The following is a 57,044-nucleotide window of genomic DNA, read 5'->3' as shown; positions in this document are numbered from 1 at the left end:
TGGGCTACATCCTTAAGCTATCTGAGCTAGTCAATGTCATTACCCTCTTGTTAGGATATGGGAACACTAGCGTTGACGGTAGTAAATAAAATTTAGGAAGGGAAAAGCTATATTTCTTTCTCAAATGTAATCATTTGATATATTTGATTACGTTTGTTCATATTTTATATAGCAGGAAGAAAATTAATGGCGCGATTGATGGGGCTAGACGTAGGTTCAAGAACCGTCGGAGTAGCAGTTAGTGACGAATTGGGCTGGACAGCTCAGGGTGTTGAGATCGTTAGGATCAATGAAGATGAAGAACAGTTTGGGATCGAACGGATCGCTGAATTGGTCTTAAAATATGATATTAAAGGTTTTGTTCTCGGATTACCTAAAAATATGAATAATACTTTAGGACCTCGAGCAGAAGCTTCTAAAAATTATGGTAAACTTTTAGAAGAAAGATTTGCTTTGCCCGTTGTTTTTTGTGATGAACGATTGACAACGGTCGAAGCAGAACGTATGCTAGTTGAACAAGCTGATACTTCACGCAAGAAGCGCAAGCAAGTGATCGATAAACTAGCTGCGGGCTTGATCTTGCAAAACTATCTTGATAGCAAAGGTAAGTTACTCTCAGAATTATAAGAAAGAGCAGGTATTGATAATGAGTGAACAAGAAGAAAAGATGATCACATTAGTTGACGCAGATGGCAACGAAACTTTATACGAAATTTTATTCACATTTGAATCAGAAGATTACGGCAAGGCTTATATCTTGTTGATCCCAGCCGGTTCAGAACCTGAAGAACAAGTTGATGTCTTAGCCTTCTCCTTTAACCCTGATGAAGATGGTCAAGCTAAGGATGCTGAACTCTACGATATCGAAAGTGAGGAAGAATGGGATATGGTCGAAGGTGTCTTAGATGCTTTCTTGAATGACGAAAAGCTCCAATAATTCTTTTCACTTACAGGCCCTGAGTATCTTTTGGATATTGAGGGCTTTTTTGTAAGTGGGGGTGCTATGATCCATATTTTTCCACACTTAGATATTATGCTAAAATAAAGTATGTTAATTTTTGATTAGGGGGCTTTTTTGAGAATGCCTGAAAATAAGCGACGTTTTAAAGTTAAGATTGCAAATGAAGTTTATACGATCATCGGTAAAGCAGAACCAGATCATATGGCAGCTGTTGTCAAGATCGTAGAAGAACAATTGGCGGAGATCAAAGAATTGATGCCATCATTAAATAATGAAAAAGCAGCGATCCTATTAGCGATCAATGCAGTTTCAGATCAGTTATATAAACAAGAAGAATTGCTGAAATTAAAGCAAACAAAGCCAAAAGAATAGAGAAAAAATGATTTTAACAATAGGTATTTTGATCGTACTAATAGCAGCTTTTCGTCATGGAACGCATAAAGGGCTAGCAGCGATCTTTATCAAGCTAGTTGGCTTTGTAGTAGTCGCAGGTCTGGGACTTTACTTTGCACCTAGTTTGGGTCAAAAGTTAAGTAGTATATTGGCAACGACAGAAGTGAATCGGATCTTCTATCAGATGCTGGCTTTTTGGGTCATCGCGATCATTGGTGGCTTAGGACTACGGTTCATTACAAATGCAGTCCGCCAAACAGCCAAGAAGATACCGATCATTTCCCAAGCTGACCGTCTATTAGGTGGGCTTTTTTCGTTGGCAATGATGTATGGTGTGATCTTCTTTTTGTTGCTACTAGTGGATACTTGGCCTGGTGTGCAACCAAAACCATTTATCGCCGAATCGAGCGTAGCACAATTTATGTTAAAAAAGACACCAGTCATCTCACAACAAGTATTAGATAACTGGTTACTTGAACCACAGGGGGATGGAAATGAATCGTAAAAGTTTAGCGATCCTCGAATATGACAAGATCAAACATAAGTTGTTCCAACATGCGACAACTGAAATGGGTAAGCGTCAAGTCAAGCGCTTAAGCCCTAGTACTGACCTTGATGAGATTCAGGTGAAGCTCTTACAAACAAAAGATGGCGCAGATATTTTGCGCCTAAAAGGTGGGGTACCAATCCCACAGTTAACGTTGATCACCGATCATCTTAAACGTTTGGAGATCGGAGCAACGCTAAATGGCAAGGAATTAGCTGAGATCAGTCAGGTGTTGCGCTCAGCTAATGAAGTGCATCATTTTTTTATGGCTCTAGCAGATGAAAAAGTTGAATTGAATTATCTGTATGAACTCGAAGAACAACTTGAGACGCTACCACAATTAGCTAAACGACTGCAAGTATCATTGGAAGCTGATGGCTATGTGACCGATGATGCATCCAGTCTTTTGCGCTCATTGCGCCGTCAGATCTCAACAACTGAAGCCACGATCAGGAACCGTTTAGTGGCATTGACTCGTGGTAATAATGCCAAATATCTGAGCGGGGCGAATGTGACGATCAGAAATGATCGCTATGTTATCCCTGTGCGAGCCGAGCATAAGGGAAAATTTGGTGGGATCGTTCATGACCAAAGTTCTTCGGGGCAGACCTACTTTATCGAACCACGTGAGATCGTAGAGCTAAATAATCGTCTCAAGCAAGAGCAAGTTGCTGAAAAAGAAGAGATCTTGCGGATCTTACGCGAATTATCGGAAGAAACGATGCCTTATACGGCTGAGTTGGCACACGATGCTAAGATCTTAGGTGAATTTGACTTTATCAATGCTAAAGCAAAATACGCTAAAGAGCTCAAAGCAACACAACCTTTATTGTCAGAACAAAAAGACATTTACTTGCGTCAAGTTTGGCATCCGCTGTTAGAGATGGATAAAGCGGTCAAAAATGATATTATCTTAGGAAAAGATTATCAAGCAATGGTGATCACCGGACCTAATACAGGTGGTAAGACGATCACGTTAAAGACTTTGGGATTAGTTCAAATGATGGGACAATCAGGGTTATTTATCCCAGCTTTTGAAAATAGTCGGATCGGTGTCTTTAAGGATATTTTTGCTGATATTGGAGATGAACAATCGATCGAGCAAAGTCTAAGTACGTTTTCTTCGCATATGACAAATATCGTCAATATTTTAGAACGAGTCGATCAAGACTCCCTTGTTTTATTCGATGAGTTGGGAGCTGGAACTGATCCACAAGAAGGGGCTGCGCTTGCGATCGCGATCTTGGACGCTATCGGTGCTAGTGGAGCTTATGTTTTGGCAACGACACACTATCCTGAGCTTAAAACATATGGCTTTGAACGGACCCAAACGATCAATGCTTCGATGGAATTCAATGAAGAAACATTACGGCCGACATATCGGTTGCTTATCGGGATCCCAGGGCAAAGTAATGCGTTCAATATTTCCGAGCGCTTAGGGCTATCCCAAACGATCGTCACAGCCGCTCGGAATTTAGTCGCTAAAGACAGCCAAGATTTAAATAATATGATCGCTGATCTGGTTGCAAAACGGCGCCAAGCAGAAGAAGAGGCGATCAGTTTGCAAGCAAACCTTGATGAAGCTCAAAAATTGCACCACGAGTTGGCAACGGCCTATGAACGTTTTGTCAATGAGCGTGAGCAAATGCAAGATCAAGCTAAGCAAAAGGCTAACGAGATCGTCGAACAAGCTAAACGAAAAGCTGATGAGATCATCAGTGAATTACGAGCATTAAAACAAAATGCTGCTACCCAGATCAAGGAAAATGAACTGATCGATGCCAAGGCCAATTTAAATGCGCTTGAGCAAAAACGGGCTTTGAAGAAAAATAAAGTCTTGAAACGTGCTAAACGCAAACAAGCTTTCAAGCCAAACGATGATGTGATGGTGACCTCGTATGGCCAACGCGGGGTCTTGGTGCAAAAAGTTGGTGAGCATGTTTGGGAAGTTCAGTTAGGGATCTTGAAGATGAAGATCGATGAAGCTGATCTCGAAAAGATCAATGTTGAACCAAAGAAAGTCAAACGTGCTGGGACCGTCTTGCGCTCAGCCAAAACGAGCCATGTTTCACCTCAACTTGACCTGCGAGGCAAGCGCTATGAAGAAGCAATGACTGAGGTGGATCGCTATATTGATGCCGCGATCTTAGCGGGATATCCGTCAGTAACGATCGTGCATGGTAAAGGAACCGGAGCCTTGCGCCAAGGGATCACACAGTATCTGCAATCTAATCGTGCTGTTAAAAGCTTTAATTTTGCAGCTCCGAATAATGGTGGCAATGGAGCTACGGTCGTTTATTTCCGTTAAAACAAATAAGTTGCTTTTTGGTTTAGATATGATATATTCTTACTGAATAAATATAAAATGAAGAGTGAGGGAACAGCGTAATGGTAAAAGAATGGACAGATGAAGACTTTGCACAAGAAACTGCAAGTGGTGTGACTTTAACTGATTTTTGGGCAACATGGTGTGGCCCTTGTCGGATGCAAGCGCCTGTAGTTGAAAAACTTGCCGAAGAGATGGCAGGCCAAGTGAAGATCGGTAAAGTCGATGTTGATAAGAACCAAGCTACAGCAGCTAAATATGGTGTAATGAGTATCCCAACTTTATTGATCCAAAAAGATGGTCAAGTAGTTGATACTTTGATCGGCTACCATGATAAAGGCGCACTCAAAGCAAAATTAGAACAATATCTTTAATAAATAACGCGGGCGCTACCATGATGTTTTGTATCGTGGTAGCGCCCGCGTTATTTATTTAGATGGATAACTGTGAAAGATAAATAGATCTATGTTTAATTTTCTTCTGATCCAGTCAAGATGTTAAGAGGCTGTTTTTCTTCGATAAAGTCGAGATCAAGGGGATCTTTAGTGTCGACTTGGACTAAGATCGTTACAGTACCATGTGTCTTTTTATCAATGATCGCTTCTGTGACGAAACCGAGTTGATTTTGGATCGTTTCTGCCAAAAAGCCCGCTTCGATCAAAAATTCACAAGCTGAATTCAATTTTTGTCGCGTCTCAACGATCTGACCAGTCAATTCAAAGTATTGTTGTTCCTTTTTGGCTTTGACCCGCTCTAACTTTCCCCAATTTGCCTGTTCAAAGAAGATCGGTAACTCTTCATCCTTAGCTAAAGGAAAGAGACGGGCTAAACGTCTGCCAGCCCAATAAAGTATATTGTTATCCTTACCCAAGATATCGGGGATCAAGGCATCGCGGATCAAAGTCGCACCGAGTTGATCTTGCGAACTTGCCAGTTCATAAAAATTATCTTGCATTAAAAAAGACACATCCTTAATAATAGTTATTACTCTAATTATACCGTGTTACTAATGATTTTTAAACTCGGTGGATAGTGGTTAGTTTGAAATCAAGGTGTGCTTTAGTGCATAATTGTAGTGAGGTGATGTTCATGGATAAGATTTTAATTGCAACTAAAAATGAAGGTAAGGCTAAAGAGTATCGGAAACTATTTGAACCAAAGGGCTTTGAAGTTGTGACGTTAAATGATCTAAATGATCCGATCGAGATCGTCGAAGATGGTAAAACGTTTGCGCAAAATGCAGCTATCAAAGCGCTAGCCTTAGCTGAAAAGTACCAAGTGATCGCTTTAGCAGATGACTCAGGGCTGATGGTCGACTATTTAGATGGGGCCCCAGGGATCTATTCGGCACGTTATGCTGGCGATCACGATGATGAAGCCAATAAACAAAAATTGTTGGCTGAATTAGCCGGTGTTGCTTCTGATAAACGGACAGCTCATTTTCATTGTGCGATCGTCGTTGCTAGTCCAGCTGGCGCACAGTTGGCAGTTGAAGGTGAAGTCAACGGTGTGATCTTAGAGAAACAACGCGGACAAGGTGGTTTTGGTTATGACCCACTGTTCTATTATCCGCCATTTGAGCGCTCATTTGCCCAATTGTCAATGGAAGAAAAAAATAGTGTCAGTCATCGTGGGCGAGCAGTCAATGCTTTGATGGAACGTTTTGATGCATGGCTAAATGAGGTACGATAAAATGAAATATTTAGTTGTTAGTGATAGTCATGGTGATAAGGCGATCTTGCAAAAATTGGTCACAGCTTACGCAGGTAAAGTTGATCTGATGTTACATTGTGGTGATTCAGAGTTGCCAGTAACAGATGAAGTTTTCAAATATTTTAAAGTCGTTCGTGGTAATTGTGATTATGATCTGGATCTACAAGACGAACAATTTTTTGATCGTGGTCAAGACAAGATCTTGTTAGTTCACGGGCATTTACTTGGTGTAGGCTTTGGCTTGGGTGGTCTACAAGCTAAAATGGATGAATTGGGTGCCAATATGGCTTTCTTTGGGCATACTCATCAATTAGGGGTCGAAGTAATTAATGGTAAACTACTTTTGAATCCGGGAAGTATCAGCTATCCACGTGGAAAATACACTGCGATCGGTGGAACATTTGCGATAGTTGAGACTTTTGCTGACGAAAATGCTAAGCAGATCGAGGTCCAATACTATGACCGTGAGTTAAATGCGATCCCAGAATTGCAAGTGACATTTAATGGCAAATGAGAATGCATATCTTAAACGTAAGCTAGTTATTTGGTGTGTTATCACCTTAGTAGTGTTTGCTACTAGATTTTACCTAGCTTTTGCATGGTTAGATCTGGTTTTTGTCCTCTGTGTTATTTGGACGGGACTACTCTTTTTAAGTTATTGCTTTTTTGCGTTAAAAAATTTGAATAAATAGTTGACGTTATTTAAAAAGAGAGTATACTAATAAGAGTAGTCATTGCCCGTTGGTCAAATTGGTTAAGACGTCGCCCTCTCAAGGCGGAGTTACGGGTTCGATCCCCGTACGGGTGATAAGTCAAAGCTGTTGGTTTTACCAGCGGCTTTTTTTATAAAGTTATTGAATAATTCTTTTAAATTTGTTAATGTTAATAAATTATTATCAAAAAATAAGTTCAAAGGTGCTATAATAGGTGGAGTAAGTAAAAAGGATTACTATCAAGTTAGGAGGAGAAACATGCTTAGAAAAACGAAAAATTTTCTACGTGCACACGGTGTCGAGTATGAAAAAGAGCACGTTAATCCGTTGATGGTGCCTGAGAGAGTATATGTACTGAAGTTTGGCAAAAAAGACGGTAAGTTTTTGAATCGTTTTATCGTTGAACATAGTTATACCTGGACAGGACGTGACAAGATCAATAAGATCACTTTACGGTTGCACGGCCAACAACATCCACGTGAATTTGCCAACGAGACTAAATTATTACAGTACTTGAAAAAGCATGCCCACCGTTATGTTAAGGAAAAAGACCGTAACAAGCATACGGTAAAACGTGGGTAGGATATAAGACGGAGAGCTTGGGTGCAGGAACGCCCAAGCTTTTTTATTGGAGAAAAGGCTAGCTAAAGAAAGCTTAGCTGTGTATATGATAGTTAAGAGTATATAAAAAGATCACTCAAAATTGAAGTGAACCCATAAAGTTGGACACTCTATTTATACTATATTTCTTAAGGCAAGATGTCGGTATTCTACCGGTGTCTTGCCTTTTAGTTTGACCTTTATCCGTTCGTTATTGTAATAGCTGATCCAGCTGATCATTGCGTTGACCAACTCTTCTTGTGTTGTATATTCTTTATTGTGATATAGCTCTACTTTCATTGTGTGGAAAAAACTTTCCATGGGTGCATTATCTAAGCACGTTGCCCTACGAGACATGCTTTGAAAGATCCTATTTTCCTTTAGCTTCTTTCGCCATTGGACACTCTGATATTGGACACCTTGATCGCTATGGAGAGTCATACGATAGTTTAATTTAGGTCTAAGCTTTATCAATGCATCCAACGGTTTTACCACGAAGTCTGTTGTTGGATGCTTACTGATATTATAGCTCACTATTTCATCTGTACATAAATCTTTGATAGGTGAAAGATAGACACGTTCTTCTTGTGTCTTATTTCCATACCTAAATTCACTTACGTCAGTCACCATTTTTTGAAATGGTAAATGTGTATCAAAACGTCGATGTAATAAGTTCTTAGCTTTCTTACCTTGTGGTCCAAGGGCAGAATTATATTTTCGCCTTTGTTTATTATACATATGCGCTGATAGGTCATTTTCTCGCATGATGCGACTAACACGCTTATGATTTACTTTTATGCCTTGAGATCGTAATTTCAGTGTTACTGTACGATAACCAAAACACGGGTGCTTTGATTTGACCTCCTTTATAAGCTTTAATAGCTCCTCATCTTTATTTTTTCGCCTGTTTATTCGTTGGGCTTGATAGTAAAATGTACTACGCTTAAGACTAGTGTAAGGTAGTATTTCATCCAATGTATATTTAAATTCTTGCCTTAGTTCTTGGATGATTTGATATTTTTCTTGCGATGTCCGCGCTTCTGAACCAAGGCATCGAGTTTTTTTAAGTATTCATTTTCAACCCGTAAAGCACGATTCTCAGCTCGTAAACGTTCTAATTCAGATAATTCTGATTTTTCTGCTTGTTTATTATTGTTGGTCGTCATGTGTTTAGCTCGTCCTCTTCTAGTAAATAAGGCATCAATACCTTTAGTATCCAATTTACGTTGCCAAGTCGCAATCGTCCCAGGATTACTTATATCAAACTGAAGTTCTGTTTCCGGATAGGAAGCCTTATGTCTTTTTCTCCAGTTTAAAACGTTGAGCTTAAAATTTCCATCGTAATCGTATTTAGGGCGGCGAACTTTTAACCCATCAATACCATATTTTTGATATCGTTTGACCCACATAAGGATATTTGAGTGATTCTTCACTTTATAAACTTTAGCTACTGTGTTACTTCCATAGCCTCTTAGATACATATTTACAGCCCGCAACTTATCCTCAAAAGAAAATTTAGTCATAGTAAAACCCCCTAAGTTAGATTCATTTGTCCAACTTAGGGGGTTCACTTCATTGAGTGATCTTTTTTAGTAGTTGGGCATACAGGGTTCGAACCTGTAAATTATGGATTCAGAGTCCACTGCCTTACCGATTTGGCGAATGCCCAATAAAAACTCAACTATTACAGTTTATGCCTGTCGCGTAGCTTTGTCAATACTTATAAATAGAATTATTTTGTTGCACTAATATATCAGATCATAACTCTTTTTGTATAGATAATCGTTAAAAATATTTTGATATACATTTTTATGTTGTTAACAAAAAGTGTATAATGAATAAATATTAATAATTATGTATAAAAGGAAGGACTTAATGTGAATAAAAAGAAAATCAAACTTTTTGGTTTGGTAATGATGATCTTTTCAACGATCTTTGGATTTGCGAATTCGACCGTCGCTTATGAACAGATGGGATATGGTAGTATCATGTGGTATATCTTAGCGGCGCTCTTTTTCTTTCTTCCCAGTGCTTTGATGTTAGCCGAGTATGGTGCTGCTTTCAAAGAAGCAAAGGGAGGGATCTATTCTTGGCTAGCAGGTTCAGTCGGAGAAAAGATCGCTTTTATCGGGACGTTTATTTGGTTAGCTTCGTGGGTCATTTGGTTAGTCTCGACGTCAAATAAAGTCTGGATCCCGTTATCAGCTTTGCTTTTTGGCAAAGACACCACTCAGAGTTGGAATTTTTTGGGTCTAGGTGCAACGCAGACGATCGGGTTATTAGCGATCATTTGGATCTTGGGAGTCACATTTTTTAGTACTCGTGGGATGGATTTTGTTGCTAAGGTCGGTTCGATCGGTGGGATCTTCACGATCGTTTTGAATGTGATCTTTTGTGTGGCTAGTGTTGTGATCTGGATCGCTGATCATGGTGCTTTAAAACAACCGATCACAAGCTGGAGTAGCTTTACGACTTCACCTAATCCAGATTTTAGTACGCTAGTCGCTTTGTTATCCTTTGTAGTTTATGCGATCTTTGCATATGCTGGTATGGAATCGCTTGGTGGCGTCATGGATGATATTGAAAAACCAGAAAAAACTTTTCCACGGGCGGTTTTGATCTCAACTTTAGTGATCGCGCTTAGTTATTCGTTGATGATCTTTATGTGGGGGATCAGTACTAATTGGCAAGAGATCATTGGAAATAATGAAGCTAACCTGGGAAATATTACATATGTTTTGATGAATAATCTAGGTGTCGTTTTAGGTCAAACGCTGGGCTTAGCAGCGCAAACGAGCCAATTTCTCGGAGTCTTGATGACGCGCTTTGCTGGCTTGGGGATGTTTATCGGTTATGTTGGGGCCTTTTTTATCTTAGTCTATTCACCGATCAAATCATTTATTTTAGGTTCTGATCCTAAGCTTTGGCCTAAAAAAATGACAAGCTTAAACAAAGCAGGAATGCCAGCCTTTTCAATGTGGCTTCAAGCAACGATCGTTTGTATCTTCATCTTCTTAGTGGCTTTTGGGGGCTCGGCTACCCAAAAGTTCTATACGATCTTGACGGATATGGCTAATGTCTCAACGAGTTGTCCGTATCTCTTTTTAGTTGGAGCGTTTCCGTTCTTTAAACAAAGAACTGATATCGAGCGGTCCTTTGAATTTTTCAAGAGCCGTAAATGGACATGGACCGTAACAGCCGTGGTGTTGCTGGTTCTTGTAGGTGGGATAATCTTTACTTGTGTTGAACCTATTTTACGACACGAGTATGATACTGCCTTTTGGACGATTATTGGGCCAGTTTTTTTTGGGGTGATCGCTTGGCTCTTTTATCATCAAGCAGTAGCTAAGGGGAAACTCGATAAATAGTCGTCAAAGTACGAATATGTAGGCAAGAGTTAACGTATTCGTACTTTTTTAGTGCTATAATCAGAAAAAATCAAGCTCTGAAGGTGATCTGATGAAAGTTGTCATTGTTGGTGGGACTGGTTTTGTTGGACAAGGTATCTTGCAGGTCCTAGTTAAGGATAAGACACTTGAATTATATAGTTTATCGCGTGGTGGCAAACGCCCAGACAGTGTAGCTGGTGTTATTTATCAACGAGTAGATCTAGAGCGCCCAAATGCTTGGCAAACCTTGCTCAAAGAGGCGGATTGGGTCATTGATTGTGTAGGGATCTTATGGCCTGATCGTAAAAAGCAGTTGAATTATCAAAATGCCAGCATTAAGCCTGCTAAAAAGATCATTACGACTATCAAAACAAGCGAAACTAAATTTTTGTTCATCTCCGCTAATGTGGGACTTCCGGCTTATTTAAGGGCTAAACGGACTGTTGAAAAATACGCACACCAAGTTTTAGGGAAGCGTGCCTATGTGGTGTATCCCGGCTTGATCTATGATCGTACTAAAAAGAGCACGTATTATTTAGGAAAGATCTTACACGTAATTGCCTTTTTGCCGGGATTAAAAAAGTATCGACCGGTCAAGCGAAAAATACTAGCCCAAGCGATCGAAAAAATTTTACAGGGGAAAACAAGTGAATTTGAAAGATCATGCAAATAATATGTTATATTTTATCACATTCATAGGTTATGATTTCGGTAGTGCCGATTTAATTATAAATGCTGTTATCTTAGGTTTATTAGCAAGTATCGGCTCCTTTTGATTAATTACATGTCACAAAAGTTAATCAAAAATTAATTTTATTTTTTGGACTCAGGATAAAAGCTTGTTTTTATAGGCTTTTTTAATAGTATTATGATACAAAATCTAAGTTTTATATTATGGATCGAGCTTTCATGTACTATCTTCTGACAAAAGTTGTGCTATAATAATTTTATATTAAATTCTAGTAAAGGGGAGTTCCCATGAAGAAGTTTATTGCAATGTTAAGTGCAGTGCTTGGATTGTTTATGTTGGGTGTTTTCTCCCAGCCACAGATCCAAGCTGCATCAGAAAAGACATATACGATCGACACGGATGTGACTTTCCCACCGTTTGTGTATGCCAACACAGAGAATAAGTATGTGGGGATCGATTTAGATCTTTTACGTGCAATTGCTAAAGAAGAGGGCTTTAAAGTTAAGATCCGCCCCGTTGGCTTCAATGCTGCTGTTCAATCTGTGAGTGCTGGCCAAGCCGATGGGATGATCTCTGGGATGTCGATCACAGAAGAAAGAAAGCAAAAGTTTGATTTCTCAGACCCATACTATTCTGCTGGGATCGTAATGGCAGTCAAAGATGGTAGTGGGATCAAAAGTTTATCTGAGTTAAAGGGTAAAAAAGTTGCTGTTAAGACTGGAACAGCCGGGGCTGATTATGCTAATTCGATCAAAGATAAATACGGTTTTGAGATCGTAACGTTCGATGATTCAGATGGTGTGTACAATGATGTCCTCAATGGTAACTCGGATGCCTGTTTTGAAGATAGTGCTGTAATGTATTATGTGATCAAAAATGGCTTAGATCTAAAAGTTGTAACTAAACCAGCTAATACGACAGAAACCGGTTTTGCTGTTAAAAAAGGGCAAAACCAAGAACTACTTAAGATGTTCAATGAAGGTCTAGCTAAGTTGAAAGCTAACGGTGAGTATGACAAGATCATCAAAAAATATACAGAAGGCAAAGCAACCTCTGAAACTAAGGTCAAGTCACAAACAGCAACTGCTGAAGATCGAACAGTTTTAGGTATCTTAAAAGAAAATAAAGATGCTTTTATCTCAGGGATCATTGAGACGCTGAAGTTGACGGTTGTGGGTATCTTTTGTGCCACGATTTTTGGGATCTTTGTCGGCTTGTTAGGTGTCGTACCAAACAAATTCTGCCGTGGCCTTTCGACAACGATCATCTATATCTTCCGGGGGCTACCATTGATCGTGTTAGCGCTGTTCATTTATAATGGGGTCCCAAGTTTGATCGGTAGTAAAGTCCCAGCTTTCTTAGCTGGTGTGATCACGTTGATGTTAAATGAAGGTGCCTATACGGCTGCCTTTGTTAAAGGTGGGATCGAATCGGTCGATAAAGGGCAGATGGAAGCAGCACGTAGTTTAGGGCTACCGTTTGGTAAAGCAATGCGTCGGGTCATCTTACCTCAAGGGATCAAGATCATGGTCCCATCGTTTATCAACCAGTTCATCATTACTTTAAAGGATACCTCGATTTTATCTGTTATCGGGTTGCTTGAACTTACTCAGACTGGTAAGATCATTATCGCTCGCAACCTAGAAGGCTTTAGAGTCTGGGCGATCGTTGCGGTGATCTATTTAGTCATCATTACAGTTTTAACACTTCTTTCAAAGTGGATCGAACGGAGGATCAATAATTAATGACAGATTTAAAAGTAGATGTTACGAATTTAAAGAAAAACTACGGCTCAAATCAAGTGCTAAAGGGCATTGATTTTAAAGTTGCAAATAATGAAGTAGTCGTTTTGATCGGGCCTTCTGGTTCAGGGAAAAGTACTTTATTGCGTTGCTTGAATAAGCTCGAAGAACCAACTTCTGGATCGATCGTGATCGACGGACATGATATCAGTGATCCTAAGACAAATATCGATAAGGCTCGTGAAAATATCGGGATGGTATTCCAACATTTTAACTTATTCAACAATTTGAGTGTGGGTGAAAATATCATGCTAGCACCAGTTGAGTTGGGTAAAGCCAATAAAGATGAAGCGATGACGACTGCTAAAAAATTACTAGAAACGGTCGGTTTAGCTGATAAATTCGATGCGATGCCAGCTTCACTTTCAGGTGGGCAAAAACAACGGGTAGCGATCGCACGTGCTTTAGCGATGAATCCAGATATCATGTTGTTTGACGAACCGACCTCGGCGCTTGACCCAGAAATGGTCGGTGATGTTTTGGAAGTTATGAAAGATCTAGCTAAAGAGGGGATGACGATGGTCGTTGTGACCCACGAAATGGGCTTTGCTAAGGAAGTTTCTGATCGAGTCGTCTTCATGGCTGATGGCTATGTTGTCGAAGAAGGACGTCCCGAAGCGATCTTTGAAGATCCCCAAAATGAACGGACTAAAGCGTTCTTAGAAAAAGTTATCAATATCTAATGTAAAGGGTTCTGCTAGGAGACTGGCAGAACTTTTTATATTTTTTGACAAATACCTATGTAAAAAAATATTGATATATACTATAATGAAAGAGCTTTGATAAAGTAAAAAAATTTTAGGGGGGATCGAAGTGACGCAAGCGATTCTAGTCATGCACGAAAAAAACGGGGATTATTACCGGATGAACAAAACTTCTTTTGAAAAGTTGCCGGTGATCGGTGAGCATATTTATAATAATGACGGTCTGACTTATCTGATCGAAGACGTGGTATCTTTAGCAGGATATGAGTCGGCCAAAGCAGTTACGGCGATCCTTGTAGTTAAACCGACTGCTAAGACTGATCCAGTCAGTGAACTCTACGGCTTGGATCCTGAAAAAGACTTTGAAATGTAATTAAAAGGTGAACTACTCAGGTAGTTCACTTTTTTATTTAGGTTTGTAATTTGAAGTTATTTTTGCTAGAGTGTAAATATTATGATGACAGGAGTGATGAATATGGTAGCAGACCCTGAGCTGCCTGCCTCATGGCGTAAAACTTTTATGACCCTTTGGCTAGGGTGTTTTATGACGGGACTGAATTTTTCGATGACGATGCCATTTATGGCGCTTTATATTGAAACATTGCATCCTTATGGAAAATTTGAATTGAACTTATATGCGGGTCTAGCCTTTGCTGTTACATATCTAGCCCAAGCGATCGTTTCACCACTATGGGGCAATCTTGCCGATCAAAAAGGGCGCAAACTCATGTGTTTACGGGCCTCTGGGGTGATGACTTTTACGATCTTTGCCGTTGGCTTAGTCCACCATGCTTGGACGATCGTATTACTGCGCTTCGTTCAAGGAGCTTTTTCTGGTTATATCAATAATGCGACTGCTTTTATGGCAGGTGAGACCCCACATAATCGTTCCGGTGCTGTTATGGCAAACATGATGACAGCCAATGTGACGGGAAATTTGCTCGGTCCACTAGTTGGGGGGCTATTAGCTGGTTTTGCCGGTTATCGGGTAACGTTTTTTGTATGTGGGGCGATGATGGGGATCGTCTTTTTGCTGACCTTATTTAATACGAAAGAACATTTTACGCCGATCCCAGCTAAAAAGATGAAGCCAATGAAAGAGATCTTTGCACAATTAGAAAACAAACAGTTGATCATTGCAATGTTTATCACAACGTTATTTATCCAATCAGCCTTGATGTCGATCGCGCCGATCGTTAGTTTGTTAGTCAAATCATTGATGCACGGTACGGGAAATGTTTCCTTTGTCAGTGGGGTCGTGGCGGCAATGCCTGGTTTTGGGACGTTGTTAGTTGCTTCACGCTTAGGTGTCAAGATGGATAAGATCGGACCTTTAAAAGTATTAGTCTTTGGTTTAGTTGCTGCTATGGTAGTTTTTTTGCCGATGTACTTTGTGACTTCACCATGGAGTTTAGGTTTTTGGCGGTTTTTATTGGGGATCGCTAATGCAGCACTATTACCTGCAGTTCAAACTGTTTTGACGGTCAGTGTCCCACGGGAAGCTTTTGGACGGATCTTTAGTTATAATCAATCATTTCAAGCAGCGGGGGCGATGCTTGGCTCGATGATGGGCTCGCTCATCTCGGGATTATTCAACTATCAAGCGGTCTTTTTGGTAACAGCAGCTTTGATGGCGTTAAACTTACTTTTGATCTGGAAAGTCCACCGTCCACTTGAAAACGAAAAATGATCAAAAAGTGTAAATAAATGCGGTCAGCGCCGTATACGTAACAAGGACCTCAAGCTGATACATTGCATCAGCTCGAGATCCTTGTTATCTTGTCTCACTATAGTACAGTTACTATTCAAATGAGAGCTCTAATAAGTACATGTTTTTTTGGGTCAAATGCGATGTTGTGGCCCAAACTTCGTGATGATCAATGTAGTCGTGACCAGCTAGTTGCCAAAAACTGTCTAAAAGATCACCGTTTTGAGCTAAAAAGTCATCAGTCAAACAATTGACCATTAATTTATTGTCCGGAAAATAAATGTTTGCATCAGCAACTTTGATCACGTCTTTGAAAAAAATCTGGATCACATTGTCGTAACGTGATCTTAAGGCAAAGATCTTTTCAGGATGGCGCTTCAAATATGATAAAATGTTGAAAATCGAATCAGAATTACTTGCCAAAAATACTACCCCCATTATCTATCAACATTTTAGCACAATCATTTGAATTATGGTTGCGCAAAGTTTTAGGTAAAATGTTTTGCATGTTGGCGTGGTAAATCTATAATAGAGATAGGTGTTTTTAGAAAAAGAGAGTTGGTGAAACTAGTGATACATTTTTATTTAGTCCGCCACGGACAGACACGTTTGAATCGATCGCGTCGCTTGCAAGGGACAACGAATTCTCCGTTGACCAAAAAAGGGATCCGTATGGCAAAACGACTAGGCCAAGAATTGAAAAATATCCGTTTTGAAGCTGTTTACACGAGTGATTTTCAGCGGACCAAGGAAACAGCGCGCTATATTCTTGCGGAAAATAAACAGGGTTATCCGCCAATTTATAGTGATCCCGATCTGCGTGAATTGAGTTTTGGTAAATTTGAAGAAGCTAATAATTTTACGATGGTCCCCACAGCTTTGCGGACTTTGGGTTTGCGAAAGATCTTGCAGGCTTTTGCCAATGAAGAGCATGTCTCTGAGTTGACCGAGCTTTTTCGCACGATGGATGGTGAAGAAGAGATCGAGACGTCAGTTCACCTCGAACAGCGCTTTACCCGTGCTTTAAAGACGATCGCCTGTGAATATGAAGGTAAGGATTGTAATATTTTGATCGTAACGCATGGTTTGATCTTGTCGAATTTCTTAGAGTCGTTGAACGGTGATGTACCGCTATTTTTAGTCGACAACTCTCGGGCAAGTCGGGTAGACTATGCTGATGGTAAATTTAAGATCATCTATATCAATCAATTGAAACAAGAGGAAAGTTGAGCATGAACGAAAAAACAGTTGCCTTATTACACCAGCTGGTAGACCAAAAGATCGTGCCTGGGGTCTCCTATGCCATGATCTATCAAGATGATGTCCAAACTGAAGTCTTTGGCAATAAGCAACTAGTTCCAGCGCTAAAGCCACTAGAAGATGGGGCATTATATGATCTGGCTTCGTTGACTAAGGTCATTGGGACGACGACGGTGATCTTACAGCTGTTGGAGGCTAAAAAGTTACGATTGGATGATCGAGTTGCTAAATATTTACCGCGCTTCAGCGATCAAAGGGTGACTTTGCGCCACTTATTGACCCACACATCTGCTCTTAGTGGTTACATAAAAAATCGTGATCAACTGCCACCAACTGAATTGATGGCGGCTTTGTATACCTTGAAACCAGCTGCTTGGTTGGGGAAAAAGGTCGTTTATGCCGATATCGGCTTGATCTTACTGGGACAGATCATTGAAGTTTTTTACCATCGACCTGTGCAAGCGGTGATCATGACCGAGGTTTTACGGCCATTAGGTATGAAAAATTCGACCTTTGCTCCTCCAAAAAAGCAGTGTGTACCAACTGAGCTAACGGCGACTAGAGGCTTGATCCAAGGAGAAGTTCATGATCCTAAAGCTTTTATTTTAGGTGAGCATTGTGGATCGGCGGGGTTATTTTCTAATTTAGCTGATCTGATCAAATTTGCTAAATGGATGCTTGCTCCCCAAACGATCCCAGGAATATTAGCACCAGAAACGGTCGTGATGCTCTATGCTGACCATACTCCGACCCATGATCTTGGACGCTCGCTAGGTTGGAATCTGCGTTATGATCAAAGTAATACCCCTTGTCTATATCATACTGGTTTTACCGGAACTTTTATGCTACTTGATCAAAAAGGGAAAAATGCCTTGATCGTTTTAACAAACCGCGTGCATCCAAGGGTAGATAATGAAGCATTTTTAGAATGGCGTGATAAGATCGTCGCTACGTATCTTGCAGAAAAAGACTAGATGGAAAAGGTTTACAATTCATTTGAGTGTGATAGAATAAATGTATAGACTTTTAGGCGAGGCGATGATGAAGATGAGTAATGAACCATTATTTTTAGAACCATATTTTCAAGAAAAAATTTGGGGTGGCGACCGTTTACATACTGAATACGGTTATCAGATCCCAAGTGATCATACAGGTGAATGTTGGGCGATCTCGGCCCACACACATGGACCGGCGATCGTTGAAAATGGACCATACAAGGGTCTGACGTTGACTGAGGTCTGGGATAAGCACCGTGAAGTTTTTGGTAACGCTAAAGGCGATGTTTTCCCGCTATTGACGAAGATCTTGGACGCTAAAGCTGATCTTTCTGTGCAAGTGCACCCAGATGATGCTTACGCTAAGGAGCATGAAGGCGAGTTGGGCAAGACTGAATGTTGGTATGTATTAGCTGCCGATAAAGGGGCTCAGATGTATTACGGGCATCATGCAAAGACGCGGGAAGAGTTAGCTGAGATGATCGAAAATAAACAGTGGGATAAATTGTTACGCAAGATCTCCGTCAAAGCCGGTGACTTCCTCTATGTTCCAGCTGGTACGATCCATGCGATCGGTAAAGGGATCATGGTCCTTGAGACGCAACAAAGTTCAGATACGACTTATCGCTTGTATGATTTTGATCGGATCGATAAAGCGACCGGTAAAAAGCGTGAGTTGCACTTGAAACGATCGATCGATGTGACCAACGTTCCGCATGTCGATCCTAAATTGGATATTCAAACGACTGTAACAGGTGATAAGAAAGTTACCCGGTTTGTCGATACTGATTTCTTTGCGGTCTATAAATGGGAGATCGCTGGCAGTGCGACTTTTGAACGTCAACAAGCACCATATACGCTGGTCTCAGTCTTAGATGGAAACGGGCAGTTGGAAGTAGAGGGTCGCACCTATGAACTCAAGAAGGGGATGCATTTTATCTTACCTTATGCCGTTAAATCTTGGACGTTGGCTGGGAAGATGATGTTGATCGCTTCTGAACCGGGTAAAAAAGCATGATCAGAGTCAAGCAGCCTTGAAGTGAACCCATAAAGTTGGACACTCTATTTATACTATATTTCTTAAGGCAAGATGTCGGTATTCTACCGGTGTCTTGCCTTTTAGTTTGACCTTTATCCGTTCGTTATTGTAATAGCTGATCCAGCTGATCATTGCGTTGACCAACTCTTCTTGTGTTGTATATTCTTTATTGTGATATAGCTCTACTTTCATTGTGTGGAAAAAACTTTCCATGGGTGCATTATCTAAGCACGTTGCCCTACGAGACATGCTTTGAAAGATCCTATTTTCCTTTAGCTTCTTTCGCCATTGGACACTCTGATATTGGACACCTTGATCGCTATGGAGAGTCATACGATAGTTTAATTTAGGTCTAAGTTTTATCAACGCATCCAACGGTTTTACCACGAAGTCTGTTGTTGGATGCTTACTGATACTATAGCTTACTATTTCATCTGTACATAGATCTTTGATAGGTGAAAGATAGACACGTTCTTCTTGTGTCTTATTTCCATACCTAAATTCACTTACGTCGGTCACCATTTTTTGAAATGGTAAATGTGTATCAAAACGTCGATGTAATAAGTTCTTAGCTTTCTTACCTTGTGGTCCAAGGGCAGAATTATATTTTCTCCTTTGTTTATTATACATATGCGCTGATAGATCATTTTCTCGCATGATGCGACTAACACGCTTATGATTTACTTTTATGCCTTGAGATCGTAATTTCAGTGTTACTGTACGATAACCAAAACACGGGTGCTTTGATTTGACCTCCTTTATAAGCTTTAATAGCTCCTCATCTTTATTTTTTCGCCTGTTTATTCGTTGGGCTTGATAGTAAAATGTACTACGTTTAAGACTAGTGTAAGGTAGTATTTCATCCAATGTATATTTAAATTCTTGCCTTAGTTCTTGGATGATTTGATATTTTTCTTGCGATGTCCGCGCTTCTGAACCAAGGCATCGAGTTTTTTTAAGTATTCATTTTCAACCCGTAAAGCACGATTCTCAGCTCGTAAACGTTCTAATTCAGATAATTCTGATTTTTCTGCTTGTTTATTATTGTTGGTCGTCATGTGTTTAGCTCGTCCTCTTCTAGTAAATAAGGCATCAATACCTTTAGTATCCAATTTACGTTGCCAAGTCGCAATCGTCCCAGGATTACTTATATCAAACTGAAGTTCTGTTTCCGGATAGGAAGCCTTATGCATTTTTCTCCAGTTTAAAACGTTGAGCTTAAAATTTCCATCGTAATCGTATTTTATTTAGGGTAGCGAACTTTTAACCCATCAATACCATATTTTTGATATCGTTTGACCCACATAAGGATATTTGAGTGATTCTTCACTTTATAAACTTTAGCTACTGTGTTACTTCCATAGCCTCTTAGATACATATTTACAGCCCGCAACTTATCCTCAAAAGAAAATTTAGTCATAGTAAAACCCCCTAAGTTAGATTCCTTTGTCCAACTTAGGGGGTTCACTTCACCTTGTTGTGAAAGCAATGAGGCTTTTTTGTAATGAAAATGTAATAAAGGGGAATTGATAATTAAAACGTTATTTAATTTATTAATAAAAATATAATCATTTGGGTTTTAGCAATTATATTGCTACTGGTAGATCTGGTCATACCAATGTGTACTATTGAGTGACAATAGATCGTATAAAAAATAGCTAATTTTATTTGTAAAAAAAATTTAAATGTTTTGGGTAAAATATAGCCGACCTTTAGTTAAAATTACATTGACTCTCATTATATTATGATGATAATATCAATTTTGTTAAAAATAAGAGAAAGGTGGGGGCACATATGGGCGCAATTTCCGTAACTCCTGAGCAATTACGTGCTTCGGCAAAAGTTTACATCCATGCATCACAAGAGATCCAACAACAGATGCAACGGGTACAAAATGAGAATAACACGATGGCAAATGAATGGCGAGGGCAAGCTTTTCAGGCTTATCTCCAACAATTTGAACAATTGAAGGGGAATGTCAATCAAATGACACAGCTTTTAGAGCAGATCGATCAACAGCTTGAAACATACGCTAATACCGTTGAACAACGGGATAACGAAGATCGCAACGCTTTTGGTTTGCACTAGTTTTAAAGGGACCTCAATTTTATAAGTTGGGTCCCTTTTTTGGTAAGAAAAAAGAAGAGGTGAACGATACGCATGAAAAAATACATAACTAAGCGGCATTTTAGCTTAGCGTTGATCAGTTTATTAGGGGGATGTTTGGTGTTTAGTTTAGTCTGGTTGGGGCTTAAAAACCACAGTGTCGTGCGACATGATGAAAATGCACAGGCTAATAATAAAGTTCGCTATGTCTTAGTTAATCAAGATAACGGAGCAAAATTCAACGGTAAAGAGTATAACTTGGGGGGCGACTTTTTAAAGCTCGTCTCACGTGATAAAGAACACGATTGGCAAACAGCCCCGTTTGATATGGCAGAAACAGGGATGAATGATGGAACTTATGACGTTGAAGTTGTGATCCCAGAAAATTTCTCAGCGCGGATCTTAGCTTTACAAAGTACCGATCCTAAGCAGGCAGGGATCAGTTACCGAGTTCGCAAGGGGCAAAATGAGATAACCAATCAAGTCGTCGGGCGCAACGTCGACAGCTTGATCAACTATTTTAATAACCGTGTCGTTCGGATGTATTTTTCGAGTCTAGTCGGTAACTTGCGGAGCGCTCAAGTTGCGATGGAAAGAGGCGCTAATCAGCAAAAAAATCAGGTCAGCGATCTCTCCAGCCAAGTCCAAGCACCATTTTAAGGCTTAAACGATCAATTTGCTACGATCTTTAGTACAGCTAGTGTTTTAGATGAAGATCGGCAAGCAAGTGTTCAAGCAGATGAAGCTTTTAGTCACAGTGTTCAAACATTATTACAAGGCTTAAATCAAGACTTAACGAGCAATAATGAGGCTGAGCAAGCTGCTCGCACCGCTTTACATGACAAGTTAGAGGAGCAGATCAAGCTCTATGAGGCATTGACCAAGAAGAATTCAGCTTATCAATTGAATGTTGGCAATTATTTTACAGATACAGCTCCAGTTTTACCGCTCCATGATACTTCGAGCGCTTTAGTCGGTGTCGTTTCTAACGATCAGGCGGCTTTAGCTAAGCAAGTGCAACAGTTAAATGAACAGTATCAAACTTTGCATTCGTTGCAACAACAGCTAGAAAAAGAGTACGGTCTGACCCAAACGACGGCAGAAGAGAATCTAGCCACGCTAAAAGCAAAATTAAATGGTGATAACGGCAATAATACGCAGATCTTGACCGCTTTTGAAGCACAACTAAAGAAAAAGTTATCCAAGCTAGGGGTAGCAACTGAATTGACGCAAGCTGATGACGAGTTAAAAGATCTTTGGTCTAAGCAAGATCAAAAAGATTATCAAGCTGCTACGCAGATCTTGAGTAAATATGCTAAAAATCTTGGGGTCGATTACGGTAAGCCAGTGACTTATCTCAAAGAAAATACTAAAGAAGAAAATTACCAAGCTAAAGTGACTTTAAATCTAACGGCGGATAAACCCAATGTGATCCAACTAAAAGGTGATGGAGCAGCGGTAACTTTGGCTCAAAATAATATTGTTTCGACTTTAAGACAAGCGGGATATCAAGACGTCAAAATAACTCCTGTTAGCCAGGGGCGTTTTACAATCAGCTTTACCCGGCCCCAAACAACGACTGCCGTAGCTAAGACTGAGTCAGAATCTGAAGCTACAACGAGTTCAAAAAGCAGTGAGTCAGCTGAAAGCTCTAGTTTAGCTGAAACTAGTTCAACGGCTAAAGAAGAGACATCTCCACAGACACCGAGCGTTACGCCACTTCCAGCTAATTATGCATTGGAAATGACTGTTGACTACCAGATCAAGGAAACGACGGATTATGAGTGGAGCGTCAATGGTCAGGTCCAAAATACTGGTCATTTCGTAGTAGTCACACAAAAAAATAGCACTGAATTGAACCAAAATGTAGCGCAAACGTTGGCTTTAGCACATGAGGTCATGGCTGTTTATAGTCGAGAAAACGATCTGGGCAACTTTTTAGCTACACAAGAACAAGCTAAGATCGTCGCAAGCCCTGATTCATTAGCAGCATTAGTTACTAAGAGTGCCCAACTTAGCCCTGAGCTAGAACAATATGCCACTCAATTAGTGGGGCAATACGCTAAACTGAGCCAACAAGTCAAACGTCTAGGTGAAGCAACAGGTCGGCTCACACTCGATGACCAAACCCCAGCTCAAATCAAGACGTTAAATGAGATCAGCCAAAGCTTGAATGAAGCCGGCTTACAAAGCTATCTCGAACAGGTAGCTGGGATCATCGAGTGGTATAACAAAGCCCAGTTAGCGGTCAATACAGCTAAAACTGACTCGTCAGCCCCAGAGAGCGTACCACTGACAATGGCAAGTGCTACGGCTGAGGTGAGACCTGAACAGTTGACACAACAGTATCAAACTTTGAAAGCATCTTTGACTACTGGGACAAAGGAATTGACGACAACTGATAAGGTCGATCCTAAAGGTTTACAGCCGATCATTAAAGATCTCACGAATAATACCACTAAGTTGCAACAGACGACCGAAACGATCAAGACTAATTTGAGTCAAAATTTAAAGGATAGCCAAAAACAAGCGCATAACAATCAAGATTATGCTAAGGCATTCAATACGGTCATGCAAAATGCGCGTAGTGGTGAGGCTGATAACAGTAAGGTCTATAATTTCTTGACCAATCCGATCAAAGCTACTGGTTCGTATACGGCGATGCCAAAACATTCGTTAGTACCATATTTTATGACAGTGATCGGGGCCTTGAGTGCAGTCTTTATTGGCTTTGGGATCGCTAAATATCTACCTAAGCGAACTATTTTGGAACAAGAAGCTTTGATCGAACATACACGTGCATGGTTGAATCTACCTAGCGTTATTTTGACATTTGTGATCAGCTTGGGATTAGGGGTGATCTTTGCTTTGAGCACGTACAGTCTGCCAGAGATCGGAGCAAGAGCAGTTTGGATCATCTATGCGATCACGGTCATGACGCTTTTGACAGGTTTGATCACGGCGGGTGCTCGAATGCAACGGGAAGTAACACTCTTTATCTTTGGTTTGATCTTAGGCCTATATATCCTATTGACACCATTTTTAGGGATCTTAGTTAAAGCGGGCACGTTCGTTCAAGTGCTGTATCGCTTTTCACCGTTGCAAAACATCGAAGCCGGCTATACGGCGTTGGTGAGCGGGGGCACGGTGGGGATCACGACCTTATTAGGACTGATCTTAGCGACTGTCGCAGTCTTTGGGGCTAGCTTATTTTTGCGCCCGCTGACAAATGAGACCGTGGTAAAAAACGATGATGAAAATTAAGACTATCGGTGTGTGTCTAGGAGCTTGTCTGGTGTTTTTAGGCGGTTTAGCTGTGACAGCAACAGCCGATGAAGGTAGCCTCGAACTAAATGAACAAATGATCTATGATGATGGCTACCAAGATGATACCCTACAAAATTATGGAGTCAAGACACTGTTTTCCCCCGAGATGGAAAGTCAAAATAAAAAGCAAAAAAAGCAAGCTAGTGCTCCCGTAGTTCAAGCTGAAAAAAAGATCTTTACGCACCGTGAGCACAGTTCAAAACAGATCCAGCAAAAAAATCAGCAGGTCTTACGCAAATATTTATTTACCAAGCGCTCTAAGCTAAAAGTCGTGCCCGGTGACAAAAAGGGAAAAACGTCTGAGCTCGCAGGCTTCAAATACCTGTGGTCCACGCTGTTATTTGGAATAATGGCAGTTTTAGGAAGTGCGTTAGGGATATATTTCACCAAAAGACGTGTAAAACGAAAGGAAAGTAATAGTCGATGGACGAACAACTGATCAGGATCGGACTGAAATACGCTGGCACAGTCTATGATCTGCAAGTTTCTAAAAAGACAACGCTAAAATTATTAGCTGAGCAACTTAGACCAGCGCTAGCCGTTGTCAAGGTGGAACTACCAGCAAGATTTGAGTTGCACCTACTTAATAAAGCATTGACGCTAGATGAAAATGTACCATTACAGGCCTACCCTTTGGGAGATGGCGACCAATTTGAAGTGAGTGTGAGGAAAGAAAATGACGCTGATAAGTGATGGCAAGCTTGAGCTTGAATTCAAACAAAATAAGTCTGAGCTCAAAGTGACCTTAGGCGCAGACAAATATCGGTTGACTGAATTAGCCGAATACGAACTTTTTTTGTCAGGTGATGAACATTATTTGCCCGGCAAAGTACTCAAAGCAAACGAAGATCAATTGACTTTGAGTTATCAACTTCCTGAAAAAGCTTTGGCGCTGACAGAATATGTTAAACGCTTTGACCGGGCGGCAGTCTTACGTTTATTGCCCCAACTTTATTGGGTCGTTGACGAACAAGCGGGGTTGTTACAACCTTTTATTGCCCCTGAGAACCTTTTTGTTATCGGGCAACGGATCGTTGTCGCACACCGGGGGTTCAAGTCTTCGGTGGCGCCGTTCAAAGAAACAGCCGAACTTAGAGTCAAGCAATTTCGGGCGTTGGTCTTATATTTACTTGAACCTAAGCAAGATTATGCCAAGTTAGTCAATGGTGCCGGTGCTTTGCGGCATACGTTCGCCCAGCAATTAGCAAAAGCAACTACGATCACAGCACTTGAAAGCCTGGTCGATCAACAGGTCATGACCCAAGAGCAGGTGGCGCAAAAGACACTAGTAACGGTCAAAAAAACTAAATTTCAAATGCTCAAATGGATCGCGGGTATTGGTAGCGTGATAAGTGTGATCTTACTTGGCGTGACCCTTTTTTGGGGTTTTTATACAGTGCCTAAAGCCGAGCATATCGTAACGGCACAAGCGCGTTTTTTAAATGACAATTATGCTGATACGACTAAAGAGCTGGCGCGTTATTCACCGGAGCACTTGCCCCAGAGCGCACGCTACGTATTAGCGGTCAGTTATATCCAGCTTGATACACTTTCAAGTCAGCAAAAAAAGGCAGTCTTGAAAAATATCTCACAAAATTCTAACTCTAACCAGTTGAACTACTGGATCCAGATAGGTCGTGGGCAATACACAGAGGCGTTGAGTTTAGCTAAAAATATCGGTGATGACGAATATATCTTGCATGCCTATACGAAACTTTACACTGCGACTAAGAACAATACCACGATGGATGGGGCTAAAAAGCAAGCTGAATTGAGCAAATACCGTAAACAGATCAACGAATACCTGAAAAAACTAGGAGGTGAGAAGAATGAATTTGAAGCCGATTGAGCAACTTTATGCAGATCCAACTAACCGCGTTGACGATCGGATCGATCAACAAGCGACCACGGCGTTTGAAATTTTTGAATTGACGAAAACCTTCAAACACTGGACCGTAACTGACAAGCCAGCAAAAAAAGTGCCCGAGCAGCTCGTTATCGCCCATGAACACTTGCGGGTATTAACGACTGATCTTCCAACACGTTCGCTTGTCTTAGCTGATAAAGCAGGGGATATCGTTTTTGATACCCCAGCTCTCATGAAGATCACGGTCACGGAACATGGGTATTTTGTGCAGGCTTTTGGTAATGGGGCCAAGCTTTATTGGCAAGATGAACTTTGTGAACAGCTCGAGGCTAAATGGGAGCTAGGAACAAGATTGTACGTTGATGGCTTATTGCTTGAATTACGGGAATCACAGCTTAAATTGACACCCTTACGGCAAGATATCATGTTAAATATCGATAAATTATTACCGACTAATCAACAGCATGAATATCCCGTTGATTTTCCTAATTTTCGCCGAAGTCCACGGATCTATCTGCAAGAACCTAAACAAAAGTTGCGTTTAGAAAATGTCCCGACACCACAAACGCCTCCCCAAGGTGCTTTGATGCAAATGATCGTTCCGCCCCTGGGAATGGTCGTAGCTAGTGGATTAGTCAGCTTATTGAGTGGGGGCAATGGCTTGATGATGCTAGGGATGGGGAGTGCTAGTGTCTTGACCGCTGGTTTCTCGATCTCAAGCTATTTTACCAATAAAAAAATGATCCAAACTCAAAATAAACAGGCTAACGCAGCTTATGAACAGTACCTGTTAAGTATCACGGGGCAGCTGGCTAAATTAAATCAAGAGCAACGAGCCGTGATGCAATACGATCATCCTACATCCGAAGAGATCGCTGCGATGATGTATCACTATGATCCGCGCTTGTATGAACGGATGCTCAGTAATGATGACTTTTTGACCTTGAGTTTAGGTCAGGGGACTCTGCCGATCAGTTACCAGTTCGAGCACGACAAAAATGATGCTAAGATCAAGAGCAAATTAGAAAAATTCATTGAGCAAAAGATCATCGAACCTTATGAAAAAGTTGAAAATATTCCCGTGACGATCGGATTGCGCCAAACGACCTTGGGGTTAGCGGGCAATAGTGCTGCTTTACGCCAAGCGTTACAGACGACATTGTTTCAATTAGCAGCGTTTCATTCATATCACGATGTTCAATTTGTTGCCGTGCTAAATGAAGCTGAATATCAAAATTATTGGCAGGAGTGGCGGTGGTTACCACATTTTCAATTAGAAAGTTTGAATTTACGCGGACTTGTCTATAACGCTCAAACCCGTGATATGGTCTTAAATTCGTTGTATCAGATGTTAGTCAAGCGCCGCCAAGAATATAAAGAACAGCGCAATTCTCGGGAAGCAATGTTTTTTAAGCCCCAGATCGTTTTAGTGATACAAGATGAAGCATGGCTGACAGGGCATAACTTAAATGAATTCTTGATGGAAGATATGAGTCGTTACGGTGTGACTGTGATCTGGGCGAAAGAGACTTTAGCAATGTTGCCTGAAACAGTCACGACCTTAGTTGACTATCACAGTTCAAAGTTAGGGACGCTGATCAATGAAGACCAAACCTATTTGAACCTAGAATTTGTGCCTAATTCGTATCCTAAGAAGGTCACGCAGGCAGCAGCGATCAAGCGTTTGGCTAATTTACGCCACGTTGAGGTCGAAAAAAATTCGATCCCTGAAAGTATCTCGTTTTTGCAACTGTACAATGTTAAGCGTGTCGCAGAGCTAAATGTGAAAAAGCGCTGGCAGCTAGCTGATACGTCTAAGACGTTGGCAGTACCTTTGGGCGTACGGGGCAAAAATGATGTGGTCAACTTGAACCTACACGAAAGAGCACATGGTCCTCACGGCTTATTAGCTGGGACGACAGGTTCGGGTAAATCTGAAGTTTTACAGAGTTTTATTTTGTCGTTAGCAGTCAATTTTGCTCCCGAAGATGTGGGCTTTTTACCGATCGATTATAAAGGTGGGGGGATGGCGAACTTATTTGCTGATCTGCCACATTTATTGGGGTCGATCACTAATCTTGATGGAGCAAGTACAGCTCGGGCCTTGAAGAGTATTCATGCTGAATTAGAGCGCCGCCAGCGTTTATTTAGAGAATTTGGGGTCAACCACATCAACGGTTACACCAAGTTGTATAAAAAAGGAAAAGCGGGTGCGACTGATCGCGTGTATCCAACTGAGCCGTTACCACATCTGTTCTTGATCAGTGATGAGTTCGCTGAGTTAAAAGCTAACGAACCTGAATTTATGAATGAGTTAGTTTCGACTGCACGGATCGGGCGTTCTTTAGGGGTACACTTGATCTTAGCTACGCAAAAACCAAGTGGGGTGGTCAACGAACAGATCTGGTCGAACTCACGCTTTAAGATCGCCTTAAAAGTGGCCGAACCTGCTGACTCAAAAGAAGTGATCAAAACACCAGACGCCGCTTCTATCACCTTACCTGGGCGTGGTTATCTGCAAGTTGGTAATAATGAGATCTATGAGTTGTTCCAAACCGCTTATAGTGGTGCTAAATATGTTCCTGATGAAGCCCAAAATACTGCCAAAGTAGATGATCGGATCTGGTTGATCAATCATTTAGGACAAGCAGAATTGTTAAATACCGATCTTTCTGAAGGTGAAGTTGTTCAGGCAGAATATGAGGAAGTTCAGTCAGAATTGGAAGTAGTTGTAGACGAAATAGCAAGGATCGCTGAGAAGGATCAAGTTGTTCTTCCGATGAAACCATGGTTACCAGATCTAGCTGAAAAGATCGTTACGCCTAAAGTAGATTGGGTAAATGAATGGCAAAAAGAACGAAAATTAGCAGTGCCATTTGGAATGTTAGATATACCTGAGCAACAGATGCAAAAGGAATTATTGTTTGATATTGAGAAATTTAATCCAGCCGTCTTTATTGGTAGTTCTGGTTACGGAAAATCCACGGCATTACAAACGTTAGTGCTCAATTTGGCACGTTATAATTCTCCAGCTCAAGTCCAATTTAATCTGCTTGATTTTGGGAATAATGGCTTATTGCCTTTGAGAAACTTACCGCATGTAGCTGATCACGTAAGACTAGAAGAAAAGGAAAAATTCTTCAAAATGTTACAACGGATCGGCGAAACTTTAGATCAGCGGAAAACTTTATTCCAAGAACATGGTGTCGCTAACTTTGAACAGTACGAAGCAATGGCTGACCAACCATTAGCAATGAGTATTAATGTGATCGATGCTTATGATGCGCTTATTGAAGATGACGATCGTGATGTTGTTGACAGTATGATCAATCGTGTTTTACGCGAAGGTGCTGCTTTAGGCGTATTTCTAGTAATGAGTTCTAATCAGATGACAGCTTATCGCTTAGGAATGCGCTCTAATATCTCTAAAGCATTGATGCTTTATCTAGTCAATAATGATGATTTGATCGAGGTGTTAGGTAGTGATCGGATCCAAATACCACCTATTCCAGGACGCGGACAAGTAGAGATCGACGATGCAGTTGATGTCTTTCAAACATATCAACCAACTACAGGTGAAGATTCATTGAGCATTATTAAAAACATTGGAGCATTGGCCGAAAAAATGGATACTTTTTGGACTGGTGAACGGCCAAAAGCGATCCCGATGCTACCACTACAATTTGGGTTAGAGTACTTCGAAAAACGTGATGATGTTACGAAACTACTTGTAGATGGTGAGTTACCGTTAACATTTGATATTCAAACCACAGAGGTCTTAGGCTTTGAACCTGTAAGACATCATTTCTTCACATTGATCTATGGAACTGAGGAACAACGTCAAATGTTAGATACTAGTTTATTGTTCTTGCTGAAATATACAAAGAAAAGGACAGTATTGGTCGATTTTGAAGGCCAAGTATATACGGATAACTATGCCAGCTTTGATGAAGTTTATACGGCATCGGGGGATGATATCGAGCGCTTGAAATTATTGTTGGCTGAGTATGTGAAGCTAGCTGGGAGTAAGGCTGTGGGAGAGCAAATATTTATGTATATTCCTAATTTGCGCCTGTTCTTTGAAAAAAGTGGTTTGACGATCGATAACTTTATCTTGACTTTAAAGCAAGCTTGGCGAGCAGGTTTATATATTATCATTTCTGATAGTATCAACTACATTGAAAAAGGCTTTGATTTAAATGTTCAAGAACTGCGCAAAAATATTACAGCCGGAGTTGTCACAGCCAGATTGAATGATACGGACACGATCAAAGTTATGGGATCATCATTAGAAAAGAATTTAGCAGGTAATGAAGCTTATTACTTTGAATCGCAAGGAACCAAATATGCCAAAGTACGTTTGGCAGGAAAAATTTAATGAAAGAGATGACAGTAGAATGGAAAAAGTAGATTTTTTACCCTTAGGGACAGTAGTTGTTTTAAACGGTTCGATCAAAAAGGTCATGATCGCGCAACGTGCGGTTTATGTACCTGCAAATGAGGACGAAACAGATGTCAAATATTTCGAATATGGGGCAGTCTTATATCCTGAAGGTTTAGTGGATGGACAATTAGTATATTTCAATAGCGAAGATGTCTATAAAGTAATTGCTGTAGGCTACACAGATGCTGATGATGAACTCTTGGTTGAAGAGATCAATGAGGCATTAGAAAAAGTGGAAAACGAGCCTAAAAAGGTCACTAAGATTGCAGAAAATTCTTCAAGTACAGTCGATCCTTTCAGTGGTTTGTCTGAGAAATTTGATAAAGGAGAATAACTAGATGAGTCCAGAAGAGATCGCTGAGCGACTTGTTAAGGTCGCTAAGCATAACGAAGCGGTCCATCGGCATAATGCAACGATCGATCGAAAAATTGAAAGATTAAAGCAAGCGATGGTAGAGTTGACCTCACTGCAAGCGGAGCTAGATAGTTTACGGACTAATAAGCTAGAACATGGTGGTGAAAATGTTTGGAAGGGCAATGTTTATCGCGAACATAAACGAAAAGTTGGCTATGTGGAAGATGATGTTAAGGGGCTCTCTTCTTTGATGGGAGATGCTTTTGAAGATTATAGTAACACGATCCGACGCTTACGAGCAGAGAAGCAAAGTTATTGGATCATCTAGGGAGTGAAAATAAATGGCAAAGATCAGCGTAAATACAGGAGAGGTCAAGCGAAATGTACGACAGATCAGTACTGCTGGCAATGCTTTGGCGGGTAAGCAAGATGGTTTGCGACAACCAAATAGTAGCATTAACACGCCAACGCCTAAAAAGATCCGAGAAAAATATACTCAGATCAATAATTTATTGCATAGATATGGAGCTTTGGTTAAAAATGATGCCAAGCGGATCGAAAAAGTAGCTCAAAATATGCGTGAACTAGACGAAAAAATGGGACGGAGGTGAACCAAATGACTAAGATGAATTACATGGAGTTATATGGATTCATGCTGGCAACAAACCAAGGCTTGAACAGTCGGCGTGATCTATTACGTAAAACGCAAAAAAGCTTAAATGTTTTTACAAGTGGTAAAGGCGGTCTCACTGGTGGTGCTGCTGATGGGATCGCAAATTATATCAGTGAAGTGCATGCCAGTGGGCTACAGACAATGATCGAACAGTTGCTACAACGTTTTGAGGACCTTTTGAAGATCTACGTTGCTTCATATACAGGTGTTGATAAAGGTGGGAATGATTTTTATCTAGCTACGAGTGATTATGAGGCGATCAAGGGACAAAGCGATAGTTACCGTGGTGATGTTGCAGCAAAAGTCGCACATTTCAATAAGATCACACATGGTGTCAGTGATATTGTCCCCAGTGGGACCTATGTTCAACAGGCAAATGAAGCTAAGTCTCGAGTGAATGATTCGTTGGATAATATAAAGCGAGGTATCAAAGACCAGCAAGAAAGCTGGCAGACCTATGAAGCCGAACAAGTCAGAAAATTTGATGAATTAGATGAGATGATAGCTGCAATCGAACGCTTGATAGGACAATATAGTTCCCAGAAGTTGCCCTAGTTTACTGGTTATCAAAAAGGCGCTTTTGCAGAGAAAATCAATGGTAAGACACAGCAGGTCATCACGACTTTACAAGATAATATGTATCGAGACCGTAACTTAGTTAGAAGTGCAGAAAAAAAGATCGATCAGACCCAAAAGACATATCAACGTTATCTGGTTCATCTAGAAGAAGAACGGAATAAACGTGAAGGAAAAAACGCATTCTACACGGATCTATTCTTTATGGCTCTTGGTGTTGGAATAACGATAATGTCTGGAGGTATTGCCGTTCCAGCATTAATGGCTTTTGGTATGGCTTTGGACGGACTAAATTTGTATGAGGACTATACGAAAATGACGTCTGGAAAAAAATATGGAGATAATATCATAAAATGGTTATTAATGAAGACCGGATTAAAAAGAGAAAGTACTGAAGGAGTATATTCGCTTTTGAATTTGGCAGGTGCTGTATCAGGTTCCGCCGGAGCATATAAGTCTTTAGTAAAGGAAGGACAGTTTGTAAGTAAAGGAATAAAAACAAAACCGTTACTGCAAAATAGCAAACAGGTGTGGCGAGATTCTACAAGTGTTAAGAATCTATTTAATTTTGCTGATGACAGTAAAGTTACCGGAAGCACAGCTAAAAAAGTAATGCAGGCCTTTGGAAATGATTCACATGCGATAGGCGATAATGTCAAAATAGCTAAGAAACATAAGTTATTACTAGAGGGTATTGTTCCAAAATTAAGTAAGGGTGCTTCGGGCAAAGTTATTACAAAAACATATGCAAAAGAAACATTGAAACAAGTAACTTTTGCAGGTGTAAAAGATGTAGTGATAGCCCCAGCGGCTAGTGCCGTAACAAATTCAGTAGTGGGTAATGATACAAGCAGTATTGAATATAAAATGACTAATAAATTTGCAGGTAAGATAATCTCTAAACCAGTTAAGACAGCGGTAAATGTCCATATTGGAATGTGGAAAGATGGATTAACTGGCGGCAAGGTAACCGATAAGATCGCAAATAGAGCAATGCTCAGAGAAAAATTTGGTGATAATAGTGTTCGGTCTGAATTAGACAATACGTTTGATCTCTTGAGAGATATGAAGGAACTATACACGTGGTAGAACTAGAAAATTTGGAGGAAATAATATGGCAATAGAGACCTGGGATAGTCCGTATATAGCGATTTGGCTATACCTAAGTATTTTAGCAGTAGTGCTATTATTTGGTGTACGAGGGTATAGTGACAAAGTGAGTGGGTTAGAAGCAGCGGGATATGGTATGTTGATAATAATACTGTCAGGATTGAATGGAGCAGCATTAGGGCAATATATGTATGATGATGAAGCAAAATATGATGTTCTAGGTGTTTTGGGAAATACATTAGGGTTGTCAGGATCATTACTGATAAGTGGATTTATATTGTTAATATTTTATCGGTATCGAGTAGTGAAACATCCTGAAGAGATTATTGTTAAGAATGGGGATATAGAGATTAGTGGTTCTTATTTACTTAGTAGCCTATCAATAATATTATGGCTAGGAATTATGTTGGGTGGTATAGGTGTAGGTCATATTGTTATGGGATTGGTTGGTGATAGAGAGGGATTATTGATTGCTAGTACAGTACTTATTCCAATTGCTATAGCGATTTGGTTAATGACAAAATATAGCAAATGGATGTTTAAGTATATCGTCTGGGTGTTACGTCGCAAAGGGTTGTTGCAAGTAGAGGATGATGAAAGTAAGTCTAAAGATATTGATTGACCCTTATTATTTTTAAGATCGAGAGGAGAATTACAATGACAAATGTATTTGATTTATTAGGTGTTATTGTGTTGTTTGTGATCGTTTATTGCTTGAATTTATCAGTTGGTAAGAGTGGTGTGGCAGGTAAATTATCTACAGGTTTTGCATTATTTCAAACATTAGTGGTTTTTGCTTCAGCTGGTGGAGCAATGATCTTATTGGGAGACTTAGTTAAAAATGAGGCAGTTTCATTATTTTTAGCAGTTTTTGGCTTAAGTGGGGTCTTGTTACTGAGTGGCTTTATGTCATTTAAATATTATCAACAACGTATCTTGGCTCATCCTGAAGAATTTTATATTCAAGATGGTAGCGTAGTCTTTGAAAAGTCATATCTTTTTGGTGGTGTAGTTAGTTACCTAGGTTTCGGGATCTTAGCAGCTGGGATCGGTCTAGCCAATACGATATCAGTTGTGATCGGTGATCGTCATGGAGTGCTTTATGGCTTAGCTATTTTTGCTCCGATCATCATTGCGATCTATTTATTTGCTAAATATCGTAAATGGGCCATGCAATATATTATCAAAGAACTAAGTGAACAAGGAAAATTGATCGAAAAAAATACGGGTGAACAATAGATCTTTCAAATAAAAAGTTAGATAACTATCAGTACTTCAAGGATAATTTAACAGCCAGAAGATGAGGTGAAGCAAATGACTAAGATGAATTACATGGAGCTATATGAATTCATGCTAGCGGCAAACCAAGGTTTGAATAGCCGGCGTGATCTATTACGTAAAACACAAAAGAGTTTAAATACTTTTGCAAGTGGCAAGGGGGGCCTCACTGGTGGTGCCGCTGATGGGATCGCAAATTATATCAGTGAAGTGCATGCTAGTGGGCTACAGACAATGATCGAACAGTTGCTACAACGTTTTGAGGACCTTTTGAAGATCTACGTTGCTTCATATACAGGTGTTGATAAAGGTGGGAATGATTTTTATCTAGCTACGAGTGATTATGAGGCGATCAAGGGACAAAGCGATAGTTACCGTGGTGATGTTGCAGCAAAAGTCGCACATTTCAATAAGATCACACATGGTGTCAGTGATATTGTCCCCAGTGGGACCTATGTTCAACAGGCAAATGAAGCTAAGTCTCGAGTGAAAGATTCGTTGGATAATATAAAGCGAGGTATCAAAGACCAGCAAGAAAGCTGGCAGACCTATGAAGCCGAACAAGTCAGAAAATTTGACGAATTAGATGAGATGATAGTTGCTATCGAACGCTTGATAGGACAATATAGTTCCCAGAAGTTGCCCCAGTTTACTGGTTATCAAAAAGGCGCTTTTGAAGAGAAAATCAATGGTAAGACACAACAGGTCATCACGACTTTACAAGATAATATGTATCGAGACCGTAACTTAGTCAAAAGTGCAGAAAAAAAGATCGATCAGACCCAAAAGACATATCAGCGTTATTTGGTTCATCTAGAAAAAGAACGGAATAAACGTGAAGGAAAAAATGCATTGATGATTGATGGATTTTTCTTCCTACTAGGTGGAGCCATCACTATAGCCTCAGGTGGGATAGCGGTACCATTACTATTAGGATTTGGTGTTGGTCTAGATTTGCTTAATTTATATGAAGACTATACGAAAATGAAGTCGGGTAAAAAATATGGGGATAATTTTATAAAGGATTTTTTGTTACGTCTAGGAATTAATAGAGAGTATGCGGAAGATACCTATTCAATTTTAAATTTAATTGGCGGTGTGGCTGGTTCAAAAGGTGCTTTTAAATCCTTAGTAAAGGAAGGACAGTTCGTAAGTAAAGGGATAAAAACAAAACCGTTACTGCAAAATAGTAAACAGGTATGGCGAGATTCTACAAGTGTCAAAAATCTATTTAATTTTGCCGATGATAGTAAGGTTACTGGAAGTACAGCTAAAAAAGTGATGCAAGCCTTTGAGCATGATGCGCATGCAATAGGCGACAATGTCAAAACAGCCAAGGAACATAAATTATTGTTAGAAGGTGTTGTTCCAAAATTAAGTGAGGGTGCTTCAGGAAAAGTTATTACAAAGACATATGCAAAAGAAACGTTGAAACAAGTAACTTTTGCAGGTGTAAAAGATGTAGTGATAGCCCCAGCGGCTAGTGCCGTAACAAATTCAGTAGTGGGTAATGATACGAGCAGTATTGAATATAAAATGACTAATAAATTTGCAGGTAAGATAATCTCTAAACCAGTTAAGACAGCGGTAAATGTCCATATTGGAATGTGGAAAGATGGATTAACTGGTGGCAAGGTAACCGATAAAATTGCGAATAGGGCTATGCTCAGAGAAAAATTTGGTGATAATAGTGTTCGTTCTGAATTAGACAATACGTTTGATTTCTTGAGAGATATGAAGGAATTATACACGTGGTAGAACTAGAGGATTTGGAGGCGATGATATGGCAATAGAGACATGGGATAGTCCCTATATAGTGATTTGGCTATGTTTAGGGGTATTAGTAACAGTGCTGACATATGGTGTGCGAGGATATAGTGGCAAAATAAATGGATTAGAGGCTATTGGATATAGTATGGTAATCGGTGCTCTAGCTATCTTAAACGGAGCAGCGCTGGGTCAGACAATGTATGACAAAACGGCGAAGTATGATGTTTGGGGGAGTTTAGGGACAATGTTAGGCTTATCGGGGCCTTTAATAGTGAGTGGCTTAACATTGATAGTGTTTTATAGATGTCGAGTAGTAAAACATCCAGATGAATTAGTAGTTAGGGGTAACGATTTAGAAATGGGAGGATCCTATTTATTAAGTGGGATAACATGGTTTATGTTTTCTGGATTGTTGTCAGGGGGGATAGGTGGCGGATACTTAGTTGATGAACTTCTAGGAGATAGAAAAGGGGTGATTTATGCCTTATCAATGCTTTTACCAATTATTGTAGCAATTTGGTTAATAGCAAAGTATAGCAAATGGATGTTTAAGTATATCGTCTGGGTGTTACGTCGCAAAGGATTGCTACAAATAGTGGATGATGAAGATTCCAAATAAATTTTAGAGAAATCAGAAGTAGTTATGATTTCTAAATTGGTGATTGGTTAGCCGACCACTTTACATATGATCTTTTGAGAGATGTGAAAGAACTCTATACGTGGTAGAACCAGATAATTGGAGGCGATGATATGGCAATAGAAACATGGGATAGTCCTTATATAGTAATTTGGCTATGTTTGGGAGTATTAGCAACAGTATTGACATTTGGTACGCGAGGATATAGTGACAAATTAAATGGCTTGGAGGCTGCATTTTATAGTGTAGTGATTGGAGGATTAGCTATTTTGAATGGAGCAGTCTTAGGACAAGTAATGTACGATAAGACGGCTAAATATGATGTATTAGGTGTTTTAGGAAATACATTAGGTTTATCGGGATCATTACTGGTAAGTGGATTCATATTGCTAATATTTTACCGTTATCGAGTGGTGAAACATCCAGAAGAGATCATTATTAAAAATGGGGATATAGAGATTAGTGGTTCTTATTTACTTAGTAGCCTATCAATAATATTATGGCTAGGAATTATGTTAGGCGGTATAGGTGTAGGTCATATTGTTATGGGATTAGTTGGTGATAGAGAGGGATTATTGATTGCTAGTACAGTACTTATTCCAATTGTTATAGCGATTTGGTTAATGACAAAATATAGCAAATGGATGTTTAAGTATATCGTCTGGGTGTTAAGTCGCAAAGGATTGCTACAAGTAGTGGATGATAAAGCTTCTAAATAAATTTTAGAGAAATCAGAAGTAGTTATGATTTCTAAATTGGTGATTGGTTAGCCGATCACTTTACATATGATCTCTTGAGAGATATGAAAGAACTCTACACATGGTAGAACTAGAGAATTTGGAGGAAATAATATGGCAATAGAGACCTGGGATAGTCCCTATATAGTGATTTGGCTATGCCCAAGTATTTTAGCAGTAGTACTATTATTTGGTGTACGAGGGTATAGTGACAAAGTGAGTGGGTTAGAAGCAGCGGGATATGGTATGTTGATAATAATAATGTCAGGATTGAATGGGGCAGCATTAGGGCAATATATGTATGATGATGAAGCAAAATATGATGTTCTAGGTGTTTTGGGAAATACATTAGGGTTGTCAGGGTCATTACTGATAAGTGGATTTATATTATTAATATTTTATCGGTATCGAGTAGTGAATCATCCAGATGAAATTATTATAAAAGATAATAATTTAGAGATAAGTAGTTCTTACTTATTGGGTGGTATAACTGCTTTTTTTAGCTTTGGATTTATCTTGCTAGGAATAGGTTCAGGCCATATTGTATATGGTTTAAAGGCAGGGAGAGCAGGCTTTTTCTATGGTTCATTACCACTGATTCCATTCATATTAGGTATTATATTAATGACAAAATATAGTAAATGGATGTTTAAGTATATCGTCTGGGTGTTACGTCGCAAAGGGTTGTTGCAAGTAGTGGGTAATAAAGATTTCAAATAAATTTTAGAGAAATCAGAAGTAGCCATGATTATTACTAAATTGGTGATTGGTTAGCCGACCACTTTACATATGATCTTTTGAGAGATGTGAAAGAACTCTATACGTGGTAGAACCAGATAATTGGAGGCGATGATATGGCAATAGAGACATGGGATAGTCCCTATATAGTGATTTGGCTATGTTTAGGGGTATTAGTAACAGTATTGACATATGGTGTGCGAGGATATAGTGGCAAAATAAATGGATTAGAGGCTATTGGATATAGTATGGTGATCGGTGCTTTAGCTATCTTAAATGGAGCAGCACTAGGTCAGACAATGTACGATAAAACAGCGAAGTATGATGTTTGGGGGAGTTTAGGAACTGCGTTAGGGTTATCAGGCCCTTTAATAGTGAGTGGCCTAATATTGATAGTTTTTTATAGATGTCGATTAGTAAAGTATCCAGGTGAATTAGTAGTTAGAGGTAACGATTTGGAAGTGGGAGGATCCTATTTATTAAGTGGGATAACGTGGTTTATGTTTTCTGGATTGTTATCTTGTGGAATTGGAATGGCTGGCTATGTTCAAGCATTAAAAGGCCCAAAGACAGGTTTCTTTTATGGGTCGTTAGCCTTAATTCCTGTAGTGATAGCAATTTGGTTGATAGCAAAATATAGCAAATGGATGTTTAAGTATATCGTCTGGGTGTTACGTCGCAAAGGGTTGTTGCAAGTAGTGGATGAAAAGGATTCCAAATAAATTTTGGAGTAGTCAGAAATAGTTATGATCGATAAATTGGTGGTTGATTAGTCAATAACTTCATACATATATGAAAGAAGTTTTCTAAATTCTTGACGAAGTACCAAAAGTTATCAAAGTAGATTGCCGTATGTGGCTAATTGATATTGTAGCAGGGAAAAGTATCGAAAGTGGTGGGGGATTAGAGAGTTTTTGGTATTAAATAGTTTCTTATTGATTATTTTCCTAGTTGGAACAATGCCGACAATAGTTATTTCCGTACAAACTCAACAAATTTTTAGAATTTTTTATGGAATTACGGTAATTTTATTGATCAATTCGCAAATTTTTTGTAGATGGTATAACGGAATAAAATATGCTGGTTTCATTGGTAGCTATTATTATGGCGGGGTTCTATATGATTACAACTAAAGATATTTTTATAGAAATTTCTTTAATGACGTTTGAAATGCTGGCTTCACCTAAATTATTTTTGTATTGGTTGATTTTAAATACTTCTTATCGTCATAACCTAATAAAAGAGTTTAAGCCTAAAAATGTTGAAAAATCATAAATTTTTGTATCAAAAAAGAAAAGTAATGGCAATATGTTTAGAACAGCGAGGTGAGAATGATATTTAACAAAAAGAAAGACGTGATCGCATTAGTGATAATATCTCTCGTGATGATCGTATTACTTGGAGAAAATAAAATGGCGATCATCAAAGAAACTGGACGAGTCAGAGAAACGCTTGCGCAAAAGTTTCCAAGCAAAGAAGATAAACAGCGACGTATAGCGTTATGGGTAGTGCAGAATTTTGATGTTTCGGAACCTATAAAAGAAATAAAGGTAAGTAAAATAAAATCTTATGGGTTATTCGGAACGGGAGGAAGAGCTGTATCGGTAATTATTAATAATAATGAAAATTATATTATTGATGGGATAAGTGTTGGAAGCGATGGAACACCGAGAGGAATAGCAATATATGGAGATGATGTTACGAGCGTTTATAACAGTAAAAGAACATTGGAGGGGATTAAAGTAAAATCTTGGTAGGAGTAGGGCTACATACAGTAAAGCTAGAAAATTTGGAGGCGATGATATGGCAATAGAGACATGGGATAGTCCCTATATAGTGATTTGGCTATGTTTAGGGGTATTAGTAACAGTATTGACATATGGTGTGCGAGGATATAGTGGCAAATTAAATGGCTTGGAGGCTGCATTTTATAGTGTAGTGATTGGGGGATTGGCTATTTTGAATGGTGCAGCTTTGGGACAAACAATGTACGATAAGACAGCCAAGTATGATGTTTTAGGGAGACTTGGAAATGTACTGGGCTTATCATCTCCACTAATAATAAGTGGTTTGATACTCTTGATATTTTACCGCTTTCGTGTTGTAAAATATCCTAAGGAATTCATGATTATAGGGCAAGATGTAGAGATAAGCGATTCCTACTTAATTAAGTGGAGCAACGACATTTTTGTGGATTGGATCAATGCTAGGAGGAATCGGCATGATGGGGTACGTACAAGCATTAAAGGGAGGGAAAAAAGGCTTCTTTTATGGTTCATTAGGCCTAATTCCTGTAGTGATAGCGATTTGGTTAATGACAAAATACCGCAAATGGATATTTAAGTATATCGTCTGGGTGTTACGTCGCAAAGGGTTGTTACAAGTAGTGGATGATGAAAGTAGATCTAAAGATACTGAATATCGTAAATAAACCGGCAACATATTACAAAAGAACTAGGTGAACAAGGTAAATTGATCGAAAAAATATAGATGAAAAATAGATTTTGGAGCTAAGATTTTTTAAAAGAAGGAAGATGTTATTTAATGGAAAGTAGATTACGTGTGTCAAAAAGAGCCAAGTTAGTTAAAACTGACACAGATTATTTTGCAAAATTAAAATATGGGTATTTAACGGTAGCAGTAGCTATTCTGAGCTTTGTTGCAATTTTAATAGTTGATTATCTTTTGGTCCAGTATAGTGATGCCTACTTTAATTTATTAGTATTATACAGTAATGCATTACATGGTTTTATCAGAACCTGTTTGATAATAATTTTAAGTATTATTCCAGTGATCGTATGTAAGGTAAGTGCATTGATAAATCCTGTTGTATCGATCTCATTTTATTTCATTAGTTTGATCGTTTTGGGCTTTCCTTTAGGAGTGGCTATTTCAGTACTTCCAGAATTAATAATTCCTGTGGCCGTGCAAGTAACAGTTTTAACACTATTATTTTGCTCGATCGGTATAATTTTTAAAAAGGATCTATCATCTTGGGGCTCTATTTTAAGCTTTGGATTAGTAGGTATAATTTCAATGACATTCACAAATTGGCAGTTTTTGCATTTAACTTTTTTGAATACTATTTCATATTATGCTACTGTGTTGCTATTTTTAGGTTATTTGATCTATGATGCCAATATGGCTATGAACAGCTATACCGAGGCTAAAGAACTGGGTGGGTTATTTTTTGTCAGTATCTTATTAGCCAACTCATTGGATATTTTACAAGATATCATTGTCCTTTTCTTGGAGATCCTGACATCGGATTCAGATGATGATTCGGACAATGATTCAGATGGTGGCTTTGATAGTTTTTGGTAAAGTATATGTGATTTAGACCGTAATATGATAGCGATAATCTGGAATTTAAAAATATTAAAGTCTTAGCAACATTTGTGTCAAAGAAGAAAAGTAATGGCAATATATCTAGAATAGCAAGGTGAGAATGATCTTTAACAAAAAGAAAAATATGATCGCATTAGTGATGGTATCTCTTATAATAGTCGTATTGCTTGGAGAAAATCAACTGACGATCGTTAAAGAGACTGAACTAGTTAGAGAAGTGCTTGCGCAAAAGTTTCCAAGTGAAACAGAGAAGCGTCGACGTATCGCGTTGTGGGTCGTACAACATTTTGAAGGACCTGAACCAATAAAGACGATAGAAGTAGGGAAAATTGAAAGTTACGGCTTTTTAGGTACGGGGGGTAAAGGTGTTTCTGTACGAATCAATAAGAAAGAATATAATGAAGTAGCACTAGTATTAAGTAGTGACGATATTCCTAGCGGGGGAGTAGGTGGTATTTCTGCGCAGTTTGAATATAAATACGTGGATAAATTGAATTCAGATCTTGATGGTATAGAAGTTCTATATTGGAGATAAAACTGTGGAAAATTTAGTACAAAGATATGAGTTTGGTATGAAGTGTCAATTGATTTTAAATTACGATGGCGTATGTTAGGTAATTATGTACAGAAATTCGGAATACATAGATCAGCGAGGTAAGTGAAATTGCTTAACAAAAAGAAAAACGTGATCGTATTAGTGATAGTATCTCTTATAATGATCGTATTGCTTGGAGAAGATCAACTGACGATCGTCAAAGAGACTGAACTAGTTAGAGAAGTACTTGCGCAAAAGTTTCCAAGTGAGGCGGAGAAGCGTCAACGTATCGCGTTGTGGGTCGTACAACATTTTGAAGGACCTGAACCAATAAAGACGATAGAAGTAGGAAAATTTGAAAGTTACGGCTTTTTAGGTACGGGTGGTAGAGGTGTTTCTGTACGAATCAATAAGAAAGAATATAATACGATGAGTTTGCAATTGGTAAAAGATAGCCCCAATGGTGGCTTTGGAATTCATAAAGCAAATGAGTTTCATTTTGAAAAACAAAATGATAAAAATTTAAAGGGTGTAGAAGTCAAACTTTGGCGGTCAGACAACGGGTAGTAATTCAAATAGCATAATAACAAAATGTCCAGCATGATCTTTTACGATCGCGCTGGACATTTTGGTTAATATGTTGGTTTGATCTTTAGTTCTTCTTGAGCAGTTAGATCAGCATCAGGATACTTACGCTTCAAAGCAGTCAGTAAGATCCGCTTAGCTAATTCACCGTTGCGGGCTAAGATCGGGCCGTGGAAGTAAGAACAGTAGACATTCTTATAGATCGCACCTTCACCTTGATCTTTGCCGTTGTTACCGTGGCCACTGATGACCTTTCCTAAAGGACGTTCATCCTTACCGAGATAGGTGACACCATTGTGGTTTTCAAAACCATGGTATTTTTGTCCTGTTTCTTCGTTTTCGATCACGATATCGCCGATGAAACGGTTATTGTCTTGGCTTTTTGTATAATGATCAAGTGCGGAGATCCCCTCGATGCGCTCGCCATTTGCCCCGATATAATATTTACCTAGTAATTGGTAGCCCCCACAGATCGCAAGCATTGGACCGCCGTCTTCGATATAATCAGTCAAAGCTTGTTTTTTGGCTTGGATATCCTTAGAAACGATGACTTGCTCATAATCTTGGCCACCACCGAAAAAGGCAATGTCGAATTTTGTAGCCTCAAATGGTTGGTCAAGTGAGATAACTTCTGAAGTCAGTTCAACATCCATCTGTTTGGCATAGTATTCTAAAACTAAAACGTTGCCGATATCACCATAAGTGTTCAATAGATCGCCATAAAGGTGTGCTAGGTGAAGTTGGTATTTCATATTAATCCATGCCTCCCTTGATATAGCCTTCATCTGCCAAAAGTTTCCGTAATTGTAAGACGGCAGTGTATGTTGCTAGTACGTAGATGTGTTCTGTCGGCATCGTTTTGAGGTAAGCTAAGACGTCTTTTAGACTTTCACGTTGCGCAAAGTTTTCTTCGGGAACCCCAGCTACGCGTAAACGGAATGTGATGTCTTTGTAACGTTCGCCCCCAGTCAAGACACTAGGGATCTTGTCAAATGGTAAGTTTTCAAAATCACCATCCCAGATCCAGCTCGTATCGATCCCGTCAGCGTAATTAGCGTTCAACAAGACTGCCAGTGAAAATGGCTTATCATCGGTCTTGATCATTTCTAAAACTTGGTCAAGACCGACTGGATTTTTGACCAAGATCATTGTGACTTCTTTACCATCGAGATCGATCACTTCTTGCCGGCCAAAGACTTTTTCATCATTTTGACTGAGTGCTTGGCAGATAGTTTTTGGTTCGACCTCTAATTGAGATCCGACTGCATAAGCGGCTAGGGCGTTATAGATGTTGTAGGTCCCACCGATATGCAAGTCGACTTCATGTCCGTTGATCGTAAATTTAGAAGACTGTGGGGTCTGTGCTAAGATACGATCGACTTTATAAGTCAATTTTGGCCGTTTAAAACCACAATTAGGGCAAAAATATTTACCTAAATTACTGTAGGAACGGTATTTGAAATGTAAGATATGTTGGCATCCTGGGCAAAGCAAGCCATCAGTATTAGCAGGAGCAAGTTGATCTTTTTCAGCTTTATCTGCAAAACCGTAATAAACAACTTTATTAGGCAATTCCTTACTATTAAAAATAGGGGCATCGCCATTTGCAAGTACAAGCGCATCGGGGTGCATCAAGACACCCTTCAAGATTTTGCCATAAGTCGTGTAGATCTCACCATAACGATCCATTTGATCACGGAAAAGGTTAGTCAACACGAACATTTTTGGTTTGATATATTCGCAGACGATCGGCACATTGGCTTCATCGGTTTCAAGGACAGCGAGGTTTTTGCCCGAGCTCGTTTTTTGAGCTGTCAAAAATGCGGTCACGATCCCTTGTTTCATATTAGAGCCGCTCTTATTAGTCAAAACATTACCATATTTAGCTTGTAGCACTTTTACGGTCAAAGCGGTCGTCAGTGTTTTACCATTGGTCCCAGTGATGATCACGATCTCGTAATTTTTAGCTAAAGCTTTTAAAACATCAGGATCAATTTTTAAAGTTAACTTACCAGGCAGAGAGGTCCCACCGTGCATAAAATTATGCAAGAACCAGTGAGAAGTTTTACCCGCAGTAATTGCGATTGAACTTTTAAATGACATGAAATTTCCTCCGATTTTTTTATGTCAACTTGTATCTTACCATAAAATACGGATCAGTGCGCAGAAAAACGGGTTGAGCCGTACGGATAGCATAGGATAAGCCAAGAGGCGGTTTTGGCGTCTTGCTTATCCGTAGCTATCAGCTAGGCTCAGTTTTTCGGAGCACGACAAAGATCAGTACGCGCAAAAACGGGTCAAGCCGTACGGATAGCGAGACCTAACAAATTTGTTAATGAAATTTACGTATAAATCATATATACTAGTTTAGGAACTACTAAAAGGATGGTGGCGTTAGTGGCACAGCTTTTTTTCCGCTATGGAGCAATGAACAGTGGCAAGACGATCGAGATCTTAAAAGTTGCACATAATTACGAGGAACAAGATAAAAGTGTGATCATTATGACCAGCGGGTTAGATGATCGCGATGAAGTCGGCTATGTTTCGAGTCGGATCGGGCTCAAACGTAAGGCATATCCGATCTTTGAAGAAGATGACCTATTAGCTAAGGTCAAAGAACTAGACCCAAATGCGGCATGTGTTTTGGTCGATGAAGCGCAGTTTTTGAGTAAACATCACGTCTTGGAATTAACACGTGTAGTCGATGAGTTGAACATTCCCGTGATGACATTTGGTCTAAAAAATGATTTTCGTAATGAATTATTTGAAGGGTCAAAATATTTATTACTCTATGCCGATAAGATCGAAGAGATGAAAACGATCTGCTGGTTTTGCAATAAAAAAGCGATCATGAACTTGCGAGTAAATGATGGCAAGCCAGTTTATGATGGCAAACAGATCGAGATCGGTGGCAACGAATCCTATTATCCAGTGTGTCGCAAACATTATGTTGCGCCACCAACTGATACAAACAATATTATTAAGTAAGGAGATTTTTATGGATAAGTTATTTGACAGATTGCAAATGCTCGAAGATCGCTATGAAGAACTCGGCGAATTGCTCTCTGATCCAGATGTGATCGCAGATACCAAGCGCTTTATGGAACTTTCAAAAGAGATGGCCGATCTGCGTGAAACAGTCGAAAAGTATAACAAATATAAGCAAGTCATCCAACAGATCAAAGATGATGAAGAGATGCTTGGGGCAGGACTTGACGATGATGAAATGACAACAATGGTCAAAGAAGAATTGGCAAGCTCAAAAACTGAAAAAGAACAATTAGAAGAAGAGATCAAGATCTTGCTTTTACCTAAGGACCCTAACGATGATAAAAACATCATTATGGAGATCCGTGGCGCTGCTGGTGGGGATGAAGCGAGTTTGTTTGCGGGCGATCTATTCACGATGTATAGCAAGTATGCTGAACATCAAGGCTGGAATATCGAAGTTATCGACAAGACCATGACTGAAGTAGGTGGCTTTAAAGAAATCGCACTCTTGATCAATGGTAAGAGCGTTTATTCTAAATTGAAATATGAATCTGGGGCTCACCGTGTCCAACGGATCCCAGTGACCGAATCTCAAGGTCGGGTGCATACCTCAACGGCTACCGTAGTTGTTATGCCTGAAGAAGAAGATGTTGAGATCGAGATCGATCCAAAAGATATCAGAGTCGATGTTTACCGTGCTTCTGGTGCTGGTGGTCAGCACATCAACAAGACATCTTCAGCTGTGCGGATGACTCACTTGCCAACCGGGATCGTTGTTGCGATGCAAGATCAACGTTCACAACAACAAAACCGTGAAAAAGCGATGAAGATCCTGCGTGCACGTGTCTATGACTATTATGCTGCCCAAGAGCAAAGTGCTTATGATGAAAACCGTAAATCTGCTGTTGGTACTGGGGATCGCTCTGAACGGATCAGAACTTACAACTATCCACAAAACCGCGTTACTGATCACCGGATCGGGCTTAGCTTGAATAAGCTTGACCGCATCATGAACGGTGAATTAGAAGATGTGATCGATGCTTTAGTTCTTTACGATCAAACTAAAGCCTTAGAAGAATTACAAAATGGATAAAATGACCGTTTTTAAAGCTCAGCAATGGGCTTTTTCTTTTATCAAAGATCATGGAAAAGATCCAAGTGTTGCTGATCTGCTCTTGCAAGGTCAGTTGAATTGGAGTACAACAGAGATGTTGATGAATTATCAGACGCAATTGTCAGCTGAACAATTAGAGCGCTTTTTTACCAATGTCAAATTATACTGCCAAGATTGGCCAGCGCAATATTTATTAGGGAAAGCTAACTTTTTTGGCTTAGAGTTCAAAGTAAACGAAGCGACTTTGATCCCACGCCCAGAGACAGAAGAACTAGTCGAGTGGATCTTAGAAACGGAACCTAAAACTTCTTTGCGGGTCTTAGATATCGGGACTGGTACGGGAGCGATCGGCTTAAGTTTGAAACATGAACGTCCTGCTTGGGAAGTGACTTTAAGTGACATTTCCCCCCAAGCGCTAGCGGTTGCCAAAGAAAATAAACAAGCTTTAAAGCTAGAGGCCACACTGATCGAAAGTGATCTTTTCCAAAACATTACGGGCAAATTTGATGTGATCGTCTCAAATCCCCCGTATATTGCCGAATCAGAAGCAGACTTAATGGATAAAAGTGTTTTAGAGCATGAACCTAAAACGGCTTTATTTGCGCCAGATGAGGGCTTATATCTCTATAAAAAATTAGCTGAAAAACTCAGCAAATATCTGACAAAGCAAGGAAAACTTTATTTAGAGATCGGCTTTCAACAAGGTCCAAGTGTAGTCGAGATCTTTAGCAAAGCTTACCCCACAGCTAAAGTTCAATTACGCCAAGATATCACCGGGCATGACCGGATGGTAAAAGTAAGTTTTTAATAGAAAAGAGGAATTAACAGTGCTGATAACTGAGATCTATACACCAGATAAAGTTGCTTTGGCTGCTAAAGAACTACAATTGGGTGAGTTAGTTGCTTTTCCCACTGAAACAGTTTATGGATTAGGAGCTGATGCGACCAATGCCCAAGCGGTCAAACGCGTTTATCTTGCTAAAGGACGCCCATCAGATAATCCTTTGATCGTAACGGTTTGTTCAAAAGAAATGGTTAAACGCTACGTAGGAGATCTGCCTGAAACAGCTCAAAAATTGATGGATGCATTTTGGCCGGGATCATTAACGATCATTTTGCCGATCAAAGCTGGTTTGCTGCCTGATGCAGTCACAGGTGGGTTAAAGACAGCTGCTTTTCGAATGCCCGCTAATCAAACAACACTAGAATTGATCAAAGAAGCTGGCGTTCCCTTAGTTGGTCCCTCGGCTAATTCTTCGGGCAAACCGAGTCCTACGACTGCTGAACATGTTTTTCACGACTTAGAAGGTAAGATCAAAGGGATCGTTGATGATGGTCCGACTACAGTTGGGGTCGAATCCACGATCGTTGACTTAAGTACAGCAATGCCAACTGTTTTACGGCCAGGAGCAGTCACTTCCGAACAGATCAGCGAAATTTTAGGCTGTGAAGTGCGTTCAGATAAGCATCATGTCGGACAAGCTGAGACACCTAAAGCTCCTGGGATGAAGTACAAACACTATGCACCTGATGCTCAAGTTTTGATCGTAAATGCTGATGAATGGGAAGAAGCTTTGGCCTGGGCTAAAACACAGACCGCTAAGATCGGGGTGATGGCTTTTGGACCAGAAATAGCTAAAGTATCGGAGCTACCAGAAAATATCGAAGGCTATTCATTAGGGTCAGACGTTAAGAGTGCTAGCAGTCGGCTCTTTTCGGGACTCAGGACTTTTGATAGCAAAGACTACATCTTATGTGCGGGTGTTTTGGAAACAGGATTAGGTGAAGCTTATATGAATCGCTTAAAGAAAGCAGCTGGAAATGCTTTCTTTAAGGAATTCAATAAGAATAAATAATTTGGTGCGAATAGTAGCAAATAGGCGCATTTTCGGCTAAAATAGGTAGCAGAGCTAGACAAAGGAGGAATTTTAACAATGGGTAAATTTGAAGTCTTAGATCATCCATTGATCCAACACAAACTAACGATCATTCGTGATAAGGATTGCGGGACACGGGAATTTCGTCAATGTGTCGATGAGATCGCAACTTTGATGGCATATGAAGTTTCACGTGAGATGCCGTTAGAAGATGTTGAGATCCAAACGCCGATGGGCAAGACATACAAGAAGCGTTTAGCTGGTAAGAAAGTTGTTGTTGTACCGATCTTACGGGCTGGACTTGGGATGGTAGAAGGTATTTTGAATCTTATCCCGGCTGCTAAAGTTGGTCACATTGGGATGTATCGTGATGAAGAAACGATGCAACCACACGAATATTTCGTTAAGATGCCTAGCGATCTAGCTAGTCGTGAAGTTTTTGTGGTCGATCCAATGTTGGCAACTGGTGGTTCAGCTATTATGGCTGTAGATGCTTTGAAAAAGCGTGGAGCACAATCGATCAAATTTGTGTGTTTAGTTGCTGCACCAGAAGGGGTAGAAGCTTTACGCAAAGCACATCCAGATATCGATATTTTCGCCGCTGCTTTGGATGAACGTCTCGATGAAAATGGTTATATTGTTCCTGGTTTAGGTGACGCGGGCGATCGCTTGTTTGGTACTAAGTAGACAAGTTACGTAATGTGTCGCGAAGTCTAAATTAGTCAAACGCTTTAAATACGGTTGTTGCTCCATTTTTAAACTTTTAGAATAAATTCATTTAAATTTTGAATTTTGGGGGATTTGGTGGTATTATTGCTTTTGTATTCAAACATAGTTTTTTATCTATGCTTGAATCTTAATCTTATGGTTCGACCATTTTGTTCAACCGTATTGATCACAATTGAAAAGAGGTGAAACTTGGTGAATGAAGAATCTCAAGTTTTGGAGCTTTTTGGTATTCCTTTTAATGTAGGTAATTGTCTTTCAGGACTGGTCTCAGCCTTGATCGTCTTTGGGCTCGTCTTTTGGTTCTCACGTAGATTGCAAATGAAGCCAAAGGGTAAGCAAAATATGATCGAGTGGATGATCGATTTTACAAATGGGATCGTCAAAAGCTCCATGCCTGATGAACAGGGGAAAAAATATGGACTCCTTATTTTTACTCTCTTCTTGTTTATCTTTGTTTCTAACCAAATAGGATTGGCTATTCAGCTTCCAATTAATGGCGTGAACTACATTAAAAGTCCAACTGCTTCGCCCGCGACGACTTTGACATTGGCATTTTTAGTCTTGCTCTTATCACATCTCATGGGTGTCGCGAAGTTTGGCTTTAAGGGATATGTCAAGAATTCGTACTTTAGCCCGATGCCGGCCTTATTCCCGATCAATGTTTTGGAACAATTTACGAATTTCTTGACCCTGGCATTACGTCTTTACGGTAACATTTACTCTGGTGAAGTGTTGTTGACTGTTATCTATGAACAGTTAGCTAAATCGCATACACCATGGACGTATTTACCAGCGATTCCACTCGAAATGATTTGGCAGGGATTTTCAGTCTTTATTGGATCGATCCAAGCTTACGTTTTCGTAACATTGACAATGGTTTATATTTCTCAAAAGGTCGAAAAAGAATAATTAACTTATAGGATTAATTTTAAGGAGGATTTTTATTATGACAACAGCTTTAGCTTTACTTGGTGCGGGTCTTGCCGCAGGTTTTGCTGCTATCGGTACAGGTGTTGGTAACGGTTTGGTTATCGCAAAAACTTTGGAAGGTATGTCTCGTCAACCTGAACTTTCAGGCCAATTACGGACAACAATGTTTATCGGGGTCGGTTTGATCGAAGCTGTGCCGATCATCGCTATCGTTATCTCATTCATGTTGATGGCTAAATAATCTCTGATCTATCAGTATAACTTTGTCACATTATTGAAAGATTAGGAGGTGTCAATGAATGAACTCAGCATTACTATTGGCTACTGCTGAAGGTGGTGTACAATGGGGCGACTTCTTATTTTATCTCTGTACTTTCTTGATTTTGATCGCACTCGTTAAGCATTTTGCTTGGGGACCTGTGACTGAAATGATGGAAAAACGGGCCGATAAGATCGCAAATGACATTGATTCGGCAGAAACTGCCCGCAAAAAAGCGGAAGAGCTCGCAGCTAAACGTGAATCAGCGCTTAAGGATTCTCATGTTGAAGCTTCAAAAATCATTGATCGTGCAAAGAAGAACGGTGAACAGCAAAAAGCTACCATCGTGAATTCGGCACAAGAAGAAGTTAGCACATTGAAAAAGAATGCTAAAAAAGACATTGAACAAGAACGCCAAGAAGCGCTCTCCAATGTTAAAAACGATGTAGCTGCTTTATCTGTTGAAATTGCTTCAAAGATCATTCAAAAAGAATTGAGTGCTAAGGACCAAGAAGCCTTGGTCGACTCTTATATCGAAGGGTTGGGGAAGCAAGATGGCATTAGATAAGCAAACAATAGCTAAACGTTATGGAAAAGCTTTGTTTGAAACAGCTAAAGAACAAGATGTTCTAACAGAAACTTCTAGTGAATTAGCTCAGATCAAACAAGTCTTGCAAGCAGAACCACAATTTGTTGATTTCATGACAAGTGCAGCGATCAAACATGATGCTAAGCTTGAAATGTTAAAAAATCTACAAAGTGGTACTTCTGAATTGACATCTAATTTGTTAGCGATGTTATACGATTACAGACGGATCGCCAATTTAGAAGATATTATTGATGAATTCAACAGATTAACTGATGAAGACGAAAAGACAGTTCGCGCAACGGTGACAACTGCGGTCGAGTTGGATCAAACACGTAAAGATAAGATCGCAGCTTCTTTTGCTAAGGTAGTCGGAGCTAAAAAAGTAGAACTTGAAACAGTAGTTGATCCTAAGATCATTGGTGGGGTCGTCTTGCAATCAAGTAGCTACGTGTTTGATGGCTCTATCAAGTCGAAGATCGCAAACATCAAGCGTCTGTTATTAAAATGATTTTTAAAGAGGTGAGACTTTTATGAGCATTAAGGCTGAGGAAATCAGTGCTCTTATCAAGCAACAATTAGCTAATTATCAAGATGAGCTCACTGTCGATGAAGTTGGTACAGTTACTTACGTTGGTGACGGGATCGCTCGTGCTAATGGTCTTGATAACGCCCTTTCTGGTGAACTTCTTCAATTTGAAGATGGTACATATGGGATGGCGCAAAACTTAGAATCAAACGATGTCGGTATCGTTATCTTAGGTGCTTATAAAGGCATTCGTGAAGGCGATACGGTAAAACGCACCGGTAAGATCATGGAAGTCCCTGTAGGGGAAGCTTTGATCGGCCGTGTAGTAAACCCCTTAGGCCAACCGATCGACGGTTTAGGGGAGATCAAAACGGACAAGACTCGTCCGGTAGAACGTAAGGCTCCTGGCGTTATGGAACGTCAATCTGTTAATGAACCACTTCAAACAGGTATCAAAGCGATCGATGCACTTGTGCCGATCGGTCGTGGCCAACGTGAATTAGTTATCGGTGACCGTAAGACTGGTAAGACATCAGTTGCGGTCGATACGATCTTAAATCAAAAAGCCCAAGACATGATCTGTATTTATGTCGCTATTGGTCAAAAGGAATCAACTGTTCGTACTCAAGTAGAAACATTGCGCAAATATGGTGCTATGGACTACACGATCGTTGTTTCAGCTGGTCCTTCTTCACCAGCGCCATTACTTTGGTTAGCTCCATATGCTGGGGCTGCAATGGGTGAAGAATTCATGTTCAACGGCAAGCATGTTTTGATCGTGTATGATGATCTTTCAAAACAAGCTGATGCTTACCGTGAACTTTCTTTGATCTTGAGACGTCCACCTGGTCGTGAAGCTTATCCCGGGGATGTTTTCTATCTTCACTCACGTTTGTTGGAACGTGCAGCTAAACTTAGTGATGAATTAGGTGGCGGTTCGATGACTGCTTTACCATTTATCGAAACTAAGGCTGGTGACGTTTCAGCTTATATTCCAACTAATGTTATCTCCATCACTGATGGTCAGATCTTCTTGGATAGCGATAACTTCTATTCTGGTATTCGTCCAGCTATCGATGCGGGTACTTCGGTTTCTCGTGTTGGTGGTTCGGCTCAGATCAAAGCGATGAAGAAAGTTGCTGGTACATTACGTTTGGACTTAGCTTCATATCGTGAATTGGAATCATTTGCACAATTTGGTTCTGATCTTGATGAAGCAACACAAGCTAAGTTGAATCGTGGGCGTCGGACAGTTGAGGTCTTGAAGCAACCACTTCACAAGCCACTTCCAGTTGAAAAGCAAGTCTTGATCTTATATGCTTTGACACACGGCTTCTTAGATTCTGTTGTTGTTGATGAGATCTTGCGTTATCAAGATGAAATGTTTGCTTTCTTTGATAGCAATCACAAAGATCTCTTAGATCACATTGCTAAGACTGGTCAATTACCAGACACAGATAAATTAGATACAGCAATCAAAGAATTTGCAGCAACTTTTCAAGCAAATTCAAAATAAGAAAGGGTGGTGAGAGCTAATGCCAGCTTCTTTACAAGAAGTTAAGCGTCGAATCGTTTCGACTAAGAAAACTGGACAGATCACAAGTGCGATGCAAATGGTCTCGACTGCTAAGTTGAGCCAGATCCAAAAGCACTCTGTAAGTTATCAAGTTTATGCTTCGAAGATTCGTAGCGTGATCACCCACTTGGCTCAATCTCATTTGCTTGATTCTGCTTCTGTAAGTGAGACCGGAAAAGACCAAGCGGGCAAACTCAACACCTTAGGTATGCTCAAACAACGTCCTGTGAAAAAGACCGGAATCGTCGTTGTGACTTCAGATCGTGGTTTGGTTGGTAGTTACAACAGTAACGTTATCAAACAAACGCTTGATCTGATCAAAGAAAACGGCCACACCAAAGATGATGTTGTGATCATCGCGGTCGGTGGTACCGGGGCTGAATTTTTCAGCAAACGTGGTTACAACGTTGCGTATGAATTTCGCGGTGTCAAAGACGTACCGACATTTAGAGAAGTGCGTCCGATCGTTGAAGCTGTCGTGACAATGTATAGCAATGGGCTGTACGATCAATTATTTGTTTGTTACAACCACTTTGTTAACACTTTGACCTCTATTTTCCGAGCTGAAAAGATGTTACCGATCACAGCTGAAAATATGGGTGATGATGACTTGACTGCACTTGGTGAAGATCAAAAGTATCATATCGAATATGAAACAGAACCTTCACGTGATGCGATCTTAGAAGTTATCTTGCCTCAATATGCGGAAAGTTTGGTTTATGGAGCTATTTTAGACGCTAAGACTTCGGAACATGCATCAAGTTCGACTGCCATGAAGTCGGCTTCTGATAACGCTAAGGATATTATTTCGGCGTTAGAGCTTCAATATAACCGTGCACGTCAAAGTGCGATCACAACTGAAATTACAGAAATCACAGGTGCGCAAGCTGCCTTAGATTAGAACGATTAGGAGGAATTAACTAGATGAGTTACGGTAAAGTAGTTCAGGTAATCGGCCCAGTTGTCGATGTCCAATTCCCTCTTAGTGAATCCTTACCTGATATTAACAATGCTTTAACAGTTGAACGTGAAGATGGATCAAAATTGGTGATCGAAGTTGCTCTTGAATTGGGTGACGGCGTAATGCGGACGATCGCGATGGATTCTACTGATGGCCTTCAACGTGGGGCAAAAGTTGTTGATAACGGCGCAGCTATCAGTGTGCCCGTTGGTAATGATACTTTGGGACGTGTTTTCAACGTCTTAGGGGAAACAATTGATAATGGTCCAGAAATTAGTGCCGACCATCGCAGAGATCCTATTCACCGCGATGCGCCAGCTTATGACCAATTAAACACAAGTACAGAAATTCTTGAAACAGGGATCAAAGTTATTGACTTATTAGCTCCTTATATCAAGGGTGGTAAGATCGGTCTCTTCGGTGGTGCCGGTGTTGGTAAGACCGTTTTGATCCAAGAATTGATCCACAACATTGCACAAGAACATAACGGTATTTCCGTCTTTACTGGTGTTGGTGAACGTACACGTGAAGGTAATGACCTTTACTTTGAAATGAAAGAATCAGGCGTTTTAGAGAAAACAGCCATGGTCTTTGGTCAGATGAACGAGCCACCTGGAGCTCGGATGCGGGTAGCCTTGACTGGTTTGACGATCGCGGAATACTTCCGTGATGTTGAAGGCCAAGACGTGTTATTGTTTATCGATAACATTTTCCGCTTTACCCAAGCTGGTTCTGAAGTTTCTGCCTTGTTAGGCCGTATTCCATCTGCCGTTGGTTACCAACCAACATTGGCAACTGAAATGGGTCAATTACAAGAACGTATCACTTCAACTAAGAAGGGTTCTGTTACATCGATCCAAGCCGTTTACGTGCCTGCCGATGACTACACTGACCCTGCACCAGCAACGACCTTTGCTCACTTGGATGCTACAACTAACTTGGAACGTTCCTTGACCCAACAAGGTATCTATCCAGCCGTTGATCCATTGGCATCTACTTCAAGTGCTTTGGCACCTGAGATCGTGGGTGAAGAACATTACCGTGTAGCGACTGAAGTCCAACACGTATTACAACGTTACCGTGAATTACAAGATATCATTTCGATCTTAGGTATGGACGAATTGTCTGATGAAGAAAAAGTTATCGTTTCACGTGCCCGCCGGATCCAATTCTTCTTGTCCCAAAACTTTAACGTTGCGGAACAATTTACTGGTGTCCCAGGTTCTTATGTCCCAGTTGAAGAAACAGTTAAAGGCTTTAAAGAGATCCTTGAAGGCAAGTACGATGATCTTCCAGAAGATGCTTTCCGGAGCTGTGGTCCGATCGAAGATGTTGTGAAAAAAGCTGAACAGATGACACAAGGCAATTAAGGGGGTAGCGTCCAATGGATGAAAAACCTGTATTAACTGTCAATGTGGTTACGCCTGATGGATCAGTTTATGAAAATACAACTGATCTGGTGATCTGTACAACAACAGTTGGGCAAGTCGGTATCATGCCGAACCGTCTACCTTTGTTGGCATCACTGGCAATTGATAAAATCAGAGTCAAGACAGGTGAAGATACCTTTGATGAAGTCGCAGTTAGCGGTGGATTCATCGAATTTTCAAACAATGTTTTATCTGTAGTTGCATCAGCAGCTGAAAGAAAAGAAGAGATCGACACTTCACGGGCTGAACGAGCGCGCAAGCGTGCGGAAGCGCGAATCGCTAAAGCTAAAGAAAACCACGATGATAATGAATTAAAACGTGCTGAAGTTTCTTTACGCCGGGCGGTCAACCGTTTGAGTGTTTCGAAGAAATAATTAAAAAGGACCTTGTCATTTTTAGGCAAGGTTCTTTTTGATACATCTGAGTAAACGCGTTACCCATATTTGGCGTAGATATAGCTACATTTTTTTAGAGATTCACCGTAAATGAGTGACTGAACCGAAAAATTATGCTATGATTATTTCGGATTGAGTAAAAGAGAAGAGGGAAAAAAGATGCAGTATATAGGAATAATGGCGCTTTTGACGATCATCAGTCATTTTGTCTTTATCGCCTTGGCATTTGTAGGGCTCCAGTCTTTGAGACTCGATCGCTACATTGGACCGGCACAGCAAAATAGCTTCCGACTTGTGTTAGTCATGGTCGCGGTAGCTCTTGGTTTTGCCTGCAGTTCGTTTTTTACGAGCTTTGTGGACAATGTGGTACATCTATCATATCTGATTTAAATAAATATAGTAATTTTCGGAGGAGTAACAATTGGAAAAGATTATTGTGCGTGGCGGGCATAAATTGAATGGAACAGTAGAGATCGAAGGAGCAAAAAATGCGGTCTTACCGATTTTAGCTGCGGGTATCTTACCAAGCGAAGGTCGCACATTTTTGACAAATGTTCCGATTTTATCTGACGTTTATACAATGAATAATGTAATTCGCTTTTTAAACGTTAAGGTTGGTTTTGACGAAGAAAATAAAACGATTGCATTGGACGCAACTGATGAGCTTTCTTATGAAGCACCATTCAAATATGTCTCAAAGATGCGAGCATCGATCGTTGTTTTGGGACCACTGTTGGCGC

67 protein-coding genes and 2 tRNA genes (1 of these 69 running past the window's edge) are annotated in these 57,044 nt (G+C 40.0%); 59 read left to right on the top strand and 10 right to left on the bottom strand.

Annotated elements, in window-relative coordinates; translation table 11 throughout:
- Window positions 1–186 precede the first annotated feature (186 nt).
- The 6 genes from ruvX to trxA all read left to right on the top strand — a co-directional run bounded on the left by ruvX (window position 187) and on the right by trxA (window position 4,601).
- The gene (ruvX, locus tag CPS94_RS05500; protein ID WP_004049275.1) at window positions 187–627 is read left to right on the top strand and encodes a Holliday junction resolvase RuvX; all 441 of its coding nucleotides are present in this window, start codon (window positions 187–189) and stop codon (window positions 625–627) included.
- A 19-nt stretch (window positions 628–646) separates the two neighbouring features.
- Window positions 647–937 (top strand): DUF1292 domain-containing protein, encoded by a 291-nt coding sequence (locus CPS94_RS05495; protein ID WP_004049273.1) that lies wholly within the window; start codon window positions 647–649, stop codon window positions 935–937.
- A gap of 144 nt (window positions 938–1,081) precedes the next feature.
- Window positions 1,082–1,333 (top strand): cell division protein ZapA, encoded by a 252-nt coding sequence (gene zapA, locus CPS94_RS05490; RefSeq protein WP_004049269.1) that lies wholly within the window; start codon window positions 1,082–1,084, stop codon window positions 1,331–1,333.
- 7 nt (window positions 1,334–1,340) lie between these two features.
- On the top strand, window positions 1,341–1,859 hold the full coding sequence (locus CPS94_RS05485) for a CvpA family protein (RefSeq protein ID WP_004049267.1): 519 nt from the start codon (window positions 1,341–1,343) through the stop codon (window positions 1,857–1,859).
- On the top strand, window positions 1,849–4,209 hold the full coding sequence (locus tag CPS94_RS05480) for an endonuclease MutS2 (protein WP_004049265.1): 2,361 nt from the start codon (window positions 1,849–1,851) through the stop codon (window positions 4,207–4,209). Before CPS94_RS05485 ends, CPS94_RS05480 begins: the two co-directional genes overlap by 11 nt.
- A gap of 80 nt (window positions 4,210–4,289) precedes the next feature.
- Window positions 4,290–4,601, top strand: a complete 312-nt coding sequence (gene trxA, locus CPS94_RS05475; RefSeq protein ID WP_004049262.1) for a thioredoxin — start codon at window positions 4,290–4,292, stop codon at window positions 4,599–4,601.
- A gap of 95 nt (window positions 4,602–4,696) precedes the next feature.
- Here the strand turns inward: trxA and CPS94_RS05470 are convergent, their stop codons facing one another.
- A complete protein-coding gene (locus tag CPS94_RS05470; protein ID WP_004049261.1) occupies window positions 4,697–5,182 on the bottom strand; it encodes a YslB family protein in 486 nt (161 codons plus the stop codon).
- A gap of 134 nt (window positions 5,183–5,316) precedes the next feature.
- Between CPS94_RS05470 and CPS94_RS05465 the strand changes: the two genes are divergently transcribed.
- The 4 genes from CPS94_RS05465 (at window position 5,317) to CPS94_RS05450 (ending at window position 7,235) form a co-directional block, all read left to right on the top strand.
- The gene (locus CPS94_RS05465; protein ID WP_004049260.1) at window positions 5,317–5,919 is read left to right on the top strand and encodes an XTP/dITP diphosphatase; all 603 of its coding nucleotides are present in this window, start codon (window positions 5,317–5,319) and stop codon (window positions 5,917–5,919) included.
- Window position 5,920: 1 nt separating this feature from the next.
- A complete protein-coding gene (locus CPS94_RS05460; protein ID WP_004049259.1) occupies window positions 5,921–6,454 on the top strand; it encodes a metallophosphoesterase family protein in 534 nt (177 codons plus the stop codon).
- A 221-nt stretch (window positions 6,455–6,675) separates the two neighbouring features.
- Window positions 6,676–6,748 (top strand) — tRNA-Glu (locus CPS94_RS05455).
- Window positions 6,749–6,911: 163 nt separating this feature from the next.
- On the top strand, window positions 6,912–7,235 hold the full coding sequence (locus CPS94_RS05450) for a hypothetical protein (protein ID WP_004049258.1): 324 nt from the start codon (window positions 6,912–6,914) through the stop codon (window positions 7,233–7,235).
- Window positions 7,236–7,388: 153 nt separating this feature from the next.
- Here CPS94_RS05450 and CPS94_RS05445 read toward each other — a convergent pair whose 3' ends face one another.
- The 3 genes from CPS94_RS05445 to CPS94_RS05435 form a co-directional block, all read right to left on the bottom strand.
- Window positions 7,389–8,264, bottom strand: a complete 876-nt coding sequence (locus CPS94_RS05445) for an IS3 family transposase (RefSeq protein ID WP_286011508.1) — start codon at window positions 8,262–8,264, stop codon at window positions 7,389–7,391.
- The gene (locus CPS94_RS05440; RefSeq protein ID WP_112286401.1) at window positions 8,249–8,776 is read right to left on the bottom strand and encodes a helix-turn-helix domain-containing protein; all 528 of its coding nucleotides are present in this window, start codon (window positions 8,774–8,776) and stop codon (window positions 8,249–8,251) included. The genes CPS94_RS05445 and CPS94_RS05440 overlap by 16 nt, the downstream gene beginning before the upstream one ends.
- Window positions 8,777–8,849: 73 nt before the next feature.
- Window positions 8,850–8,922 (bottom strand) — tRNA-Gln (locus CPS94_RS05435).
- A 208-nt stretch (window positions 8,923–9,130) separates the two neighbouring features.
- Between CPS94_RS05435 and yjeM the strand changes: the two genes are divergently transcribed.
- The 6 genes from yjeM to CPS94_RS05405 all read left to right on the top strand — a co-directional run bounded on the left by yjeM (window position 9,131) and on the right by CPS94_RS05405 (window position 15,529).
- A complete protein-coding gene (gene yjeM, locus CPS94_RS05430) occupies window positions 9,131–10,621 on the top strand; it encodes a glutamate/gamma-aminobutyrate family transporter YjeM (RefSeq protein ID WP_004049255.1) in 1,491 nt (496 codons plus the stop codon).
- A 91-nt stretch (window positions 10,622–10,712) separates the two neighbouring features.
- Window positions 10,713–11,315, top strand: coding sequence for an NAD-dependent epimerase/dehydratase family protein (locus CPS94_RS05425; protein ID WP_004049253.1), 603 nt, complete (start codon window positions 10,713–10,715; stop codon window positions 11,313–11,315).
- A gap of 305 nt (window positions 11,316–11,620) precedes the next feature.
- The gene (locus CPS94_RS05420; RefSeq protein WP_112286400.1) at window positions 11,621–13,078 is read left to right on the top strand and encodes an amino acid ABC transporter substrate-binding protein/permease; all 1,458 of its coding nucleotides are present in this window, start codon (window positions 11,621–11,623) and stop codon (window positions 13,076–13,078) included.
- Window positions 13,078–13,818, top strand: a complete 741-nt coding sequence (locus tag CPS94_RS05415; RefSeq protein ID WP_004049248.1) for an amino acid ABC transporter ATP-binding protein — start codon at window positions 13,078–13,080, stop codon at window positions 13,816–13,818. Before CPS94_RS05420 ends, CPS94_RS05415 begins: the two co-directional genes overlap by 1 nt.
- A 130-nt stretch (window positions 13,819–13,948) precedes the next feature.
- A complete protein-coding gene (locus CPS94_RS05410) occupies window positions 13,949–14,212 on the top strand; it encodes a hypothetical protein (protein WP_004049247.1) in 264 nt (87 codons plus the stop codon).
- 102 nt (window positions 14,213–14,314) lie between these two features.
- Window positions 14,315–15,529, top strand: a complete 1,215-nt coding sequence (locus CPS94_RS05405; RefSeq protein ID WP_004049246.1) for an MFS transporter — start codon at window positions 14,315–14,317, stop codon at window positions 15,527–15,529.
- Window positions 15,530–15,640: 111 nt separating this feature from the next.
- On the opposite strand, the gene CPS94_RS05400 is transcribed toward CPS94_RS05405, so the two are convergent.
- Window positions 15,641–15,970, bottom strand: a complete 330-nt coding sequence (locus tag CPS94_RS05400) for a hypothetical protein (protein ID WP_004049245.1) — start codon at window positions 15,968–15,970, stop codon at window positions 15,641–15,643.
- 138 nt (window positions 15,971–16,108) lie between these two features.
- Between CPS94_RS05400 and CPS94_RS05395 the strand changes: the two genes are divergently transcribed.
- From CPS94_RS05395 to manA, 3 genes are all read left to right on the top strand, one after another.
- The gene (locus tag CPS94_RS05395) at window positions 16,109–16,777 is read left to right on the top strand and encodes a histidine phosphatase family protein (RefSeq protein ID WP_112286399.1); all 669 of its coding nucleotides are present in this window, start codon (window positions 16,109–16,111) and stop codon (window positions 16,775–16,777) included.
- A 2-nt stretch (window positions 16,778–16,779) separates the two neighbouring features.
- The gene (locus tag CPS94_RS05390) at window positions 16,780–17,781 is read left to right on the top strand and encodes a serine hydrolase domain-containing protein (protein WP_004049243.1); all 1,002 of its coding nucleotides are present in this window, start codon (window positions 16,780–16,782) and stop codon (window positions 17,779–17,781) included.
- Between the two features lie 73 nt (window positions 17,782–17,854).
- Complete coding sequence (gene manA, locus CPS94_RS05385) at window positions 17,855–18,820, top strand: mannose-6-phosphate isomerase, class I (protein ID WP_039936147.1); 966 nt, start codon at window positions 17,855–17,857, stop codon at window positions 18,818–18,820.
- Window positions 18,821–18,868: 48 nt separating this feature from the next.
- On the opposite strand, the gene CPS94_RS05380 is transcribed toward manA, so the two are convergent.
- Genes CPS94_RS05380 through CPS94_RS11555 form a run of 3 tightly spaced genes read right to left on the bottom strand, consistent with a single transcriptional unit; the run spans window position 18,869 to window position 20,261 of the window.
- Window positions 18,869–19,744, bottom strand: coding sequence for an IS3 family transposase (locus CPS94_RS05380; RefSeq protein ID WP_039936034.1), 876 nt, complete (start codon window positions 19,742–19,744; stop codon window positions 18,869–18,871).
- Complete coding sequence (locus CPS94_RS11560) at window positions 19,729–20,034, bottom strand: helix-turn-helix domain-containing protein (RefSeq protein ID WP_238145389.1); 306 nt, start codon at window positions 20,032–20,034, stop codon at window positions 19,729–19,731. Before CPS94_RS11560 ends, CPS94_RS05380 begins: the two co-directional genes overlap by 16 nt.
- Window positions 20,035–20,084: 50 nt before the next feature.
- On the bottom strand, window positions 20,085–20,261 hold the full coding sequence (locus CPS94_RS11555; protein WP_119448589.1) for a helix-turn-helix domain-containing protein: 177 nt from the start codon (window positions 20,259–20,261) through the stop codon (window positions 20,085–20,087).
- A gap of 374 nt (window positions 20,262–20,635) precedes the next feature.
- Between CPS94_RS11555 and CPS94_RS05370 the strand changes: the two genes are divergently transcribed.
- From CPS94_RS05370 to CPS94_RS05255, 25 genes are all read left to right on the top strand, one after another.
- Window positions 20,636–20,929, top strand: a complete 294-nt coding sequence (locus CPS94_RS05370; RefSeq protein ID WP_056958568.1) for a WXG100 family type VII secretion target — start codon at window positions 20,636–20,638, stop codon at window positions 20,927–20,929.
- A 72-nt stretch (window positions 20,930–21,001) separates the two neighbouring features.
- Window positions 21,002–21,607, top strand: a complete 606-nt coding sequence (gene esaA, locus CPS94_RS05365) for a type VII secretion protein EsaA (protein ID WP_112286398.1) — start codon at window positions 21,002–21,004, stop codon at window positions 21,605–21,607.
- Between the two features lie 216 nt (window positions 21,608–21,823).
- Window positions 21,824–24,211, top strand: a complete 2,388-nt coding sequence (locus tag CPS94_RS05360) for an MFS transporter (protein ID WP_112286397.1) — start codon at window positions 21,824–21,826, stop codon at window positions 24,209–24,211.
- Between the two features lie 31 nt (window positions 24,212–24,242).
- A complete protein-coding gene (locus CPS94_RS05355) occupies window positions 24,243–24,713 on the top strand; it encodes a hypothetical protein (protein WP_004051228.1) in 471 nt (156 codons plus the stop codon).
- Window positions 24,698–24,967 carry a hypothetical protein gene (locus CPS94_RS05350; protein ID WP_004051226.1) on the top strand — a complete coding sequence of 90 codons (270 nt, stop codon included), beginning with the start codon at window positions 24,698–24,700 and terminating at the stop codon, window positions 24,965–24,967. Before CPS94_RS05355 ends, CPS94_RS05350 begins: the two co-directional genes overlap by 16 nt.
- Window positions 24,951–26,123 carry a type VII secretion protein EssB gene (essB, locus tag CPS94_RS05345; protein ID WP_112286396.1) on the top strand — a complete coding sequence of 391 codons (1,173 nt, stop codon included), beginning with the start codon at window positions 24,951–24,953 and terminating at the stop codon, window positions 26,121–26,123. The genes CPS94_RS05350 and essB overlap by 17 nt, the downstream gene beginning before the upstream one ends.
- Window positions 26,104–30,519, top strand: coding sequence for a type VII secretion protein EssC (gene essC, locus CPS94_RS05340; RefSeq protein ID WP_112286395.1), 4,416 nt, complete (start codon window positions 26,104–26,106; stop codon window positions 30,517–30,519). The genes essB and essC overlap by 20 nt, the downstream gene beginning before the upstream one ends.
- 19 nt (window positions 30,520–30,538) lie before the next feature.
- Window positions 30,539–30,919, top strand: coding sequence for a DUF4176 domain-containing protein (locus tag CPS94_RS05335; protein ID WP_162626412.1), 381 nt, complete (start codon window positions 30,539–30,541; stop codon window positions 30,917–30,919).
- A gap of 4 nt (window positions 30,920–30,923) precedes the next feature.
- Window positions 30,924–31,268, top strand: a complete 345-nt coding sequence (locus CPS94_RS05330; protein WP_056959813.1) for a hypothetical protein — start codon at window positions 30,924–30,926, stop codon at window positions 31,266–31,268.
- 13 nt (window positions 31,269–31,281) lie between these two features.
- Complete coding sequence (locus tag CPS94_RS05325; RefSeq protein WP_004049229.1) at window positions 31,282–31,551, top strand: TIGR04197 family type VII secretion effector; 270 nt, start codon at window positions 31,282–31,284, stop codon at window positions 31,549–31,551.
- A gap of 5 nt (window positions 31,552–31,556) precedes the next feature.
- A complete protein-coding gene (locus tag CPS94_RS05320; RefSeq protein ID WP_112194607.1) occupies window positions 31,557–32,168 on the top strand; it encodes a T7SS effector LXG polymorphic toxin in 612 nt (203 codons plus the stop codon).
- Window positions 32,169–32,249: 81 nt separating this feature from the next.
- The gene (locus CPS94_RS05315) at window positions 32,250–33,278 is read left to right on the top strand and encodes a hypothetical protein (protein WP_112194609.1); all 1,029 of its coding nucleotides are present in this window, start codon (window positions 32,250–32,252) and stop codon (window positions 33,276–33,278) included.
- 25 nt (window positions 33,279–33,303) lie between these two features.
- Window positions 33,304–33,921 (top strand): hypothetical protein, encoded by a 618-nt coding sequence (locus CPS94_RS05310; RefSeq protein ID WP_112194611.1) that lies wholly within the window; start codon window positions 33,304–33,306, stop codon window positions 33,919–33,921.
- A 35-nt stretch (window positions 33,922–33,956) separates the two neighbouring features.
- The gene (locus CPS94_RS05305; RefSeq protein WP_112194613.1) at window positions 33,957–34,538 is read left to right on the top strand and encodes a hypothetical protein; all 582 of its coding nucleotides are present in this window, start codon (window positions 33,957–33,959) and stop codon (window positions 34,536–34,538) included.
- A gap of 75 nt (window positions 34,539–34,613) precedes the next feature.
- Window positions 34,614–36,335, top strand: coding sequence for a T7SS effector LXG polymorphic toxin (locus tag CPS94_RS05300; RefSeq protein ID WP_112194615.1), 1,722 nt, complete (start codon window positions 34,614–34,616; stop codon window positions 36,333–36,335).
- A gap of 25 nt (window positions 36,336–36,360) precedes the next feature.
- The gene (locus tag CPS94_RS05295) at window positions 36,361–36,966 is read left to right on the top strand and encodes a hypothetical protein (protein ID WP_004049223.1); all 606 of its coding nucleotides are present in this window, start codon (window positions 36,361–36,363) and stop codon (window positions 36,964–36,966) included.
- A gap of 131 nt (window positions 36,967–37,097) precedes the next feature.
- Window positions 37,098–37,703 (top strand): hypothetical protein, encoded by a 606-nt coding sequence (locus CPS94_RS05290; protein WP_112194616.1) that lies wholly within the window; start codon window positions 37,098–37,100, stop codon window positions 37,701–37,703.
- A 132-nt stretch (window positions 37,704–37,835) separates the two neighbouring features.
- Window positions 37,836–38,441, top strand: a complete 606-nt coding sequence (locus CPS94_RS05285; protein ID WP_112194618.1) for a hypothetical protein — start codon at window positions 37,836–37,838, stop codon at window positions 38,439–38,441.
- 134 nt (window positions 38,442–38,575) lie between these two features.
- Window positions 38,576–39,181 carry a hypothetical protein gene (locus CPS94_RS05280; protein ID WP_112194620.1) on the top strand — a complete coding sequence of 202 codons (606 nt, stop codon included), beginning with the start codon at window positions 38,576–38,578 and terminating at the stop codon, window positions 39,179–39,181.
- Between the two features lie 397 nt (window positions 39,182–39,578).
- Window positions 39,579–39,734 (top strand): hypothetical protein, encoded by a 156-nt coding sequence (locus CPS94_RS11330; protein WP_162626411.1) that lies wholly within the window; start codon window positions 39,579–39,581, stop codon window positions 39,732–39,734.
- A 137-nt stretch (window positions 39,735–39,871) separates the two neighbouring features.
- Window positions 39,872–40,216 carry a hypothetical protein gene (locus tag CPS94_RS05275; protein ID WP_148458537.1) on the top strand — a complete coding sequence of 115 codons (345 nt, stop codon included), beginning with the start codon at window positions 39,872–39,874 and terminating at the stop codon, window positions 40,214–40,216.
- A gap of 46 nt (window positions 40,217–40,262) precedes the next feature.
- Window positions 40,263–40,802 carry a hypothetical protein gene (locus tag CPS94_RS05270; RefSeq protein ID WP_225432387.1) on the top strand — a complete coding sequence of 180 codons (540 nt, stop codon included), beginning with the start codon at window positions 40,263–40,265 and terminating at the stop codon, window positions 40,800–40,802.
- A 201-nt stretch (window positions 40,803–41,003) separates the two neighbouring features.
- Window positions 41,004–41,783 (top strand): Bax inhibitor-1 family protein, encoded by a 780-nt coding sequence (locus CPS94_RS05265; protein ID WP_112194626.1) that lies wholly within the window; start codon window positions 41,004–41,006, stop codon window positions 41,781–41,783.
- A gap of 124 nt (window positions 41,784–41,907) precedes the next feature.
- A complete protein-coding gene (locus CPS94_RS05260) occupies window positions 41,908–42,342 on the top strand; it encodes a hypothetical protein (RefSeq protein ID WP_112194628.1) in 435 nt (144 codons plus the stop codon).
- Window positions 42,343–42,471: 129 nt separating this feature from the next.
- A complete protein-coding gene (locus CPS94_RS05255) occupies window positions 42,472–42,909 on the top strand; it encodes a hypothetical protein (RefSeq protein WP_056959792.1) in 438 nt (145 codons plus the stop codon).
- Window positions 42,910–42,974: 65 nt separating this feature from the next.
- Here CPS94_RS05255 and CPS94_RS05250 read toward each other — a convergent pair whose 3' ends face one another.
- Together CPS94_RS05250 and CPS94_RS05245 are read right to left on the bottom strand one after the other, a co-directional pair.
- Complete coding sequence (locus CPS94_RS05250; RefSeq protein WP_112194630.1) at window positions 42,975–43,679, bottom strand: type 1 glutamine amidotransferase; 705 nt, start codon at window positions 43,677–43,679, stop codon at window positions 42,975–42,977.
- Between the two features lies 1 nt (window position 43,680).
- Window positions 43,681–45,030, bottom strand: a complete 1,350-nt coding sequence (locus CPS94_RS05245; protein ID WP_112194633.1) for a Mur ligase family protein — start codon at window positions 45,028–45,030, stop codon at window positions 43,681–43,683.
- A gap of 294 nt (window positions 45,031–45,324) precedes the next feature.
- Here CPS94_RS05245 and CPS94_RS05240 point away from each other — a divergent pair, with 294 nt between their 5' ends.
- The 15 genes from CPS94_RS05240 to murA form a co-directional block, all read left to right on the top strand.
- Window positions 45,325–45,915, top strand: coding sequence for a thymidine kinase (locus CPS94_RS05240; protein ID WP_039936145.1), 591 nt, complete (start codon window positions 45,325–45,327; stop codon window positions 45,913–45,915).
- A 10-nt stretch (window positions 45,916–45,925) separates the two neighbouring features.
- Window positions 45,926–47,011, top strand: coding sequence for a peptide chain release factor 1 (gene prfA, locus CPS94_RS05235; protein WP_004049180.1), 1,086 nt, complete (start codon window positions 45,926–45,928; stop codon window positions 47,009–47,011).
- Window positions 47,004–47,840, top strand: a complete 837-nt coding sequence (gene prmC / locus CPS94_RS05230) for a peptide chain release factor N(5)-glutamine methyltransferase (protein ID WP_056959787.1) — start codon at window positions 47,004–47,006, stop codon at window positions 47,838–47,840. The genes prfA and prmC overlap by 8 nt, the downstream gene beginning before the upstream one ends.
- Window positions 47,841–47,859: 19 nt before the next feature.
- A complete protein-coding gene (locus CPS94_RS05225; protein ID WP_112194635.1) occupies window positions 47,860–48,888 on the top strand; it encodes an L-threonylcarbamoyladenylate synthase in 1,029 nt (342 codons plus the stop codon).
- Window positions 48,889–48,966: 78 nt separating this feature from the next.
- On the top strand, window positions 48,967–49,596 hold the full coding sequence (gene upp / locus CPS94_RS05220) for a uracil phosphoribosyltransferase (protein WP_004049174.1): 630 nt from the start codon (window positions 48,967–48,969) through the stop codon (window positions 49,594–49,596).
- 234 nt (window positions 49,597–49,830) lie between these two features.
- Complete coding sequence (gene atpB / locus CPS94_RS05215; protein WP_004049171.1) at window positions 49,831–50,547, top strand: F0F1 ATP synthase subunit A; 717 nt, start codon at window positions 49,831–49,833, stop codon at window positions 50,545–50,547.
- Window positions 50,548–50,584: 37 nt separating this feature from the next.
- Window positions 50,585–50,809, top strand: a complete 225-nt coding sequence (gene atpE / locus CPS94_RS05210; protein WP_004049169.1) for a F0F1 ATP synthase subunit C — start codon at window positions 50,585–50,587, stop codon at window positions 50,807–50,809.
- Between the two features lie 58 nt (window positions 50,810–50,867).
- Entirely contained in the window at window positions 50,868–51,395 is a 528-nt protein-coding gene (atpF, locus tag CPS94_RS05205; RefSeq protein WP_004049167.1) for a F0F1 ATP synthase subunit B, read from the top strand.
- Window positions 51,382–51,924, top strand: coding sequence for an ATP synthase F1 subunit delta (gene atpH / locus CPS94_RS05200; RefSeq protein WP_004049164.1), 543 nt, complete (start codon window positions 51,382–51,384; stop codon window positions 51,922–51,924). Before atpF ends, atpH begins: the two co-directional genes overlap by 14 nt.
- 22 nt (window positions 51,925–51,946) lie before the next feature.
- Entirely contained in the window at window positions 51,947–53,458 is a 1,512-nt protein-coding gene (atpA, locus tag CPS94_RS05195; RefSeq protein ID WP_112194637.1) for a F0F1 ATP synthase subunit alpha, read from the top strand.
- Window positions 53,459–53,477: 19 nt separating this feature from the next.
- Window positions 53,478–54,419, top strand: a complete 942-nt coding sequence (locus CPS94_RS05190) for a F0F1 ATP synthase subunit gamma (protein ID WP_112194639.1) — start codon at window positions 53,478–53,480, stop codon at window positions 54,417–54,419.
- A gap of 23 nt (window positions 54,420–54,442) precedes the next feature.
- A complete protein-coding gene (gene atpD, locus CPS94_RS05185) occupies window positions 54,443–55,849 on the top strand; it encodes a F0F1 ATP synthase subunit beta (RefSeq protein WP_004049159.1) in 1,407 nt (468 codons plus the stop codon).
- A 14-nt stretch (window positions 55,850–55,863) separates the two neighbouring features.
- Window positions 55,864–56,283, top strand: coding sequence for a F0F1 ATP synthase subunit epsilon (locus tag CPS94_RS05180; RefSeq protein WP_004049156.1), 420 nt, complete (start codon window positions 55,864–55,866; stop codon window positions 56,281–56,283).
- Between the two features lie 180 nt (window positions 56,284–56,463).
- The gene (locus CPS94_RS05175) at window positions 56,464–56,694 is read left to right on the top strand and encodes a DUF1146 family protein (protein WP_056959777.1); all 231 of its coding nucleotides are present in this window, start codon (window positions 56,464–56,466) and stop codon (window positions 56,692–56,694) included.
- Between the two features lie 31 nt (window positions 56,695–56,725).
- A protein-coding gene (gene murA / locus CPS94_RS05170; protein ID WP_112194641.1) for a UDP-N-acetylglucosamine 1-carboxyvinyltransferase crosses the window boundary here: on the top strand, window positions 56,726–57,044 show its beginning. The gene runs 989 nt beyond the window's last position; the window shows 319 of its 1,308 coding nt (coding positions 1–319); the start codon lies at window positions 56,726–56,728; its stop codon lies beyond the right edge, outside the window.

Origin of the sequence: Ligilactobacillus murinus (genome assembly GCF_003288115.1) — a bacterium.
GTDB classification, from domain to species: domain Bacteria; phylum Bacillota; class Bacilli; order Lactobacillales; family Lactobacillaceae; genus Ligilactobacillus; species Ligilactobacillus murinus.
This window is presented reverse-complemented; position numbering and strand designations above follow the sequence as displayed.

Coding starts and splice junctions, on each gene's coding strand:
- essB (WP_112286396.1), top strand. CDS start 24,951: ATGACGCTGATAAGTGATGGCAAGCTTGAGCTTGAATTCAAACAAAAT.
- CPS94_RS05460 (WP_004049259.1), top strand. CDS start 5,921: ATGAAATATTTAGTTGTTAGTGATAGTCATGGTGATAAGGCGATCTTG.
- CPS94_RS11330 (WP_162626411.1), top strand. CDS start 39,579: ATGATTACAACTAAAGATATTTTTATAGAAATTTCTTTAATGACGTTT.
- CPS94_RS05295 (WP_004049223.1), top strand. CDS start 36,361: ATGGCAATAGAGACATGGGATAGTCCCTATATAGTGATTTGGCTATGT.
- CPS94_RS05480 (WP_004049265.1), top strand. CDS start 1,849: ATGAATCGTAAAAGTTTAGCGATCCTCGAATATGACAAGATCAAACAT.
- atpH (WP_004049164.1), top strand. CDS start 51,382: ATGGCATTAGATAAGCAAACAATAGCTAAACGTTATGGAAAAGCTTTG.
- CPS94_RS05310 (WP_112194611.1), top strand. CDS start 33,304: ATGGCAATAGAGACCTGGGATAGTCCGTATATAGCGATTTGGCTATAC.
- CPS94_RS05250 (WP_112194630.1), bottom strand. CDS start 43,679: ATGAAATACCAACTTCACCTAGCACACCTTTATGGCGATCTATTGAAC.
- CPS94_RS11560 (WP_238145389.1), bottom strand. CDS start 20,034: ATGCATAAGGCTTCCTATCCGGAAACAGAACTTCAGTTTGATATAAGT.
- esaA (WP_112286398.1), top strand. CDS start 21,002: ATGAAAAAATACATAACTAAGCGGCATTTTAGCTTAGCGTTGATCAGT.
- CPS94_RS05415 (WP_004049248.1), top strand. CDS start 13,078: ATGACAGATTTAAAAGTAGATGTTACGAATTTAAAGAAAAACTACGGC.
- essC (WP_112286395.1), top strand. CDS start 26,104: ATGAATTTGAAGCCGATTGAGCAACTTTATGCAGATCCAACTAACCGC.
- CPS94_RS05350 (WP_004051226.1), top strand. CDS start 24,698: ATGGACGAACAACTGATCAGGATCGGACTGAAATACGCTGGCACAGTC.
- atpD (WP_004049159.1), top strand. CDS start 54,443: ATGAGTTACGGTAAAGTAGTTCAGGTAATCGGCCCAGTTGTCGATGTC.
- CPS94_RS05315 (WP_112194609.1), top strand. CDS start 32,250: ATGTATCGAGACCGTAACTTAGTTAGAAGTGCAGAAAAAAAGATCGAT.
- CPS94_RS05425 (WP_004049253.1), top strand. CDS start 10,713: ATGAAAGTTGTCATTGTTGGTGGGACTGGTTTTGTTGGACAAGGTATC.
- atpE (WP_004049169.1), top strand. CDS start 50,585: ATGACAACAGCTTTAGCTTTACTTGGTGCGGGTCTTGCCGCAGGTTTT.
- zapA (WP_004049269.1), top strand. CDS start 1,082: ATGCCTGAAAATAAGCGACGTTTTAAAGTTAAGATTGCAAATGAAGTT.
- atpF (WP_004049167.1), top strand. CDS start 50,868: ATGAACTCAGCATTACTATTGGCTACTGCTGAAGGTGGTGTACAATGG.
- CPS94_RS05180 (WP_004049156.1), top strand. CDS start 55,864: ATGGATGAAAAACCTGTATTAACTGTCAATGTGGTTACGCCTGATGGA.
- CPS94_RS05285 (WP_112194618.1), top strand. CDS start 37,836: ATGGCAATAGAGACCTGGGATAGTCCCTATATAGTGATTTGGCTATGC.
- CPS94_RS05190 (WP_112194639.1), top strand. CDS start 53,478: ATGCCAGCTTCTTTACAAGAAGTTAAGCGTCGAATCGTTTCGACTAAG.
- CPS94_RS05450 (WP_004049258.1), top strand. CDS start 6,912: ATGCTTAGAAAAACGAAAAATTTTCTACGTGCACACGGTGTCGAGTAT.
- upp (WP_004049174.1), top strand. CDS start 48,967: ATGGGTAAATTTGAAGTCTTAGATCATCCATTGATCCAACACAAACTA.
- CPS94_RS05485 (WP_004049267.1), top strand. CDS start 1,341: ATGATTTTAACAATAGGTATTTTGATCGTACTAATAGCAGCTTTTCGT.
- CPS94_RS05330 (WP_056959813.1), top strand. CDS start 30,924: ATGAGTCCAGAAGAGATCGCTGAGCGACTTGTTAAGGTCGCTAAGCAT.
- ruvX (WP_004049275.1), top strand. CDS start 187: ATGGCGCGATTGATGGGGCTAGACGTAGGTTCAAGAACCGTCGGAGTA.
- prfA (WP_004049180.1), top strand. CDS start 45,926: ATGGATAAGTTATTTGACAGATTGCAAATGCTCGAAGATCGCTATGAA.
- CPS94_RS05270 (WP_225432387.1), top strand. CDS start 40,263: ATGGCAATAGAGACATGGGATAGTCCCTATATAGTGATTTGGCTATGT.
- CPS94_RS05175 (WP_056959777.1), top strand. CDS start 56,464: ATGCAGTATATAGGAATAATGGCGCTTTTGACGATCATCAGTCATTTT.
- CPS94_RS05305 (WP_112194613.1), top strand. CDS start 33,957: ATGACAAATGTATTTGATTTATTAGGTGTTATTGTGTTGTTTGTGATC.
- CPS94_RS05390 (WP_004049243.1), top strand. CDS start 16,780: ATGAACGAAAAAACAGTTGCCTTATTACACCAGCTGGTAGACCAAAAG.
- CPS94_RS05300 (WP_112194615.1), top strand. CDS start 34,614: ATGACTAAGATGAATTACATGGAGCTATATGAATTCATGCTAGCGGCA.
- CPS94_RS05280 (WP_112194620.1), top strand. CDS start 38,576: ATGGCAATAGAGACATGGGATAGTCCCTATATAGTGATTTGGCTATGT.
- CPS94_RS11555 (WP_119448589.1), bottom strand. CDS start 20,261: ATGACTAAATTTTCTTTTGAGGATAAGTTGCGGGCTGTAAATATGTAT.
- CPS94_RS05325 (WP_004049229.1), top strand. CDS start 31,282: ATGGCAAAGATCAGCGTAAATACAGGAGAGGTCAAGCGAAATGTACGA.
- CPS94_RS05370 (WP_056958568.1), top strand. CDS start 20,636: ATGGGCGCAATTTCCGTAACTCCTGAGCAATTACGTGCTTCGGCAAAA.
- CPS94_RS05495 (WP_004049273.1), top strand. CDS start 647: ATGAGTGAACAAGAAGAAAAGATGATCACATTAGTTGACGCAGATGGC.
- CPS94_RS05245 (WP_112194633.1), bottom strand. CDS start 45,030: ATGTCATTTAAAAGTTCAATCGCAATTACTGCGGGTAAAACTTCTCAC.
- CPS94_RS05405 (WP_004049246.1), top strand. CDS start 14,315: ATGGTAGCAGACCCTGAGCTGCCTGCCTCATGGCGTAAAACTTTTATG.
- CPS94_RS05465 (WP_004049260.1), top strand. CDS start 5,317: ATGGATAAGATTTTAATTGCAACTAAAAATGAAGGTAAGGCTAAAGAG.
- CPS94_RS05260 (WP_112194628.1), top strand. CDS start 41,908: ATGATCTTTAACAAAAAGAAAAATATGATCGCATTAGTGATGGTATCT.
- CPS94_RS05420 (WP_112286400.1), top strand. CDS start 11,621: ATGAAGAAGTTTATTGCAATGTTAAGTGCAGTGCTTGGATTGTTTATG.
- CPS94_RS05265 (WP_112194626.1), top strand. CDS start 41,004: ATGGAAAGTAGATTACGTGTGTCAAAAAGAGCCAAGTTAGTTAAAACT.
- atpA (WP_112194637.1), top strand. CDS start 51,947: ATGAGCATTAAGGCTGAGGAAATCAGTGCTCTTATCAAGCAACAATTA.
- trxA (WP_004049262.1), top strand. CDS start 4,290: ATGGTAAAAGAATGGACAGATGAAGACTTTGCACAAGAAACTGCAAGT.
- manA (WP_039936147.1), top strand. CDS start 17,855: ATGAGTAATGAACCATTATTTTTAGAACCATATTTTCAAGAAAAAATT.
- CPS94_RS05440 (WP_112286401.1), bottom strand. CDS start 8,776: ATGACTAAATTTTCTTTTGAGGATAAGTTGCGGGCTGTAAATATGTAT.
- CPS94_RS05320 (WP_112194607.1), top strand. CDS start 31,557: ATGACTAAGATGAATTACATGGAGTTATATGGATTCATGCTGGCAACA.
- prmC (WP_056959787.1), top strand. CDS start 47,004: ATGGATAAAATGACCGTTTTTAAAGCTCAGCAATGGGCTTTTTCTTTT.
- CPS94_RS05275 (WP_148458537.1), top strand. CDS start 39,872: ATGGCGATCATCAAAGAAACTGGACGAGTCAGAGAAACGCTTGCGCAA.
- CPS94_RS05470 (WP_004049261.1), bottom strand. CDS start 5,182: ATGCAAGATAATTTTTATGAACTGGCAAGTTCGCAAGATCAACTCGGT.
- CPS94_RS05290 (WP_112194616.1), top strand. CDS start 37,098: ATGGCAATAGAAACATGGGATAGTCCTTATATAGTAATTTGGCTATGT.
- CPS94_RS05335 (WP_162626412.1), top strand. CDS start 30,539: ATGGAAAAAGTAGATTTTTTACCCTTAGGGACAGTAGTTGTTTTAAAC.